48 protein-coding genes, 3 rRNA genes and 1 pseudogene (2 of these 52 only partly in view) are annotated in these 57,671 nt (G+C 45.9%); 29 read left to right on the plus strand and 23 right to left on the minus strand.

Annotation, left to right across the window (positions count from 1 at the left end; all coding sequences use genetic code 11):
• Nucleotides 1–895, plus strand: the 3' portion of a protein-coding gene (locus NQ560_RS11815; protein ID WP_005334640.1) for a LysR family transcriptional regulator. It extends 17 nt beyond the left edge of the window; the window shows 895 of its 912 coding nt (coding positions 18–912); the start codon falls outside the window, past its left edge; it ends in the stop codon at nt 893–895.
• A gap of 283 nt (nt 896–1,178) precedes the next feature.
• On the opposite strand, the gene NQ560_RS11820 is transcribed toward NQ560_RS11815, so the two are convergent.
• The 3 genes from NQ560_RS11820 to NQ560_RS11830 all read right to left on the minus strand — a co-directional run bounded on the left by NQ560_RS11820 (nt 1,179) and on the right by NQ560_RS11830 (nt 6,226).
• Nucleotides 1,179–4,067: ribosomal RNA gene (locus NQ560_RS11820) — 23S ribosomal RNA — on the minus strand.
• 279 nt (nt 4,068–4,346) lie between these two features.
• Nucleotides 4,347–4,464 (minus strand): 5S ribosomal RNA (rrf, locus tag NQ560_RS11825).
• 231 nt (nt 4,465–4,695) lie between these two features.
• Nucleotides 4,696–6,226 (minus strand): 16S ribosomal RNA (locus tag NQ560_RS11830).
• The 16S, 23S and 5S rRNA genes sit together here, the layout of an rRNA operon.
• Nucleotides 6,227–6,926: 700 nt before the next feature.
• Here NQ560_RS11830 and NQ560_RS11835 point away from each other — a divergent pair.
• Nucleotides 6,927–9,419 carry a SulP family inorganic anion transporter gene (locus NQ560_RS11835; protein WP_005333831.1) on the plus strand — a complete coding sequence of 831 codons (2,493 nt, stop codon included), beginning with the start codon at nt 6,927–6,929 and terminating at the stop codon, nt 9,417–9,419.
• Nucleotides 9,420–9,499: 80 nt separating this feature from the next.
• Here NQ560_RS11835 and NQ560_RS11840 read toward each other — a convergent pair whose 3' ends face one another.
• The 9 genes from NQ560_RS11840 to NQ560_RS11880 form a co-directional block, all read right to left on the minus strand.
• Nucleotides 9,500–10,891: an alanine/glycine:cation symporter family protein gene (locus NQ560_RS11840; RefSeq protein WP_005333829.1), complete on the minus strand. Its 1,392-nt coding sequence runs from the start codon at nt 10,889–10,891 to the stop codon at nt 9,500–9,502.
• Nucleotides 10,892–10,975: 84 nt separating this feature from the next.
• Nucleotides 10,976–12,766, minus strand: coding sequence for a vWA domain-containing protein (locus tag NQ560_RS11845; RefSeq protein ID WP_005333827.1), 1,791 nt, complete (start codon nt 12,764–12,766; stop codon nt 10,976–10,978).
• Complete coding sequence (locus NQ560_RS11850) at nt 12,726–13,715, minus strand: AAA family ATPase (RefSeq protein ID WP_005333825.1); 990 nt, start codon at nt 13,713–13,715, stop codon at nt 12,726–12,728. The genes NQ560_RS11845 and NQ560_RS11850 overlap by 41 nt, the downstream gene beginning before the upstream one ends.
• A 374-nt stretch (nt 13,716–14,089) precedes the next feature.
• Complete coding sequence (locus NQ560_RS11855; protein WP_005333823.1) at nt 14,090–15,286, minus strand: hypothetical protein; 1,197 nt, start codon at nt 15,284–15,286, stop codon at nt 14,090–14,092.
• Nucleotides 15,287–15,299: 13 nt separating this feature from the next.
• A complete protein-coding gene (locus NQ560_RS11860) occupies nt 15,300–16,142 on the minus strand; it encodes a serine/threonine-protein kinase (RefSeq protein WP_005333818.1) in 843 nt (280 codons plus the stop codon).
• A gap of 12 nt (nt 16,143–16,154) precedes the next feature.
• Complete coding sequence (locus tag NQ560_RS11865) at nt 16,155–16,883, minus strand: hypothetical protein (protein ID WP_005333816.1); 729 nt, start codon at nt 16,881–16,883, stop codon at nt 16,155–16,157.
• Between the two features lie 119 nt (nt 16,884–17,002).
• Nucleotides 17,003–18,556, minus strand: a complete 1,554-nt coding sequence (locus NQ560_RS11870; protein WP_005333815.1) for a recombinase family protein — start codon at nt 18,554–18,556, stop codon at nt 17,003–17,005.
• Complete coding sequence (locus NQ560_RS11875) at nt 18,549–20,204, minus strand: recombinase family protein (RefSeq protein ID WP_005333814.1); 1,656 nt, start codon at nt 20,202–20,204, stop codon at nt 18,549–18,551. Before NQ560_RS11875 ends, NQ560_RS11870 begins: the two co-directional genes overlap by 8 nt.
• Entirely contained in the window at nt 20,205–21,737 is a 1,533-nt protein-coding gene (locus NQ560_RS11880) for a recombinase family protein (protein WP_330666805.1), read from the minus strand.
• 234 nt (nt 21,738–21,971) lie between these two features.
• Here NQ560_RS11880 and NQ560_RS11885 point away from each other — a divergent pair, with 234 nt between their 5' ends.
• The 19 genes from NQ560_RS11885 to NQ560_RS11975 all read left to right on the plus strand — a co-directional run bounded on the left by NQ560_RS11885 (nt 21,972) and on the right by NQ560_RS11975 (nt 41,833).
• Entirely contained in the window at nt 21,972–22,955 is a 984-nt protein-coding gene (locus tag NQ560_RS11885; protein WP_002569163.1) for a DUF6017 domain-containing protein, read from the plus strand.
• Between the two features lie 23 nt (nt 22,956–22,978).
• Nucleotides 22,979–23,200 carry a DUF5348 domain-containing protein gene (locus NQ560_RS11890; RefSeq protein WP_002569164.1) on the plus strand — a complete coding sequence of 74 codons (222 nt, stop codon included), beginning with the start codon at nt 22,979–22,981 and terminating at the stop codon, nt 23,198–23,200.
• 41 nt (nt 23,201–23,241) lie between these two features.
• Nucleotides 23,242–23,718, plus strand: coding sequence for a PcfB family protein (locus tag NQ560_RS11895; protein ID WP_002569165.1), 477 nt, complete (start codon nt 23,242–23,244; stop codon nt 23,716–23,718).
• Nucleotides 23,715–25,523: a VirD4-like conjugal transfer protein, CD1115 family gene (locus NQ560_RS11900; RefSeq protein ID WP_002569166.1), complete on the plus strand. Its 1,809-nt coding sequence runs from the start codon at nt 23,715–23,717 to the stop codon at nt 25,521–25,523. Before NQ560_RS11895 ends, NQ560_RS11900 begins: the two co-directional genes overlap by 4 nt.
• Nucleotides 25,510–25,680, plus strand: coding sequence for a hypothetical protein (locus NQ560_RS11905; RefSeq protein ID WP_002569167.1), 171 nt, complete (start codon nt 25,510–25,512; stop codon nt 25,678–25,680). The genes NQ560_RS11900 and NQ560_RS11905 overlap by 14 nt, the downstream gene beginning before the upstream one ends.
• A 417-nt stretch (nt 25,681–26,097) precedes the next feature.
• The gene (locus NQ560_RS11910) at nt 26,098–26,313 is read left to right on the plus strand and encodes a Maff2 family mobile element protein (RefSeq protein WP_002569168.1); all 216 of its coding nucleotides are present in this window, start codon (nt 26,098–26,100) and stop codon (nt 26,311–26,313) included.
• 19 nt (nt 26,314–26,332) lie between these two features.
• Nucleotides 26,333–27,202, plus strand: a complete 870-nt coding sequence (locus tag NQ560_RS11915; RefSeq protein ID WP_002595174.1) for a VirB6/TrbL-like conjugal transfer protein, CD1112 family — start codon at nt 26,333–26,335, stop codon at nt 27,200–27,202.
• A 177-nt stretch (nt 27,203–27,379) separates the two neighbouring features.
• Nucleotides 27,380–27,781 carry a PrgI family protein gene (locus tag NQ560_RS11920; RefSeq protein WP_002569171.1) on the plus strand — a complete coding sequence of 134 codons (402 nt, stop codon included), beginning with the start codon at nt 27,380–27,382 and terminating at the stop codon, nt 27,779–27,781.
• On the plus strand, nt 27,732–30,170 hold the full coding sequence (locus tag NQ560_RS11925; RefSeq protein ID WP_002569172.1) for a VirB4-like conjugal transfer ATPase, CD1110 family: 2,439 nt from the start codon (nt 27,732–27,734) through the stop codon (nt 30,168–30,170). The genes NQ560_RS11920 and NQ560_RS11925 overlap by 50 nt, the downstream gene beginning before the upstream one ends.
• Entirely contained in the window at nt 30,167–31,126 is a 960-nt protein-coding gene (locus tag NQ560_RS11930) for a DNA-methyltransferase (protein ID WP_002569173.1), read from the plus strand. Before NQ560_RS11925 ends, NQ560_RS11930 begins: the two co-directional genes overlap by 4 nt.
• Before the next feature lie 35 nt (nt 31,127–31,161).
• Nucleotides 31,162–33,231, plus strand: a complete 2,070-nt coding sequence (locus NQ560_RS11935; protein ID WP_002569174.1) for a C40 family peptidase — start codon at nt 31,162–31,164, stop codon at nt 33,229–33,231.
• Nucleotides 33,232–33,265: 34 nt separating this feature from the next.
• A complete protein-coding gene (locus NQ560_RS11940) occupies nt 33,266–33,544 on the plus strand; it encodes a DUF4315 family protein (RefSeq protein ID WP_002569175.1) in 279 nt (92 codons plus the stop codon).
• Entirely contained in the window at nt 33,537–34,238 is a 702-nt protein-coding gene (locus NQ560_RS11945; RefSeq protein ID WP_002569176.1) for a DUF4366 domain-containing protein, read from the plus strand. Before NQ560_RS11940 ends, NQ560_RS11945 begins: the two co-directional genes overlap by 8 nt.
• Nucleotides 34,235–34,423 (plus strand): hypothetical protein, encoded by a 189-nt coding sequence (locus NQ560_RS11950; protein ID WP_002569177.1) that lies wholly within the window; start codon nt 34,235–34,237, stop codon nt 34,421–34,423. Before NQ560_RS11945 ends, NQ560_RS11950 begins: the two co-directional genes overlap by 4 nt.
• Nucleotides 34,424–34,438: 15 nt before the next feature.
• Nucleotides 34,439–36,529, plus strand: a complete 2,091-nt coding sequence (locus NQ560_RS11955; RefSeq protein ID WP_002569178.1) for a DNA topoisomerase 3 — start codon at nt 34,439–34,441, stop codon at nt 36,527–36,529.
• Nucleotides 36,530–36,741: 212 nt separating this feature from the next.
• The gene (locus NQ560_RS11960) at nt 36,742–40,305 is read left to right on the plus strand and encodes a YodL domain-containing protein (protein WP_002569179.1); all 3,564 of its coding nucleotides are present in this window, start codon (nt 36,742–36,744) and stop codon (nt 40,303–40,305) included.
• Between the two features lie 3 nt (nt 40,306–40,308).
• Nucleotides 40,309–41,262 carry a hypothetical protein gene (locus NQ560_RS11965; protein WP_002569180.1) on the plus strand — a complete coding sequence of 318 codons (954 nt, stop codon included), beginning with the start codon at nt 40,309–40,311 and terminating at the stop codon, nt 41,260–41,262.
• On the plus strand, nt 41,259–41,471 hold the full coding sequence (locus NQ560_RS11970; RefSeq protein WP_004607965.1) for a transposon-transfer assisting family protein: 213 nt from the start codon (nt 41,259–41,261) through the stop codon (nt 41,469–41,471). The genes NQ560_RS11965 and NQ560_RS11970 overlap by 4 nt, the downstream gene beginning before the upstream one ends.
• On the plus strand, nt 41,468–41,833 hold the full coding sequence (locus NQ560_RS11975) for a cysteine-rich VLP domain-containing protein (protein WP_002569182.1): 366 nt from the start codon (nt 41,468–41,470) through the stop codon (nt 41,831–41,833). The genes NQ560_RS11970 and NQ560_RS11975 overlap by 4 nt, the downstream gene beginning before the upstream one ends.
• A 177-nt stretch (nt 41,834–42,010) precedes the next feature.
• Here the strand turns inward: NQ560_RS11975 and NQ560_RS11980 are convergent, their stop codons facing one another.
• The 4 genes from NQ560_RS11980 to NQ560_RS11995 form a co-directional block, all read right to left on the minus strand.
• On the minus strand, nt 42,011–42,262 hold the full coding sequence (locus NQ560_RS11980) for a helix-turn-helix domain-containing protein (RefSeq protein ID WP_002569183.1): 252 nt from the start codon (nt 42,260–42,262) through the stop codon (nt 42,011–42,013).
• Nucleotides 42,263–42,325: 63 nt separating this feature from the next.
• Entirely contained in the window at nt 42,326–43,672 is a 1,347-nt protein-coding gene (locus NQ560_RS11985) for a relaxase/mobilization nuclease domain-containing protein (RefSeq protein ID WP_002569184.1), read from the minus strand.
• Nucleotides 43,633–43,962 carry a plasmid mobilization protein gene (locus NQ560_RS11990; protein WP_002569185.1) on the minus strand — a complete coding sequence of 110 codons (330 nt, stop codon included), beginning with the start codon at nt 43,960–43,962 and terminating at the stop codon, nt 43,633–43,635. The genes NQ560_RS11985 and NQ560_RS11990 overlap by 40 nt, the downstream gene beginning before the upstream one ends.
• A 257-nt stretch (nt 43,963–44,219) precedes the next feature.
• A complete protein-coding gene (locus NQ560_RS11995) occupies nt 44,220–44,573 on the minus strand; it encodes a helix-turn-helix transcriptional regulator (RefSeq protein WP_002569186.1) in 354 nt (117 codons plus the stop codon).
• Nucleotides 44,574–44,957: 384 nt separating this feature from the next.
• Between NQ560_RS11995 and NQ560_RS12000 the strand changes: the two genes are divergently transcribed.
• From NQ560_RS12000 to NQ560_RS12030, 7 genes are all read left to right on the plus strand, one after another.
• The gene (locus tag NQ560_RS12000) at nt 44,958–45,137 is read left to right on the plus strand and encodes a cysteine-rich KTR domain-containing protein (protein WP_002588768.1); all 180 of its coding nucleotides are present in this window, start codon (nt 44,958–44,960) and stop codon (nt 45,135–45,137) included.
• Between the two features lie 23 nt (nt 45,138–45,160).
• A complete protein-coding gene (gene rlmN, locus NQ560_RS12005) occupies nt 45,161–46,150 on the plus strand; it encodes a 23S rRNA (adenine(2503)-C(2))-methyltransferase RlmN (RefSeq protein WP_002569187.1) in 990 nt (329 codons plus the stop codon).
• A 250-nt stretch (nt 46,151–46,400) separates the two neighbouring features.
• Entirely contained in the window at nt 46,401–46,586 is a 186-nt protein-coding gene (locus tag NQ560_RS12010) for a hypothetical protein (protein ID WP_005333800.1), read from the plus strand.
• A 101-nt stretch (nt 46,587–46,687) separates the two neighbouring features.
• Entirely contained in the window at nt 46,688–47,128 is a 441-nt protein-coding gene (locus NQ560_RS12015; protein WP_002569188.1) for an RNA polymerase sigma factor, read from the plus strand.
• The gene (locus NQ560_RS12020) at nt 47,109–47,369 is read left to right on the plus strand and encodes a helix-turn-helix domain-containing protein (protein WP_002569189.1); all 261 of its coding nucleotides are present in this window, start codon (nt 47,109–47,111) and stop codon (nt 47,367–47,369) included. The genes NQ560_RS12015 and NQ560_RS12020 overlap by 20 nt, the downstream gene beginning before the upstream one ends.
• A 417-nt stretch (nt 47,370–47,786) precedes the next feature.
• Complete coding sequence (locus NQ560_RS12025; RefSeq protein WP_004613661.1) at nt 47,787–48,014, plus strand: transposon-encoded TnpW family protein; 228 nt, start codon at nt 47,787–47,789, stop codon at nt 48,012–48,014.
• 100 nt (nt 48,015–48,114) lie between these two features.
• A complete protein-coding gene (locus NQ560_RS12030; RefSeq protein ID WP_002569190.1) occupies nt 48,115–49,791 on the plus strand; it encodes a recombinase family protein in 1,677 nt (558 codons plus the stop codon).
• 63 nt (nt 49,792–49,854) lie between these two features.
• Here the strand turns inward: NQ560_RS12030 and NQ560_RS12035 are convergent.
• Both NQ560_RS12035 and NQ560_RS12040 read right to left on the minus strand, forming a co-directional pair.
• A pseudogene (locus NQ560_RS12035) lies at nt 49,855–50,064 on the minus strand (recombinase family protein); the annotation flags it as partial.
• Between the two features lie 129 nt (nt 50,065–50,193).
• The gene (locus NQ560_RS12040) at nt 50,194–50,439 is read right to left on the minus strand and encodes a DUF6870 family protein (protein WP_005333795.1); all 246 of its coding nucleotides are present in this window, start codon (nt 50,437–50,439) and stop codon (nt 50,194–50,196) included.
• Nucleotides 50,440–51,083: 644 nt separating this feature from the next.
• On the opposite strand from NQ560_RS12040, the gene NQ560_RS12045 reads away from it, so the two are divergent.
• On the plus strand, nt 51,084–51,659 hold the full coding sequence (locus tag NQ560_RS12045; RefSeq protein ID WP_008369868.1) for a helix-turn-helix domain-containing protein: 576 nt from the start codon (nt 51,084–51,086) through the stop codon (nt 51,657–51,659).
• A 203-nt stretch (nt 51,660–51,862) separates the two neighbouring features.
• Here the strand turns inward: NQ560_RS12045 and NQ560_RS12050 are convergent, their stop codons facing one another.
• The 5 genes from NQ560_RS12050 to NQ560_RS12070 all read right to left on the minus strand — a co-directional run.
• A complete protein-coding gene (locus NQ560_RS12050) occupies nt 51,863–53,602 on the minus strand; it encodes an ABC transporter ATP-binding protein (protein WP_005333791.1) in 1,740 nt (579 codons plus the stop codon).
• 1 nt (nt 53,603) lies between these two features.
• Nucleotides 53,604–55,358: an ABC transporter ATP-binding protein gene (locus tag NQ560_RS12055; RefSeq protein WP_005333790.1), complete on the minus strand. Its 1,755-nt coding sequence runs from the start codon at nt 55,356–55,358 to the stop codon at nt 53,604–53,606.
• Nucleotides 55,359–55,469: 111 nt separating this feature from the next.
• Entirely contained in the window at nt 55,470–56,099 is a 630-nt protein-coding gene (locus tag NQ560_RS12060; protein ID WP_008369863.1) for a TetR/AcrR family transcriptional regulator, read from the minus strand.
• A 399-nt stretch (nt 56,100–56,498) separates the two neighbouring features.
• Entirely contained in the window at nt 56,499–56,684 is a 186-nt protein-coding gene (locus tag NQ560_RS15790; RefSeq protein ID WP_227159739.1) for a hypothetical protein, read from the minus strand.
• A gap of 78 nt (nt 56,685–56,762) precedes the next feature.
• Nucleotides 56,763–57,671, minus strand: partial view of an ABC transporter ATP-binding protein gene (locus NQ560_RS12070; RefSeq protein WP_005333781.1) — the 3' portion only. Its footprint extends 582 nt past the window's final position; the window shows 909 of its 1,491 coding nt (coding positions 583–1,491); the start codon falls outside the window, past its right edge — the gene reads right to left on this strand; it ends in the stop codon at nt 56,763–56,765.

Consider the following 57,671-nt stretch of genomic DNA (forward strand, 5'->3'; position numbering starts at 1 on the left):
AGAATACTTTAGACAAATTGCAGATACACATAGCTTTAATGAAGCAGCCAGACATTTAAATATGTCACAGCCTCCTCTCAGCTATCAGATACACCAATTAGAAGAAGAACTGGGCGTACAACTTTTTGAGCGGACAAGCAAAGGAGTTATTCTGACAAATGCCGGCGAAGTCTTATACGAGCGCGCCGGAAATTTGCTTGATTATGCAGATTCTGCAAAGCTTGAAGTTACAAAAGCCGGAAAAAAGCGAGTTCTTCGTATCGGAATGACCTCAACAACAACTGCTGTAATGATGCCATTTATCTCTACATTTGCCAAAAAATATCCTGACGTAAACTTTGAAGTAAGGGACGGAAGTACTTATACATTATATAGTTATCTTATGGATGGAATTATCGATATCTCCGTTGCACGTACCCCGCTTCAGTTAAACAAAGTAAACTCTTTTACTTTATGTTCTGAGCCAATGATTGCTGTGTCAAACTTTTCAGCAAATCTCCAATCTTCTAATGCTGTCCCTGTCACAAATAATACTGCTACAAATTCAAATAGCAAAATGCTTTCTTCAAAAATAATACAGCTAAACGACCTGTCAAAACATCCATTGATTCTTTATCGCAGATATGAACGATTAATTCTTGACACATTTCATGCAAAAAATCTTGATCCTGAAATATTCTGTCTCTGTGATGACGCAAAAAGCGCTTTACTCTGGGCTAAAGATGGACTCGCAACTGCCATTTTCCCCAAATCAATGCAGTCATTGTGTACAGGACTTCGAATTTATGAAATTGATGAACCTACTCTTATAACACAAATTGTATTAATCTGGAAAAAAGAAAAGAAACTTTCTCCTATCGTACAAGAATTTTTAGATGTATGCCAAAAAAAATAATTCAAGAATGCCTCGGCATTCTTGCTGCGAGGTGCGCGTTATGCAATTGCATGACATACTTCTACTGCGCACCTCTGCAAGTCTACACTCCGTTTCGGTCGGCGCAAAACCATTGTCCACCGGACAATATGCGCCCTGCCGGAGGATTTTGTGTAATAAGAAATGCAATTTTCTATATACACAAAAAAAGTGACTGGTTCATACCAATCACTTCTTATTATAAATATATACCTTCAAAACTGCATATAAGAAACTTTTTAACATCTTTACCTATCCACCTTACTTGGTTATGCCCTCGACCTATTAGTAACAGTCAGCTCCATGTGTTACCACACTTCCACCTCTGTCCTATCTACCTCGTCGTCTTCAAGGGGTCTTACAACTTTCGTTGGGATATCTCATCTTGAGGGGGGCTTCACGCTTAGATGCCTTCAGCGTTTATCCCGTCCCGGCTTGGCTACTCTGCTATGCTCCTGGCGGAACAACAGATCAACCAGCGGCCAGTCCATCCCGGTCCTCTCGTACTAAGGACAGCTCCTCTCAAATATCCTACGCCCACGCCGGATAGGGACCGAACTGTCTCACGACGTTCTGAACCCAGCTCGCGTACCGCTTTAATGGGCGAACAGCCCAACCCTTGGGACCTACTTCAGCCCCAGGATGCGATGAGCCGACATCGAGGTGCCAAACCACTCCGTCGATGTGAACTCTTGGGAGTGATAAGCCTGTTATCCCCAGGGTAGCTTTTATCCGTTGAGCGATGGCAATCCCACTTTATACCACCGGATCACTAAGTCCTACTTTCGTACCTGCTCCACCCGTCGGTGTCGCAGTCAAGCTCCCTTCTGCCTTTGCACTCTTCGAATGGTTTCCGACCATTCTGAGGGAACCTTTGAGCGCCTCCGATACCCTTTCGGAGGCGACCGCCCCAGTCAAACTCCCCACCTGACATTGTCCCCCGACCTGTTTAAGGCCGCTGGTTAGAAACCCAGTACTGCAAGGGTGGTATCCCAACAACAGCTCCACGGCAACTGGCGTTACCGCTTCAAAGCCTCCCACCTATCCTGTACATGCAATACCGAATCCCAGTATCAAGCTGGAGTAAAGCTCCATGGGGTCTTTCCGTCCTGGCGCAGGTAACCAGCATCTTCACTGGTATTTCAATTTCACCGGGTGCATTGTTGAGACAGTGCCCAAATCATTACGCCTTTCGTGCGGGTCGGAACTTACCCGACAAGGAATTTCGCTACCTTAGGACCGTTATAGTTACGGCCGCCGTTTACTGGGGCTTAAGTTCAAAGCTTCGCTTGCGCTAACCTCTCCCCTTAACCTTCCAGCACCGGGCAGGCGTCAGCCCATATACTTCACCTTTCGGTTTTGCATAGACCTGTGTTTTTGCTAAACAGTTGCTTGGGCCAATTCTCTGCGGCCACCTCTCAGTGGCACTCCTTCTCCCGAAGTTACGGAGTCATTTTGCCGAGTTCCTTAACAATGCTTCTCCCGTCGGCCTTAGGATTCTCTCCTCATCCACCTGTGTCGGTTTACGGTACGGGCGCGATACAAACAATAGCGGCTTTTCTTGACGCATGGCTCACACTCTTCCCTACTCTTAATTCGGTACGCATCACATCTTCGGATTGCCGTACGGATTTGCCAGTACGACTCCTACCTTGCTTGCGCCGGGCTTTCCATTCCCGGCTTGTGCTCTCCACACGTGTCCCCACAGTTCTGTTATATCGCGGTACAGGAATTTCAACCTGTTGTCCATCGGTTACGTCTTTCGACCTGGCCTTAGGCCCCGACTTACCCAGAGCAGATCAGCTTTACTCTGGAAACCTTAGATATTCGGCCGGAAGGATTCTCACCTTCCTCTCGCTACTCATTCCGGCATTCTCTCTTCTATACAGTCCACAGCTCCTTATCGGTACTGCTTCTTCCCGTATACAATGCTCCTCTACCAATGTACAAGTACATTCCTGAGCTTCGGTAGTGTGTTTCAGCCCCGGACATTTTCGGCGCAGGACCTCTCGACTAGTGAGCTATTACGCACTCTTTGAATGTATGGCTGCTTCTGAGCCAACATCCTAGTTGTCTTCGAAATCCCACATCCTTTTCCACTTAACACACATTTTGGGACCTTAGCTGCAGGTCTGGGCTCTTTCCCTTTTGACTACCCAACTTATCTCGTGCAGTCTGACTCCCATACACCATCTACGCGGCATTCGGAGTTTGATATTCTTCGGTAAGCTTTGACGCCCCCTAGGAAATTCAGTGCTCTACCTCCGCAAGACTTGTATGAGGCTAGCCCTAAAGCTATTTCGAGGAGAACCAGCTATCTCCGGGTTCGATTGGAATTTCTCCCCTATCCACACCTCATCCCCACCCTTTTCAACGGATGTGGGTTCGGACCTCCATTGCCTTTTACGGCAACTTCATCCTGGACATGGATAGGTCACCCGGTTTCGGGTCTACTCCGACTGACTCTTCGCCCTATTCAGACTTGGTTTCCCTTCGGCTCCATCCCTTAAGGACTTAACCTCGCCAGCCAGCGTAACTCGCCGGACCGTTCTACAAAAAGTACGCGGTTCCACATTTAAAGTGGTTCCACAGCTTATAAACATATGGTTTCAGGTTCTTTTTCACTCCCCTCCCGGGGTCCTTTTCACCTTTCCTTCACAGTACTATGCGCTATCGGTCACTAAGGAGTATTTAGCCTTACGGGGTGGTCCCCGCATATTCAGTCAAGGTTCCACGTGTCTCGACCTACTCTGGATACCGCCATGCCAATCGACCTTTCACTTACGGGGCTTTCACCCTCTCTGGCCGGCCTTCCCAGGCCGTTCTGTTAAGTCTTTTGGATCAATTCCGCGGTCCGAACCCCGGAGTGCACGCACTCCGGTTTGGGCTCTTCCGGTTTCGCTCGCCGCTACTTCCAGAATCACATGTTGTTTTCTCTTCCTCCGGCTACTTAGATGTTTCAGTTCACCGGGTTCCCCTCCTAACGTTATGTATTGGCGTTAGGATACCTGAGGTTTGCTCAGGTGGGTTTCCCCATTCAGAGATCTCCGGATCATAGGATATTTGCTCCTCCCCGAAGCTTTTCGCAGCTTATCACGTCTTTCATCGGCTCTTAGTGCCAAGGCATCCACCATACGCTCTTATTAGCATAACCAACTTGCTCTCATCCACGGGAATGAATGATTGCTTACACATGCATAGCGTTGCATGCGTTGGCTTCTAGGTCAATTTTTTGGATTCGTTTTCTTCGAATTGTGTAGTAATTATTACTCTGTTTATAACAATTACCTCGGATGTCTTGATTAGATATTTAATATCTTATCTATATTTCTCATATGCAATTTTCAAGGTACATGTTTGACTGTTTTATCAGCCATCAGGAAGTTGAATCTCTTCAGCCCTCTGATCACTGGTAAAACCAGTTTATTTTTCAATCCGGCAGCCACCTACTCTCCCGTACCGTCTCCAGTAAAGTACCATCGGCCGCTTAGGTCTTAACCATCGTGTTCGGGATGGGAACGGGTGTTACCCCTAAGCGCATCGCCACCGGAAATACTATTTGGCCTTTTTACAGAACCAATAATCTTCATCTCGTCCTTCGCGCGTCTTGCCCTACCTCAAATTCGCTCCGCTTCTTTTCGGTAGATTCAAGCCTTCACATGTCTCATTCCTGTTTCAAATGATTCAGCAAACAAGTTTGCTTCCTCATTTTTACAGTCCTGAGCCGCGCTCAGTCCTTGATGACTAAATAACAGACAACAACCCCTACTTTTTTTCCTTAGAAAGGAGGTGATCCAGCCGCACCTTCCGATACGGCTACCTTGTTACGACTTCACCCCAGTTATCGGTCCCACCTTCGGCAGCTCCCTCCTTTCGGTTGGGTCACTGACTTCGGGCGTTACTGACTCCCATGGTGTGACGGGCGGTGTGTACAAGACCCGGGAACGTATTCACCGCAGCATTCTGATCTGCGATTACTAGCGATTCCAGCTTCATGTAGTCGAGTTGCAGACTACAATCCGAACTGAGACGTTATTTTTGAGATTTGCTCGGCCTCGCGGCTCTGCTTCCCTTTGTTTACGCCATTGTAGCACGTGTGTAGCCCTGGTCATAAGGGGCATGATGATTTGACGTCATCCCCACCTTCCTCCAGGTTATCCCTGGCAGTCTCTCCAGAGTGCCCATCCTTAATGCTGGCTACTGAAGATAAGGGTTGCGCTCGTTGCGGGACTTAACCCAACATCTCACGACACGAGCTGACGACAACCATGCACCACCTGTCACCGATGTTCCGAAGAAAAGCTTCCATTACGAAGCGGTCATCGGGATGTCAAGATCAGGTAAGGTTCTTCGCGTTGCTTCGAATTAAACCACATGCTCCACCGCTTGTGCGGGTCCCCGTCAATTCCTTTGAGTTTCATTCTTGCGAACGTACTCCCCAGGTGGACTGCTTATTGCGTTAGCTGCGGCACCGAATAGCTTTGCTACCCGACACCTAGCAGTCATCGTTTACGGCGTGGACTACCAGGGTATCTAATCCTGTTTGCTCCCCACGCTTTCGAGCCTCAACGTCAGTCATCGTCCAGTAAGCCGCCTTCGCCACTGGTGTTCCTCCTAATATCTACGCATTTCACCGCTACACTAGGAATTCCACTTACCTCTCCGACACTCTAGCTGCACAGTTTCCAAAGCAGTCCACAGGTTGAGCCCATGCCTTTCACTTCAGACTTGCACAGCCGTCTACGCTCCCTTTACACCCAGTAAATCCGGATAACGCTTGCCCCCTACGTATTACCGCGGCTGCTGGCACGTAGTTAGCCGGGGCTTCTTAGTCAGGTACCGTCATTTTCTTCCCTGCTGATAGAAGTTTACATACCGAAATACTTCATCCTTCACGCGGCGTCGCTGCATCAGGCTTTCGCCCATTGTGCAATATTCCCCACTGCTGCCTCCCGTAGGAGTCTGGGCCGTGTCTCAGTCCCAATGTGGCCGGTCACCCTCTCAGGTCGGCTACTGATCGTCGGCTTGGTGGGCCGTTACCTCACCAACTACCTAATCAGACGCGGGTCCATCTCATACCACCGGAGTTTTTACCACTGTACCATGCAGTACTGTGGTCTTATGCGGTATTAGCAGCCATTTCTAACTGTTATCCCCCTGTATGAGGCAGGTTACCCACGCGTTACTCACCCGTCCGCCGCTCAGTCACAAAAGTCTTCATCCGAAGAATCAAACTTAAGTGCTTCGCTCGACTTGCATGTGTTAAGCACGCCGCCAGCGTTCATCCTGAGCCAGGATCAAACTCTCGTTTAAAAATCTTAATTCCGATTTGACTCGGATTTAAAATCAAAGTTCGTTCCAGGTCAAGAAAACTACTAGCTTTCTTATCCCTTTTACTGTTTTAAGGTTGACATTGTCATTCAATGTCCGTTCTGAATTTTCTCTTAAAGAATCTTCAGGGTTGTTGTCTATTATTTAATTATCAAGGTTCTTTTTCTTTGTTGTCGTCTCAGCGACAGCTTATTTATATTATCACATTTGCAATCGCTTGTCAACAACTTTTTTATTTTTCTTTTTCGCTGTCCGCTTCGATCATCTCTGTCGTTCGAAACAGCTTAATTAATATACCATGTCCTTTTCTAATTGTCAATATTATTTTTATTTTTTATTTTATTCGCGCAATTCACACAATTCAGTTTTTTACTTTCTATCATAACTACAGTTTCAAGAATGCCTCGGCATTCTTGCTGCGAGGTGCGCGTCATGCAATTGCATGACTTGCTTCTACTGCGCACCTCTGCAATCCTTCCAGAGGCTATATCAGCTGGGGGATTAACTCCCACCACTGATACCAGCTTGTTTCTCACCACCTATAGGAGTCATCTCCCAGCTGATATAAAAATGCACTTCGGGCCACAATTTCCGATCTTACATTTTAACAAAACACTACGTCTCCAATATTGTTCTTTTGTCTACTTACTGTTATAATTGCTAGACGGAGGTTCTTTTACTTATGAAAATACAGCTTTTATCAACATTAAAAAAATATAAAAAGGATTATTTAAAACAGGACATTTTCTCTGGTATCATTATAGCCGCTGTATCTATTCCCATTTCCATGGGATATGCACAGATTGCCGGGCTTCCTCCGGCTTATGGCTTGTATGGTTCTATTCTTCCTATATTATTATTCGCAATTTTTTCTACATCAAAACAATTTATTTTTGGTGTAGATGCTGCTCCCGCTGCTCTTGCAGGCAGTGCGCTGCTTTCTCTTGGTATTGTTCCCGGATCTGAAGCTGCGTTGAATTATATACCGATTCTGGCACTTTTTACTGGTCTGTGGCTTCTTTTCTTTTACATTATAAAAGCCGATCGGATTGTAAACTTTATATCAACCCCTGTTATGGGCGGATTCATTAGTGGAATCTCTTTAACTATTATCTTCATGCAGATTCCGAAACTTATGGGAAGCTCTGCAGGATCTGGTGAAATCATCGAACTTGCAGAACACATTTATGCCGCCGGTCAGGATTTCCACGGGCTTTCTCTCGGATTAGGACTTGGTACATTACTTATTATAAGAATATGCAAAAAATGGATTCCAAAATTTCCAATTGCAATTCTTATCATGGCTGCAGGCGTAGTATCTACTGTGTATTTCCATGTTGACGCAAAGGGTGTGGCACTGCTTGATTCTGTTGGAACCGGACTTCCGCCATTTTTCATTCCTGACTTTAGTCAGGTAGATCTGACTCAGGCTGTTGGGCGTGGACTGATGATTTCACTGGTCGTAATGGCTGAAACTTTGCTTGCAGAAAACAATTTTGCTTTCCGCAATGGTTACAATCTGAATGACCGCCAGGAAATCTTAGCCTGTGCTGCCGGTAACGTTGCCTCTGCATTTGTAGGTTCCTGCCCGGTGAATGGAAGCATTTCCCGGACATCTATGAACGAACAATATGGCGGGCACTCTCAAGTTGTTTCCATTACTGCAGGCATTACTATGGCAATTCTACTGTTATTTTTCACAGGCTTCATTGGATACCTGCCGATTCCGGTTCTGACCGCAATTGTGATATCCGCACTTATGGACGTTGTAGAGGTTCATTTATGTATCCGCCTCTTCCGACTAAGCAAACAGGATTTTTCCATTTTCATGGCAGCCTGTATTAGTGTATTATTTTTAGGAACAATTTACGGTGTGCTCATCGGTGTATTGCTTTCATTCTTTGCCGTTATCACAAAATCCGCGAATCCAACTCGTTCTTTTCTTGGTGTGATTCCCGGAAAAGATGGATATTATGACCTTATAAGAAATGTACATGCGTATCCTATCAAAGGTGTTGTCATGTACCAGTTTAATGAAAACCTGTTTTTCGCAAATGTAAAGATTCTTCAGGAAGATCTTGAAGATGCAGTCAGTCCAGATACGCAAGTCGTAATCATTGACGCAAGAGCAATCAACAACATCGACATTACTGCTGCAGACCGCCTTGCGGAATTATCTTCGCGTCTGACAGACCTTGGAATACATTTTTATATCACTGAACATACTGAAAAATTGAATCAGCAAATGCGTCAGTTAGGTGTTGAACATCTGATCCGCGAGGGACATGTCCGCCGGACAATACTGGCTGCTCTTCACGACGCAGATATTTACGCTCCATATGAACTGGATATCCCGGATTCTGAAAAAGAAAGCGTAAAACTAAACCTGACATTTCTTCCTGCAGAAGATGAAGATACACTGGAGGAATTTGCATGGGCTTATGGTGATCAGGTAGTCGAGGAAATGGAACATGAAGTTCACCACATCTTAAATCATATTCACGGATTAAAGGATATTGAAGAGATTCTTGAAAACGGTCTTGTAGACCACCTTGAAAATTGGCATTCTCTTGGTGCCTTTGATGAGGACGAATTACTTCGCCGTATCGAGCTTCATCTCAATGAGTTGTCACAGGCACTGGCAGAAAACCAACCATTAGTTCTTCAGTTAATTGAAAAACGAAGACGTATTTTAAGAGACCGTGTTCTACGTGAACATCCGGAAGTCTTCGATAAGTTACAGAAACATCGTCGAAAGCTTGAAGAACGATTAGAACTTCAGCGCGCAAGCGTAGAACCTCAAGAACAAACACCTCAGCCAAATCAAACTTTTGAAAAAGAAGACGTTCCAGCGCAAGAATCTGATGCAGCACAAGATTCCGATGCGGCACAAGATTCCGATGCAGCACAAGATTCCGATGCGGCACAAGATTCCGATACGGCACAAGATTCCGATGCGGCACAAGATTCTGATGTGGCACAAGATTCCGATGCAGCACAAGATTCCGATGCGGCACAAGATTCTGATGTGGCACAAGATTCCGATGCAGCACAAGATTCCGATGTGGCACAAGATTCTGATAATGTACAAAAAGAATATGAACTTGACGAGAATACTGCCGAACAGGAATCCAATCTTGAGCGACAATTTCTAGAATATATTCGCCGACATTAATTCAAAGATTTCCACTAAACGCATACAAAAAAGGCAACACATACACGACGCATGTGTTGTCTTTTTTTCGTTCAATATTTCTATTTTTTCTCTTTGTTACTTTCATATTCTTTCAATGCTTTTAATGCCTGACCACCCATGAGATACAGAATTCCAGTGTTAAATATGGTCATAAGACCAATTCCTACATCCCCCAGATCCCAAACAAATGTATAAGCTGCAATTCCGCCAATGAACAACATTACAAGTGCAAGTACTTTATAAGCAGTCTGCCAGAACCATTTATCACCAAAGAGATAAGATACATTACTTCTTGCGTAAAAGAGTATTCCTAAAAATGTCGAGAAACTGAATAAAAATAATGTAAGTGCTATAAAGATTACACCAAATTCTCCAAGATGATATTTCATTGCTGACTGTAGTAAATCCATTCCAGACTTTCCGGCAACTACATTTTCCGGTGCCAACAGCATGATCATTGCAGTACAGCTACAGATCACAATGGTGTCAATAAATACTCCCAGCGCCTGTGTAAGTCCTGCTTTTACCGGAAAATCACATTCTGCTGCCGCTGCCGCACATGGTGCTGATCCAGAACCCGCCTCATTTGAAAACAGACCTCTCTTTACGCCGTTCATCAAAACTGCTCCGAATCCTCCAGATACAACCTGTCTGATTCCAAATGCCTCCTCAAAGATCCGACCAAATACGCTTGGAATACTTTTCATATTTATGAGAATAATAAAAATCGTAATGAAGAAATAACATACAGCCATAATCGGCACGATCAGGTCCAGAACTTTTACCGTCGCATTTTTACGAAGGACAATCACTGCCGCAACTGCAACAAGGACAATCGTTGTATAAAGCGGTGGAATATGAAATGCATTTTCAAAAGAAGATGTAACTGAATTACTGATTACCTGGCTGATTCCACACCAGCAGATCAGACCGGAAATTGCAAACAGAACAGCAATCAAGGTATGATTTTTCTTTTTTCCTGTCTTTTCTTCCATATAATGATGAATATAGTAAGCCGGACCTCCACGGTATCCTCCGTAAAGTGGATCTTTTTCTTTGTGAATCTGTGCCAGCGTTGCCTCTACAAATGCTGTTGAGGAGCCAATCAGGGCTGTTACCCACATCCAAAAGACTGCTCCTGCACCTCCTGCGGAAATTGCAGCTACAACCCCGACAAGATTTCCCATGCCGACTCTCGTCGCTGTTGATACGATCAACGTCTGAAACGTGGACAGACTGTCTTTATTCTCCTTCTTTGACATCAGTGCCCGAGTCATATCCGGGAACAAACGCAAAGGTAATACTTTTGTCCGCACTGTAAAATAAATCCCTGTCGGAATCAATAATATAATCAGCAATGAGATTCCCACACTCTCTCCACCCGGCAATGGAACATGTATCAAATCTCCCCACAATAATGCATAAATTCTTTCAATTAACGATACAACCATTTCAGAAATATCCTTTCTGAGCTCTTTGTCACTTTAACGCTCTGCACTATCATACTATATCTCAATATATTGTGCAAATACTTTTCATGAAAAAACAATTTCCTGCAATACTCTTCCGACCGCCTGTGAAAAATCACTGATATTTCGAATCTTTATCAGATTTTGCCCAAAAATCTTTCCTGCTACTTCTCCAGAGCGCGTACTTCCCATAAAAATTCCGATCACCTGAATTCCTTTTTGTTTCAGATTCTGCACTTCTTTCGCAGTATCTTGAATCGCAAGCAGATCTGTATATTCTTTATTTTTATAAAAAGCACCTTCTCCACTATCCTGATCATCCTGTGGGCTTGCATCTGTCAGTACGAGTAAAATTCTTTTTCTTTTTTCGCCGTTCTCCATCAAGTGTCCTGCTGCCCGAAGTGCAAGTCCATCGCGATTATTTCCCGCCGCAACATACCGGAACAGTTCATCCTCTCTCTCTTCTTTGCAATTAGGGAAAATGTGCAATATCGTATAGCCGCGGATACTGCAATAAGAATAAATCTGTACCGGAATCTTACATTGTTTCAGACTTTTGGATAAAATATACGCCTGAGCCGCAATCTGCTCCTGCATCTGCTTTCTCGAAGAAGAGGCATCTATGAGAATATCAACAGAAAATCCAGGAATTTCTACCTCTTCTTTTCTCTCAAATACTCTTGGATCGTCCAGATAGACTGCTTTCCACACTTCCCGTGGATTTAGTTTTCCGTGAGCTGCTTTCTCCGGAAATCTCTCTTCTTGTTCCTCAAGACAAATCTTTAGCTTTTCTGTAAGTCTTCGAATGGCATTCTGATAAATCGCATAATTCTGTTCATAATGTTTTTTATTCTTCTCATATTGTCTGGCAGACTCTGCCTGAAATTCTCTAATTTCCTTTTTTTCTCTTTTTCCTTTTATCTTGGATAATTCATTTTCACCGGTATATATCTTATTTCTGTTTTTTTCTGTCTCCGACTCTTTCAGGCCATCCTCCCCTGCTCTTGAATTCCCTTTTGTAAATAAAAGATGACAATTTTTATGATTTCCCACACACAATTTTTGTTCTATTTTTTCCTGGTATTCTTGCGAATAGATACTCTTTCCAAAACATGCCTCTACATATCTTTTTGTTTCTTCCGGATTTCTCTGTAGCGACAACTGGAATATATAGTGTTTGCCTCGCTCCATTATTCCCGATTTTCCATCAAAAAATGTATTTTGGTCATCATAATTTCTGGCACGTACATAAGTAGCACTTACTTTTCCAAAAGACTGAAATGCTCCGGATACCTTCTGCAGAAAATAATTTCCTTTCTTCTTTTCAGTCGGACGATACGCAAAATATTTCCACAGATTTTCTCTTGTCTGTTTCAGAATTTGATCCGTTGACATATCTTCTGAAAAAGAAAACGCATGTAAAATCTGCTCATCTTCCTCTTTTAACCCTGATGACCGTCCCAAAATTTCTCTGCAATGTCCGTTTCGTATCTGATCAATTCTAGAATACTCTTTATATTTCCGATAACGCCTCAGGCTTTCCCTTGCATACTCCTTCCTTATATCCCTAAGTGCCGATCTTATCTTCTCTTCTTTTGGATACAATGCATTTTCCAGGCCAATCCAGAGAAGCCCTTCATATAACTCTTGGTTTTTTCCTCCTAACTGATTAAAAAATGCGTCTATTTTTTCCTGATCGTACCATTTATATGCCAGTCCGATAATCAGGTTCAAATACATATCTGCTGTTCCATCCGGGGAAAATGCAAGAAACATTGGTTCAAATTCATACTTTTCTGCTGCAGTCCATATAAAATTATGTGCTCTTTTCGCTTCTATTAATTCCTGCTCTTCCATTTCTGTCACCTTGTAAATATTTGCATATTTTATTATTTTTGTGAAAAACATCCTTTCTTTGGATTTTTCTTGAAATCCTTGCCTGAATCGTATCCCGGATCAATGTCTGTTCATATGGATCAAACGATTTGTTCGCAATTCCCATATCTAGCGCTGTATGAATATCAAGTCCTTTTTCCATCAGATCGATTGCTCCCAAAAGGCCTCGAAGATCCAGTGCCTTAGAAGAAATCTCAGCATTTTCACATTTTTTCTGTAAATCTAAAAATAATGCTGCTAACTCTTCTGCCGCATCTTCCCGGATTGTCGGAGAGTTCTTTCTTATCAGTTTTATCAGGCTTTCTTTAGCAATCATTGGCATCTGAATGACGGCAAAACGTGACACCAATGCTTCATTCAGTTCTTTTGTGCCGGAATATCCATAATTCATGGTTGCAATAAACCGCGTTGCAGGATGAAGTTCTATTCTTTCATACCCCGGAACGTCAATGGTCCTACGAAAATCCAATGTTGCATGCAACACTGCCATAGCTTCACTTTTTGCCATGTTAATTTCATCCAATACCGTAAAACCACCTGTTTTTGCCGCTGTATATACCGGACCAGGCCGGAAAGTCACTTCACCGCCGCGAAATGTATCCATCCCTATGAGGGAAGCAGCATCCATATTCACATGAAAAGACACATCCCATCGCGGCCGCATAAAAACTCCGGCCAGATTCTCAGCGAACAGATTCTTTCCTGTCGCCTTATGTCCGACAAGCAGAAGATTCTGCCCGCATAGAATAGCTGTAATTGCCTGCTCCCACACATCTTTTCCATAATAAAACTGCTCCAGCTTTGGAATTCTTGCCTCATAAGATTTTTCTGCCGGATAACTTTCACGAAATTTTTTTATCTCATCAATCAAATCATCTCTGATTCCAAGTTCCCGTAATTTCTCTAACAAATGCTGTCGCTTCCCTTCTGTTCAAAACTTACCATCTATACTTCTTTTAAAGATGAAATAGATTTTTTGTTTTATCTTGTAATGTTATTATACTCGTGAAAGACCGTTTTTTCGATTTATTTTTCACATAAAGGCATATTTTTTCTTTTGTTATTATATTATCACCCCAAAGCAATTAGTCCGGAATACTCTCCGCAAGACACAACCTCCCCGAGGATGTCAAGTCATTGCTACAAAAAATATGCGGCTTTTTTGCCAAGAAAATGGCTTAAAACCGCATATTTCTGTATAGAGGACGTTATATAATTGTCACAAAATAGGTGAGGAGGATGTTACGTCATTGCTACAAATATCATTCTCCGCATAACGATTTTTTATAAATCATTCCATTCTTGTGAAAGCGGAAAATGATAAGCCATATCGAAAGCTGAAATAGCTGCTCTATTTACATCCAAAATTTCAGTAAAATCTCGATCTTGCCCTTTAATTCCTTTTTTTCCTAACCCCGATAATAATTGTTCAGCTGTTTCCAACATTAAAACATGTAAATTTTTTGTTTCAGCATAGGTTTCCAGAACACTATTTTGACATTGTTTATGAAGACAATAAAGATAATGCCTAAATGCTTCTTTTTCGCCAAAACCTGTTGATGATGGTAAACTTCCATTGAACAACATTTCACTATATTTATTTTTCATCGTTACTGGAGGTTCAATTCTATCTAATAGGTCCATACGTTTTGCAATATCTAAAAAAGGAATTTTATACTCTGATAATGCTTGTGGACAATAATACCATACCGCTCGACGGCTAGGCTGTTTATCATCTATTGTTTCAAAATGTTCTGGCTGAAACCATCTTAAATTCAAAAAATTTCCTGATGCAATTGCATCACATTTTGCTAATGCCATACATAATAATTGATGACTTGCATAACCCACAATCGTCATCTTCCGCTGTCTCTTAATTCCTGCTACTAATGACATAATATTAGACACCCACAATGGTCGATCCACCAAATAATATCGTTCCGGATGTTCGCATACAATATATACACCTTCTACATCCCATTCTTCAACATACTCTATCACCCGTTCAATCTGGCTTTCATCATTAAGTACATCACTACTCAATGAAATTGTGTGTATATACTTCATATCAGGTGCATATTTTTTTGCACTTTCTATTATTATTTTCTGTATTTTATTCCATAAATCGTCTATTTTCTTAGCGGTAATGGAAGGCAACAAAAACGCTTCTGCCTCAACTTCGTTATTTAATTTTGATAGTTCTTCTACTACCGTATCAAATTGTCCCATTTCCAATGATGTAATATCACTCTTCGGCCAATATGCATACTGAGACAATTTTTTTTGATATTGTCTAGGATAATACAATTGTGGATCAACAAGTACTTTCCCTTTTTTCTTATGCACCCTAGTTGCATAACCTTTTACCTTATTGGGCAAAATGTTCATAGGGCTAATGATAATAGTTCCACCATCAAACTCTTCTAAATGCTCGAGAGCTAACGCTTGCATATTATGTCCCATTTGTATAAAAAGTTCCATTCTTTAACCCCTTCTATTCATAAACAAATGTCTTTTTAGCTACTTTTAACCAATCTATTGCTTGCTTAGCAGTCCTAGGTCTTCTAGAAGGATATTTTCCCATCATTGCCCCTAATAATGCCATAAACTGACTTTGAGTATCCCCTTTGATTGAATACTGTACAGGTGTAATAGTTTCTGTCTTTTGTAAGACTTCAAGTGCATTTATAGAGCCTTCTCTAAATGGATTTTTTCCTGTAATACATTCATAGGTAACAACTCCTAGTGAAAAAATATCAGCTCGAGAATCAATTTCCTTTTTTAAATTATTAAATTGCTCAGGCGCAGCATATCCAGGTGTATGCGGACCCATCATTGCACCTGTTCTTGTCAATGAATCTGCTCCCAATATCCTTGCAATTCCAAAATCCAGGAAAAATATTCTACCATCATCTGCTCGTATAATATTTTCCGGTTTAATATCTCTATGCACAATACCTTTATTCTCTATACAAGCAATAAACTCTAACCCCTGTTCCAAAAATGTCACTGCTTCCTCTAAAGAAAATCTCTTTCCACTTTCAAGCACCTTCCGTAATTCTGTTCCTTTTACTTTTTGCTCAATAATATATAATGTCTCTGTTCCCTCATACTCTATGGTTCCAGTTTCATATATTTTAGGTACCATGGATAAGTTTAAATCTCTTTCTATTTGTATTTCCCTAAGAGACCTGGGATCGTTAAGCTGAAAATATAATTTAATAACAGTTTCTCCATATGAGTTGTGAACTCCATCAAATACAATCTTCTGTCCACCACGTGCCATCAATTCAATTTTTTCAAATTCTTCTTGACACATTTCTTGAAATTTTTTCATCTCTCATTTCTCCTAACTTAAATGGGCAACAGTCCTTCCAATCCATTCATTAAACTGTAAAGACTGATAACTTGACGGTGATGCTAATTTCTTTGCTTCTACTATTTTTCTAAAACTTCTCTTCTTACAATACAAACCTGTGCCTTGTCTTTCAAACTTTTTAATCGTACTACTTTGCGGATTTGAAGTACTTGTTAATGCATATGATTGTGATGCAAACCATGTATTAATAAGAGACTGTTCAGCAACTTTCTTTATATCCGTCATTTTAGCTTCCACTGAAATCAATTTTTTTATATTATATATCTTTTTGATATCTACTGGTTTCCATAAGCCGTGATCACGTATAATCATATGTGCATCTAGTAATTTTTCTATGGCCTGAATTGTATCTTTTTCTGGCATCTTAAGTCTTGTTATCAATTCACTTCCTGTACTTCCTTTAGTCATCAATAACTGAGATAACACTTTTAAATCATTCGTTTCCAGATTTTCTCTTTGTTCAGACCAATTCTCCAATATTTTAGGTGAATATGATGCAAATACAATGTCAGGAAATCCGGATGCAACTTTAGGTTCTACAAATATAGCTAAATTGTTTGTTTTATTGCTTTTTAAAAAATTACGAATATAATATTCAATAAAATCTTCAACCAAATCCAACTCATCCCCTTGAGTTGATGGTCGTGTATACAATCCTATATCTTTAATATTATGATCAAACATCAATATCCTATCCATTGTTACATTTCACCCTTTTCAATCTCTCTTTTGCACTTTTTATAGAAACAATTATAACAATCCCGCCTTTAAAAATCAATCATTCAAGGCTTCTTAAAATAAACATAACTAGTATTTTTTCATCCACACTCCACCTCCACTCTCCCATCATCATACACATATATCCCCTGCACATATTCTTCCAGCATTTCTCGTGTCAGCTTCTCATAGCCTAAATACTTCAACATCTGCTCCACCGGAACATTCTTTTTCATCAGGATTTCTTTCTCACCATTTATCAGTTCATCCAGTTCCTGTACACGTTTCTGCAGTCGATCTCTTTCTTCTTCTAGTTGCTTCTTTGCTTCCATGAACTGTTTCTGGTTCATCTGTCCTTCGTGATACTTCTCATAGTTCTGGCGGTTCTGGATTTTTATTTGCTCCTGACGTTTTTCGCAGTTTGCACTTTCCATATTATAGGCTTCTATGCGGTCCTCATGCTGTTTTCTCATGGATTGCTGCATCTGTTCTTGGCTGATATTCTGACGTAAGTAAGCCTTTATTTCTGCCAGCACGATATGCTCCAGCATTTTGTTATCCGCTTTCCCGGCAAAACATCCTGTATCTTCTTTTCCTTTACTGTAAGCACAGCTATAAAGAATATGATCATGAATCGGACTGCTTGAAGTCAGGCTTCTGCGACAATTCCCGCATTTTACATAGCCACCTAACAGTGTTGTTTCCCTGTCAAATTTGCTTTTCTTGGTGTATCTGATCTGCAGGGACTGTGCTTTCTCAAAGACCTCTTTTGATACAATCGGCTCGTGATGGTTTTCCATTACTTTCCACTGATTTCTCGGCACTGGTACTTCTTTCCCTGTTCCGGGATCTGGAATCTTTGTCTTTCCATAGACCATACAGCCTATATAAGTCTTGTCATCCACAATCTTCCGTATCATATCACTCGTCCACAGCAATCCTCTTGAAGCAGCTTTCTTGCTGTCTGATTTCTGTCGTCTGCTCATAGACTGCAAGGGAGTCAGTACGCCCTCTTCATTGAATAACTTGCAAATCTCCATCTTGGAATACCGCTGATTGGTCAGTTCAAATACTCTTCGGATTACTTCCGCTTCGTCCTCTACAATGACCAGTTCTTTCTTATTTTCAGGATTAATTCGATACCCATAAGGTGCAGAACCACAGCAATACTCGCCTTTTCCACGTCTGGTGCTGACTGCCGCTTTAACCTTTACGGACTGGTCTTTCACATAAAAGTCTGCTATTAGTCCTTTAAACTGTACTTCAATATCCGAACTCTTTCCTTTATAATCTTTAGAATCATATCGGTCTGAGATAGAAATGAATCGTACTCCCAGGAATGGAAAAATCTGTTCCAAATAAGTTCCCATCTCAATATAGTTTCTGGCAAAACGCGAAAAATCTTTTACCACAATACACTGCACTTTGTTCTCTCTGGCAAGTTTCAGAACCTGCTTAATTGCCGGACGCTCCATACTGGAGCCAGAATATCCATCGTCGTAGAACTCCTGAAATGGCATAGCAGCAAGCTCTGGGATATTGGAAATATAATCTTTTACCAGTTTTCTCTGATTGATAATACTGTTGCTTTCTCCCTTTGAATCATCTTCCATGGAAAGGCGATAATATCCAATAATCAGTTTCTGATCACTCATGTTCTACCGCCCCCTTAAACCCGAAGTTGATTTCCAGTCTGCCATCACCATATAGATACATACTCTCGATCAAACCCTCTGCAAGTTCCGCATTGATTCTGGTTATCCCATCCAGTTCCAGCAGGCTTCGTAAAAATCTTGCTTCTTCTTTCTGCTGTTTTTCCAGTTTTCGTATGGTCTGCTCCAGAGACTTCTTTCTCTCTTCGCAGAATGCTTTCCAGTTATTGCGGCCGTCTTTCATTTCTATATAGGCTGCTTTGGAAAGTTCACCCTCTTTATATTGCATGAATGCCTGTGCCAGTTTTTCTGAACGTCTTTCCATATCTGCATCCAGTTTCCTGATCTCTGCTTGAATTTCTTTGATTTTGGAAAGAAATACTGCACTGCTTATAGCAGACATATCCTTTTTCCGTAAGCCAGATAACTGAAACTGTCTGGTCAGCTCCGAACGGACAATTTTCTGCAGTTTTCCTTCGGAAATAGATTTATGACTGCATTTCCTTTCATCCCGATACTGGGCAGCATTGCAAAAGTAAAGCACATCGTTTCCGTATCTGCGTGTACACATTTTTCGCTTACAATCTCCACAATAGAATACATTGTAAAATGCTCTTTCATCCTCTTCCCATCCTACTGTAGTTTTTGTTGCTTTCTGTTGTGCTGCTTTTAACCTAACCTGTGCTTTGTCAAACAATTCTCTGCTGATAATCGGCTCATGAACATTTGGCGTAATAATCCACTGGCTCTCGTCCAATATGTCACACCATTTTTCACCTCTTTGAAATCTGGATTCGTATTTTCTCTGAACCAGATCACCATAATAATTATTTCGATTTAAAACCGCACGTATCGAAGAATTTCCCCACTGATGAAGATTCTCTCCATCTTGACAGTACACATGATGATATTGGTTATAGTCCGAAATCCGATGTACCCCATCTTCAAACAGCCTGTCAATAATACTCTGTATACCATCTCCAGAAGCATATTCTTCAAAAATCCTACGGACAATCTTTGCAGATTCCGGTTCCACAATCAGCTTATAAATCCCATTTACCTTTTCCACACAATATCCGTATGGAGCTGTAGATCCCACATATTCACCATTTTTCTGTGCAATACGTTTCGCAGCCCGTTCTTTTGCAGAAATGTCTTTCGCATAAGCATCATTCACAAGATTTTTGATATTCATGGATAATTCCTGATTCTTAGCACCAGGTGCAAATGAATCATAGTTGTCACATACAGAAATAAATCGTACTTTCATAAAAGGAAGAATCTTTTCCAGATAGTTTCCCGTTTCGATATAATTTCTTCCAAATCGTGAGAAATCCTTTACCAGAATACAATTTATTTTACCTGCCCTGACATCATTCATCATCCGTTCAAATGCCGGTCTGTCAAAATTTGTTCCGGTTTTTCCCAGATCAGAATAAATGTCATATACAGCAATTTCATACTCTCTGTCTGGATTTTCATTGTTCTTCTGAATAAATTCTTTTATCAGCGTAACCTGTGTTTCAATAGATTCTGACTTTTTTTCATCACTATCTACGGATAATCTGGCATAAATTGCAGCCACACATACCGGAATCCCAGAAGCTTTTTTCTCTGTGTTTTTCTTATATCTTTTTGCTGTTCTTGCCATTTATCCCACCTCTTTCCTGCACTCTGTTCGATGCTCCGCATAAAACCGTCTTATGACTTTCATTTTCTCAATCATATCCTGATAACGGATATGAATTTTAATCTGTTTGTTTTCATAAATATAGATTTTATCTACGGTCAGTGCCAGTAATGTACGATCCAGTTCTTTGATTTCCAGTGATTTCTTCCAGTCCTCCAACTGAACAGTTGCAGACACTCCACCCTCAAACATTTGCTTTACCAGTTTTTTCTGGTTTTCAATCATCTGCTCCAGTTCTTCACATTTTCTTCCGTAACTTTCCCGAAAATCATCGAACTCTTCTTTGCTGATCAGTCCCTCTTTCAAGTCATCACCTAAAGACGCTTTCAAACTGTAATAACGGTTATATTCTTCCTGCAATTTACTGATCTGCGTATCATAACCGATTACCTGATCGTAACTGACTTTCATCTCACAAAGTTCTTCCATAATCATCTGGTAGTCTACAAAAAGTGCTGTATATGCCTGAATCTCTTTCAAAACAATCCTTTTCAGCACCTCTTCCGGAATACTGTGTCTGGTACAATCTCCACCTTTATTCTTCGTCTGGCAAATATAAAAGGCTTTTTTCTTCCCTTTATACTGATTTACCCTGCGTATCATCGGTGTATGGCAATCTCCGCAAAACACAAAGCCTGAAAAAAAGTTTGCACTGTCCGATGTTTTCGATGCCCTGCCATCATATTGAAGCAGCTTCTGAACCACATCAAAGTCATTCTGCCTGATAATTGCCGGATGTGTATTTTCTACTTTCACCCACTCTGATTCTGGCTTATCCAGGCGTTGCTTTACTTTATAGCTGATTCGTTCCTGCTTGCCTTGTACCATGTTTCCAATGTAAACCTCGTTGGTCAGAATCCTTTTAATCTGCACTGCTGACCATTTCGGTGTGTCTGAGCTGTGAAATCCAGAATTATAATTCTCGCCATTTGCCTTTTTATATTCTTTTGGCGACTGCACATGACGTACATTCAGTTTTTCTGCGATTGCTCCAAGACTGAATCCATCAATTTTCCATGAAAATATTTTTCTTACAATATCCGCTGCATAAGAATCTATCACCAGACAATTCTTATTCTCCGGATCTTTGCAGTAACCATACGGTGCAAATGCTCCAATAAATTCACCTTTCTCACGTTTGATTTTTTGATGGCTTCGCACTTTACCGGAAATGTCTCGGCAATAACTTTCATTTACAAAATTTTTGATTGGAACTACAAATGACTTCTCTGAAAAATCTGCTGTTTTACTGTCAAACTGGTCTGTAACTGAAATAAAACGCACATTTAAAGCCGGGTAGGTCTTTTCGATCCATCGCCCGGCTTCTATATATTCTCTTCCGAATCTGGATAAGTCTTTTACAATCACACAGTTTACTTTTCCAGCTTCTATATCAGTTGTCATTCGTTTAAACTCAGGTCGGTCAAAAGCTGACGTTAGATAACGATACTTTTGAAAACACTGGAAAATCAAGGTTTTTCGAGCGACGGACAAGCAGGGTATTGTACTAAAAACTGAATACGACGCAGAAGCGGCGTTTCTTACTCTCTACATGGGAGAACAGGAACGCCGCTTTTTTATGCCCTTTGTTACGCAGTAGGGGCAGAAAAAGCCTTGCTACAAGCGATTTTGCGGGCGCGTATCTGGCGCGGCAAGGGATTTATACCTTATCCCCCGAAACCGCGCTTCTACTGCGTAACAAATCCACAGCAAAAGGAGTGATTTACTATGGCAGTTTTCAGAGTGGAACGGAACAAGGGCTACACCGTAATGAGCAACCACCACCTACGCAACAAGGAGCTTTCCTTAAAGGCAAAAGGGCTGTTGTCGCAAATGCTGTCACTCCCCGAAGATTGGGACTACACCTTGAAAGGCTTATCCCTTATCAACCGGGAGAAGATAGACGCTATCCGCGAAGCCATTAAGGAGCTTGAACGCGCCGGGTATATCGTTCGGTCAAGGGAGCGCGACGAGAAAGGACGCTTGCGGGGCGCGGACTATGTGATATTCGAGCAGCCGCAGCCGCCTACGCCGGATTTACCTACATTGGAAAATCCAACATTGGATAATCCAACGCAGGAAAAACCAACATTGGAAAAACCTACGTTGGAAAATCCAACGCAATTAAATAAAGATATACAAAGAACTGACTTACCAAAAAAAGAAAAATCAAATACAGATTTATCAAGTACCCATTCCATTCCTATCCTTTCCCCTAACCCCTCTCCTTGCAGAGAAGCGGCTACGCCGCCGGAACGGAAAGGAACGGAAGCGGCAGCACAGAGCGCAGTTGATATATACCGGGAAATCATCAAGGACAATATCGACTACCACATTCTCAAACAGGACATGAAGTTTGACGGGGACAGGCTGGACGAGATTGTAGACCTCATGCTTGAAACCGTATGCACCGCCAGAAAGCGGGTACGGATTGCGGGGGACGACTACCCGGCAGAGCTTGTGAAATCTAAGTTTATGAAACTGGACGGCGAGCATATCCGCTTTGTGCTTGACTGTATGCGGGAGAACACAACGAAAATCCGCAACATCAAGCAATATCTGAAAGCAGCCCTTTTCAACGCCCCGTCCACTATCGGCAATTATTACACTTCCCTTGTCGCCCATGACATGGCAAGCGGCGCACTGTCACCGAAGAAGCCGCAGTACGGCGACCCGGACTATTATTCATTCAAACCGGGCGAAAGCCTGTAAAACAACAAAAGGAGGATTTTATTATGGCACAGAAAATGACAGGAGCATTGGTATTTGACGAGCGCACCGACCGTTACGACATTCGCTTTGACTTAAACAGCTACTACGGGGGCTTGCATTGCGGTGAGTGCTTTGACGTATTCGTGCGGGGCAAGTGGAAGCCGACCCGGATTGAGTACGGCGACAACTGGTATCTTGTGGGTATCAGAGCCGAGGACTTGAACGGGCTGCGGGTGCGTATCTGACCGCCGCCCCATAAAGAAACGCGAAAGGAGGACGCGAGGAATTGCAGGACGAAGTAAACGAAAAGACCATAGCCCTTTACATCAAGACCGGGAAGCTGACCGCCCAGACGCTCCAAAAGGCAATGAAAGCCATACTGTCAAAGGGCAAAAAGCAGCTTGCAAAACCGCCACAGGGAAAGCAGAGCTTAAAGCAGCTTATGAAGCAGAACGCGGGCGTTTCCAACATTGAGATTACCGAGGGCAATATCAAAGCCTTTGAGAGTACGGCGAAAAAGTACGGTATCGACTTTGCGCTGAAAAAGGACGCAACGGAAAGCCCGCCCCGCTATCTGGTTTTTTTCAAGGGGCGGGACGCGGACGTGCTGACCGCAGCCTTTAAGGAGTTTTCCGCAAAGAAGCTGACACAGGAGAAAAAGCCCTCTATCCGAAAGCTGCTCTCTACGCTCAAAGAAGCCGCACAGGGCAAGAACGCGGAACGGGCAAAGGTCAAGAACAAGGACAGGGAGGTATCGCTATGAAGCCGGAAATCAAGAAGCTGCTTATCCTAAATCTCCCGTATCTGCTCTTTGTCTGGCTCTTTGATAAAGTGGGCGCGGCTGTCCGTCTATCCCCCGGCGCGGACGCAAGCGCAAAGCTGCTACATCTTGGGGACGGTTTTACCACCGCCTTTTCCAGTATCGCGCCGAGCTTCCACCCGGCAGACTTACTTATCGGCATTGCGGGGGCGGTCATTGTCCGGCTGATTATCTACACCAAAGGCAAGAACGCGAAGAAATACCGCCGCGGGACAGAATACGGTTCGGCGCGTTGGGGCGGGGCTGACGACATAAAGCCGTACACAGACCCGGTATTTGAGAACAATATCCCCTTAACGCAGACGGAACGGCTCACCATGAACAGCCGCCCGAAGCAGCCGAAATACGCAAGAAACAAAAATATTCTTGTAATCGGCGGTTCCGGCAGCGGCAAGACCCGGTTCTTTGTGAAACCGTCGCTCATGCAATGTACGTCAAAGGATTTTCCAACGTCGTATATCGTCACTGACCCGAAAGGAACACTGATTTTGGAAACCGGGAAAATGTTGCAGCGGTACAAATACCGTATCAAAGTGCTAAATACGATTAACTTCAAAAAATCCATGAAATACAATCCCTTTGCCTATCTGCGGAGCGAAAAGGACATTTTGAAATTAGTCAATACCATTATCGCCAACACCAAAGGCGACGGGGAAAAATCCGGCGAGGATTTCTGGGTGAAAGCGGAAAAGCTCTACTACACCGCACTAATCGGCTATATCTGGTATGAAGCCCCAGAGGACGAGAAGAACTTCACGACGCTGCTTGAAATGATAAATGCGTCGGAAGCCCGCGAGGACGACGAGGATTTCCAGAACCCGGTTGACCTCATGTTTGAACGTCTGGAAGAAAAAGACCCGGAACATTTTGCAGTCAAGCAGTACAAAAAATACAAACTGGCGGCGGGCAAGACCGCAAAAAGCATACTTATCTCATGCGGCGCGAGGTTAGCCCCATTCGACATTAAGGAGCTGCGGGAGCTTATGGAAACCGACGAAATGGAGCTTGACACCATAGGTGACAGAAAGACCGCCCTTTTCGTGATTATCAGCGACACCGACGACACCTTTAACTTTGTCGTGAGTATTCTCTACACACAGCTATTCAACCTCTTGTGCGACAAAGCAGATGATGAATACGGCGGGCGGCTTCCCGTCCATGTACGGTGCTTACTTGATGAATTTGCGAATATCGGGCAAATCCCCAAATTTGAGAAACTAATCGCAACCATACGGAGCCGGGAAATCTCCGCGTCAATCATCTTGCAGAGCCAGTCACAGCTAAAGGCAATCTACAAGGACAACGCCGATACCATAGTCGGCAACTGCGACACCACGCTTTTCTTGGGCGGCAAGGAAAAAACCACGCTCAAAGAAATATCGGAGATTTTAGGCAAGGAAACGATAGACAGCTTCAACACTTCCGAAACAAGGGGGCGGGAGCTTTCGCATGGGCTGAACTATCAGAAATTGGGAAAGCAGCTTATGACGGAAGATGAAATCGCAGTCATGGACGGAGGGAAATGTATCTTGCAGCTACGCGGGGTGCGCCCGTTCTTTTCGGACAAATTCGACATAACGAAACACCCGAAATACAAGTACCTATCCGACGCAGACCCGAAGAACGCCTTTGACATGGAAAAGCACCTTAAACGCCGCCCCGCCATTGTCAAGCCCGACGAGGTTTTTGACTATTACGAGATTGACGCAGCAGACTTACAGGAGGACGCAGACCATGAGGAAACGTAGCGCAGAGGAAAAACAAAAGCAGCTTGAACGGTTTTTAATGAATGTTGCGGAAGCCGCCGACGCTGCATTATGGGAGTATTGGCGGGAAAAGGAAGCGGAACACCGCCGTTTTGCAACGGAGTATGTCACGCGCCGGGGGCTTATCCCTCAACAGTGACAGCATGGCAGACCGCCGGGGAGGGGGGGACAGGGGAAGCTACACTTCCCCTACGCTGCCTTGCGGCAGCTACCCCTTTGTGAACTTGCGGGAAGCGAACACCTTGCTATGCAAGCTATTCACTTCCCGCAAGTCTGAATAATACCCGTCCGGCAGCACAGCGGGACACCGAAAGGAGGAATCGAAGCAATCACATATATCAATATCGGCTACATGATACGCGCCCCTACTTTCCGGCGCAGCACACAGCGGCAGGAGCCGCACCCCCCTACAACTGAATACCGCCGCGCCGCAGAACTTACGCAGCGCGGGGACAGCCGCCTTTACCAGAGGGCGGTTTTTTTATGCGGCGGCATACGCTGACCGCCTTTTGTCCGCTTGCCGGACAGCCGCAGACGCGGCAGAAAGGATTTATTTATGGCATTTTTCAATAGCGCAGTAGACGTTTTGCAGACCCTTGTTGTAGCACTTGGAGCCGGGCTTGGTATCTGGGGCGTTATCAATCTCATGGAGGGCTACGGCAACGACAATCCGGGCGCGAAGAGCCAGGGCATGAAGCAGCTTATGGCGGGCGGCGGCGTTGCCCTTATCGGCATGACCCTTGTACCGCTGCTTTCCGGCTTGTTCGGTTAAGAAGCGCGGGTAAAGGCTTATGCAGAGCATACTTGACGCGATTAACGAATGGATAAAGGAAATCCTCATAGGAGCCATAAACGGTAATCTGTCAACTATGTTCGGGGACGTAAACGAGAAAGTCGGCACTATCGCCGCAGAGGTAGGGCAGACCCCGCAAGGGTGGAACGCAAATATATTCTCCATGATACAGACCCTTAGTGAGAATGTAATCGTACCCATTGCGGGGCTTGTCATTACCTACGTCCTATGCTATGAGCTTATCAGCATGGTAACGGAAAAGAACAATATGCACGACGTTGACACTTCCATGTTCTTCAAGTGGGTGTTCAAGGCGTTTGTGGCAGTCTACCTTGTGACGCACACCTTTGACATCACTATGGCGGTGTTCGATATGGCGCAGCACGTTGTTTCCGGCGCGGCGGGGGTAATCGGCGGCAGCACAGAGATTGATGTTGCCGCCGCCCTTGCTTCCATGCAGGACGGGCTTGACGCTATGGAAATCCCCGAACTGCTCTTACTTGTCATGGAAACAAGCCTTGTGAGCTTGTGCATGAAAATCATGTCCGTACTGATAACCGTTATCCTCTACGGGCGCATGATAGAGATTTACCTTTACTGTTCGGTATCGCCTATCCCGTTTGCAACAATGACGAACCGGGAATGGGGGCAGATAGGAAACAACTACCTCAAATCCCTGTTCGCTATCGGTTTTCAAGGCTTCCTCATTATGATATGCGTCGGCATTTACGCGGTTCTGGTAAACAACATGATAATAGCGGACAATCTGCACAGCGCGATATTCTCCCTTGCAGCCTATACCGTTATCCTCTGTTTCTCCCTGTTCAAATCCGGCGCACTGGCGAAGTCGATATTCTCCGCGCATTAGCGGCGTGTCAAGGGCAGGGTGGAGATTTTCAGAGCGAAGCGGCGAAAATACGACCCGACCTTGACGCGGATAACCCCCATATAATACGGGCGGGCAAAGGGCATAGATTGACCTTTGCCTTGATTACCCTTATGGGAAGTTACAGCAACACCAAACCCAGAGAAAGGAGGTTTTCACTTGGCGTATGTACCCGTACCCAAAGACTTATCCAAAGTCAAGACAAAAGTAGCGTTCAACCTTACCAAACGGCAGATTGTATGTTTTGCGGCGGCTCTCCTGTTCGGCTTGCCGCTTTTCTTTCTGCTCAAAGACAGCACAGGCACAAGCCTTGCGTCTATGGCTATGATTGCCGTCATGCTGCCCTGTTTCCTCTTTGCCATGTATGAGAAGCATGGACAGCCCCTTGAAGTGGTGGTGAAGAACATCATTCAGACGAAATTCATAGCCCCCAAAGAACGACCATACAGGACAGACAACTTTTATTCCGTCTTAGAACGGCAGAGAAAACTTGAAAAGGAGGTATCAGCGATTGCAAAAGGAAACACGAAGAAACAGCGCGGCGGGAAGCGCAAAGCCTAACCCGCCCCGCAAGCTCACCCGCGCCGAGAAAAAGCAGATTGCGGAAATCATCAGACAGGCAAAGGGCGACGGGAAAGCGCACACCGCGCAGCAGACAATCCCTTATATCCAGATGTACCCGGACGGTATCTGCAAGGTTACGGGACGGAAATACTCAAAGACCGTCGCCTTTGAAGATATTAACTATCAGCTTGCACAGGCAGACGACAAGACCGCCATTTTTGAGAACTGGTGCGACTTCCTCAACTACTTTGACGCTTCCGTTTCGGTGCAGCTCTCTTTCATCAATCAGGGGACGCAGCGCGGCGAAGCGGAAAAGGCGGTCAATATCCCGGCACAGGAGGACGCTTTCAATTCTATCCGCACAGAATACCGGGATATGCTGAAAAACCAGCTTGCAAAGGGCAACAACGGGCTTGTCAAAGCAAAATATATCACCTTTGCCATTGAAGCCGACAGTCTGGGCGCGGCGAAATCCCGCCTTGCCCGTATCGAAACGGACGTACTCAACAACTTTAAGCTCTTGGGCGTGTCTGCCCGCCCCATGACAGGCTATGAACGCCTTAAAATGCTGCATGGCATTTTCCACCCGGAGGGCGGGCAGTTTGCCTTTGATTTTTCATGGCTTGCCCCGTCCGGGCTTTCCACAAAGGACTTTATCGCCCCGTCCTCTTTCCGTTTTGGCGAGGGGCGGTATTTCCGCATGGGGCGCAAAATCGGCGCGGTTTCATTCCTTGAAATCCTTGCGCCGGAATTAAACGACCGTATCTTATCTGACATTCTGGACTTGGAAACGGGCGTTATCGTCAATCTGCATATCCACAGTATCGACCAGACCGAAGCCATAAAGACAATCAAGCGGAAAATCACCGACCTTGACAAAATGAAAATCGAAGAACAGAAAAAAGCGGTACGCAGCGGCTACGACATGGATATAATCCCGTCCGACCTTGCCACTTTCGGCAGCGAAGCGAAGAACCTCTTACAGGACTTGCAGAGCCGGAATGAAAGAATGTTCCTCTTGACGTTCCTTGTGGTGAACATGGCAGACACAAAAAGGAAACTGGAAAATGACGTATTCGCGGCGGCGGGCATTGCACAGAAGAACAACTGCGCCTTAACCCGCCTTGACTACCAACAGGAAGCGGGGCTTATGTCCTCTGTACCGCTTGGGGAGAACCTTATCCCCATTCAAAGAGGGCTTACCACGTCAAGCACCGCTATCTTTATCCCCTTTATCACGCAGGAGCTTTTTCAGACGGGCGCGGCTTTGTATTACGGCTTAAACGCCCTGTCTAACAACATGATACTCTGCGACCGCAAGCAGCTAAAGAACCCCAACGGCTTAATCTTGGGTACGCCGGGAAGCGGGAAATCCTTTGCCGCCAAACGGGAAATGACAAACGCTTTCCTCATTACCGACGACGACATAATTATCTGCGACCCGGAAGCAGAGTATTTTTCCCTTGTGCAGCGGCTTGACGGGCAAGTGATACGGTTATCGCCTACGGGCAAGGGCATTGACGGGAAGCCCCAGTATGTGAACCCTATGGATATTAACCTCAATTACAGCGAGGACGACAGCCCCCTTGCGCTGAAATCCGACTTTATCCTCTCCCTCTGCGAGCTTGTCATAGGCGGCAAGGAGGGCTTGCAGCCCGTCGATAAGACCGTCATTGACCGCGCTGTTAGGAACGTGTACCGCCCTTTCCTTGCAGACCCCGACCCGGAGAAAATGCCTATCTTGGGCGACCTCTACAACGAGCTTTTGAAGCAGCCGGAGCCGGAAGCGGCGCGTATCGCGGCGGCGTTGGAGCTTTATGTTTCCGGGAGCCTTAACGTCTTTAACCACAGGACGAATGTAGAGCTTTCAAACCGCCTTGTCTGCTTTGACATCAAGCAGCTTGGGAAGCAGCTCAAAAAATTAGGTATGCTCATTGTGCAGGACCAGGTATGGAACCGCGTCACCGTCAACCGGGCAGAAAGGAAATCCACCCGGTATTTTATGGACGAATTTCATCTTCTCTTGAAAGAGGAACAGACCGCCGCCTATTCCGTTGAAATCTGGAAGCGTTTCAGAAAATGGGGCGGCATACCCACAGCAATCACGCAGAACGTCAAAGATTTGCTTGCTTCCCGCGAAGTGGAGAATATCTTTGAAAACTCTGATTTTGTCCTCATGCTCAATCAGGCGGCGGGCGACCGGGCTATCCTTGCAAAGCAGCTCAACATCTCCCCGCAGCAGATGAAGTATGTCACCCACACCGAAGCGGGCGAGGGGCTTATCTTCTACGGGAACGTGGTGCTGCCCTTTGTAGACCGCTTCCCGAAAGACACCGAGCTTTACCGGGTAATGACGACGAAGCCGGAGGAAGTGGGCGAAGCATGAACGGGCTGAAAACTGACACAATCATCAACCGGGACGCGCTCTATGCCTTGCGGGAGCTTCCAGAGGAAAGCGTACACTGTTGCGTCACAAGCCCGCCCTACTATGCGCTTAGGGATTACGGGCTTGATATGCAGATTGGGCGGGAGGACACGCCGGAGCAGTACATTGACAGGCTGACCGAGGTTTTCCGCGAGCTGCGCCGGGTACTGCGTTCTGACGGTACGCTCTGGCTGAATATCGCGGACACCTACTGCGGCACAGGAAATAAAGGCTACCATGCAGACCCGAAGAACCCGAAAGGCAGAAACGGACAGCAGATTGCAAGAAACAACCGCGTTTCCGGCTGCAAACAAAAGGACTTAATCGGTATCCCTTGGCTTTTAGCCTTTGCCCTACGCGCTGACGGGTGGTATTTACGGAGCGACATTATCTGGCAGAAAGAAAACCCCATGCCGGAGAGCGTGAAAGACCGCCCTACCCGCTGCTATGAACATATCTTTCTGCTTACGAAGTCAAAGAAGTATTTTTATGACGCAGCCGCCATAGCCGAGCCGTTAGCCCCCACAACGGCGGCGCGGTACCGCACCGGGCGCAGCGCGGGACAGAAATATGCGGACGAAGTACCCGGACAGGGGAACGTACAGGGGCTTAACCGGGCGCGAAGCGGCAGCTACTACGACGAAGCCCTCATGCCGACCATGCGGAACAGGCGGGACGTGTGGCTTATCAATACCGTTCCCTACAAGGGCGGGCATTTCGCCGCGTTCCCGCCAAAACTTGCCGAAACCTGTATCAAGGCGGGCTGTCCGAAAGGCGGCGTTGTGCTTGACCCCTTTTTCGGCAGCGGCACGACGGGGGCAGCCGCAAAGCAGCTTGACAGGCATTATATAGGCATTGAGATAAACGCCGAGTATTGCGCCCTTGCAAGGGCGCGGATTGGAGGGACAGACACATAAAACAATATAAGGCGCGTGAAAAAGTCACGCAGAAAATGACCCGCGAGGGGGCTGTCGAGGTAAACGCCGCTACCGGGAAAAAGAAACGTATCAGCAAGCGGATAAGGGACGCGGACTTTGCAAAGACCGAAGCCCCACCGCAGCCGGAACAGGCAGCGCAGCCCCTACCGGGCGGCGCAACTTCCCCGCCCTTAACCGACACGCCGCCGCTTCCCCATGCGCCGGGGGCAGAACGGGAACAGGACACCGCAGCAGCCGAGCGCGTCTTGGAACGTATCGACGGGGCGCGTACCAGAAAGGCGAGCAAAAAGGCGGCGAGGAAAGCACAGGCAGAAGCCACAGCAAAAGAAAAATCTTCCCGCTTGCAGTTTACCGACGAGGAACGGGCAACGCCGGAGCTTGAAAGGTATATCCGAAAATCGGACAAAGCAGCCGACCGTCTGGACGCGGCAAAGGCGGCTATCCCCAAAGAAAAGAAACTTGTACGGGAGCGCACCTTTGATGAAGCCACCGGGAAAGGCAAGACCCGCCTACATTTTGAGGAACAGGAAAAGCCCATAGGAAAGAATAAGCCCCACAATAACCCGCTATCCCGCCCCGCACAGGAAGCGGGTATTTTCGTCCACAACAAGATACATTCCGTTGAAAAGGACAATTCCGGCGTTGAGGGGGCGCACAAATCCGAAGAACTGGCAGAGCGCGGCGCAAAGTACGGGGCGCGGAAAGTCAAGGAGGGCTACCACAGCCACAAGCTCAAACCCTACCGGGCGGCGGCAAAGGCAGAGAAAGCGGCGTTCAAGGCGAATGTGGATTTTCAGTACCATAAAGCCCTGCATGACAATCCGCAGATTGCGGGCAATCCCCTTTCCCGCTTCATGCAGAAGCAGCAAATCAAGCGGCAGTATGCAAAGTCGGCAAGGAAAGGCGGCGCAAAAACGGCGCAGAAAGCCGCAGAGAACACCCGCAAGGCGGCAAAAAAGACCGCCGAGGAAACAAAAAAGGCAATCGCTTTTGTAGGGCGGCACCCGGCGGGCGTATGTATCGCCGTTGCCGCGCTACTCTTATTCATCATGGTATCGGCGGGGCTTTCCTCTTGCGGTTCCATGTTCTCCGGCTTGATGAACGGCATACTTGGGACTTCCTACACGTCGGAGGACAGCGACCTTGTGGCGACGGAGAACAATTACGCCGCAAAGGAAAACGAGCTTCAGCAGCAGATTGACAATATCGAAAGCACCCACCCCGGCTATGACGAATACCGCTATGACCTTGACAGTATCGGGCATAACCCCCATGAGTTAGCGTCCTACCTCACCGCCCTTTTACAGACCTACACCCCGCAGAGCGCACAGGCAGAGCTAAATCGCGTCTTTGCCATGCAGTACACTTTGACGCTGACAGAAGAAACGGAAATCCGCTACCGCACAGAAACAAGCACAGACCCGGAAACAGGGGAAACGACCACCGAGGAAGTACCCTACGAGTACCATATCCTCAACGTGAAGCTGACGAACAAGCCCATTTCCGAGATTGCGGAGGAACTTCTAACGCCACAGCAGCTTGAAATGTACCGCGTCTATCTGGAAACAAGCGGAAACAAACCGCTGATTTTCGGCGGCGGCTCCCCCGATATGGGCGCGTCCGAGGATTTAAGCGGCGTACAGCTTGTAAACGGCACACGCCCCGGCAACACCGCCGTTGTAGACCTTGCGAAGCGGCAAGTCGGCAACGTGGGCGGGCGACCCTTTTGGAGCTGGTACGGATTTAACAGCCGCGTGGAATGGTGCGCCTGTTTCGTTTCATGGTGCTACAATCAAGCCGGAAAGAGCGAGCCGCGCTTTGCCGGGTGCCAGTCACAGGGCGTACCCTGGTTCCAGTCACGCGGGCAATGGGGCGCGAGGGGCTATGAGAATATCGCCCCCGGCGACGCTATCTTTTTCGACTGGGACGGGGACGGGAGCGCAGACCATGTGGGGCTTGTTATCGGAACGGACGGGGAGCGCGTCTATACCGTCGAGGGCAATTCCGGCGACGCCTGCAAGATAAAGAGCTACCCCGTCAATTACTCCTGTATCAAAGGCTATGGGCTGATGAACTGGAATTAACATATTTTTGAGCAAAGAAAGGAGAAATTTATTGATGGCTATGAACAAAATTGAACGTATCGACAAAGAGATTGCAAAGACCCGCGAGAAAATCACCGAGTACCAGAACAGATTAAGGGGGCTTGAAGCGCAGAAAACCGAAGCGGAAAACCTGCAAATCGTACAGCTTGTGCGCTCCATGCGCCTTTCCCCGCATGAGCTTTCCGCTATGCTTTCCGGCGGCGGTATTCCGGGCATGGAAGCCGCGCCGGGCTACCCCGCAGAACCCGCAGACCACGACACCGAAGAAATGGAGGACACCGAGAATGAATAAGAAAATCCTTAGAACCTTGACCGCACTCTGCGCCGCCCTCATGCTGACGGGCGGCTTTTCCGTCACCGCCTTTGCACAGACCCCGGAGGGACAGGACGCGACCGACGACAGCGGCGTTGTCTATGAGGAACCCGAAAAGGAAGAACCCCTTACCCCGGACGGGAACGCGACCCTTGTAGACGATTTCGGCGGCAACAAGCAGCTTATCACAGTGACGACCAAAAACGGCAATTACTTTTATATCCTTATCGACCGGGACGACGAGGGCGAGGACACCGTACATTTCCTTAATCAAGTGGACGAAGCCGACCTTATGGCACTCATGGAGGACGGAAGCACCGAAGCAGCCCCGCCCGCCGTTTGCAGTTGCACCGATAAATGCGAAGCCGGAAAGGTAAATGTGAGCTGCCCTGTCTGCAAGGACAACATGACCGCTTGCAGCGGCAAGGAAGCGGAGCCGGAAACCGAGAAACCAACAGAGCAGCCCAAAGAGAAAGGCAATACAGGCGGGCTTGTGCTTTTCCTTGTCGTGGCACTTCTTGGCGGCGGGGGCGCGTTCTATTATTTTAAGTTTATGAAGCCAAAGCAGAACGTCAAGGGCGACACCGACCTTGAAGATTTCGATTTTGACGATTACGACGAGGACGAGGGGGACGGGCTTTCTGATGAAGAACAGGAGGACGAGGAAGCATGACGCTTTTTACCGAAAACCCTTTAGAAAAAATGATGGTACAAAGACCCACCGGGCGGCGTGACAGTGCGCCGCCCGTTCCAAAATCCCCGGCGTGTATGCGTTGCCCTTATAAGGCGCAATCCCCCTGTATCGGCTATTGTCTGAAACAGGCACAGGAGAAGAAGCACACCGCGCCGGAACGCTGAAAGGAGGATTTTTTCATGGCATTTAGACTTGTGATTGCAGAAAAGCCGAGCGTGGCGCAGACTATCGCCGCCGCGCTTGGCATTAAGGGGAAACAGGACGGGTATATCGAGGGCGGCGGCTACCTCATTTCATGGTGCGTCGGGCATTTGGTACAGCTTGCGGAAGCTGCCGCCTACGGGGAGCAATATAAAAAATGGAGTTTTGACAGCTTACCCATTCTGCCGGAGGAATGGCAGTACGCCGTTGACCCGGACAAGGGGAAGCAATTCAAAACCATTAAAGAGCTTATGCACCGCGCCGACGTTTCCGAAGTGGTAAATGCGTGTGACGCGGGGCGCGAGGGTGAATTGATTTTCCGCTTTGTCTACGAAGTGGCGGGCTGCAAGAAGCCCATGCGCCGCTTGTGGATTTCTTCAATGGAGGACGGGGCGATTAAGGCGGGCTTTGCTTCCCTCAAAGACGGGCGGGACTATGGCGCGCTCTTTGCGTCCGCCCTCTGCCGCGCAAAGGCTGACTGGCTTATCGGCATTAACGCCACCCGGCTTTTCTCCTGCCTGTATGGAAAGACCTTGAACGTGGGGCGCGTCCAGACCCCGACCTTAAAAATGCTCACCGACCGGGACGCGGCTATCTCCCATTTCCAGAAAGAAAAATATTATCATGTTCGCCTTGATTTATCCGGCGCGGACGCGGCAAGCGAAAGGATTTCGGACAAGGCAGAAGCCGACGCGCTGAAAGGGGCTTGCGAAGCGGGAAAGGCGGTATGCGTTTCCCTTACCAGAGAGAAGAAAACCGCAGCCCCGCCAAAGCTCTTTGACCTTACCTCTTTGCAGCGGGAAACGAACCGCATTTTCGGTTACACCGCAAAGCAGACCCTTGACCTTGCACAATCCCTTTATGAAAAGCGGCTCCTTACTTATCCGAGGACGGACAGCAGCTTTCTTACTGACGACATGGGCGGCACCGCAGCGGACATTATCGCGCTGCTTTGCGAAAAGCTCCCCTTTATGGCGGGCGCGGACTTCACGCCGGAGATTGCAAAGGTATTAGACAGCAAGAAAGTATCAGACCACCACGCAATCATTCCCACTATGGAGCTTGCAAAGGCTGACCCGGACGCGCTGCCGGAAAGCGAGAAGAATATCCTTACCCTTGCGGGGGCGCGTCTGCTTTTTGCCACCGCCGAGCCGCATATTTATGAAGCGGTTACGGCGGTTTTCTCATGCGCCGGGACAGACTTCACCGCAAGGGGAAAGACCGTACTTGCGGAGGGTTGGAAAGAGCTTGAACGCAGATACCGGGCGACGCTGAAAGATAAGCCCGAAGCAGAGGACGGGGAAAATGAGGGCGTGACGCTGCCGGAGCTTTCCGAGGGACAGAACTTTCCTAACCCCGCCGCAAAAGTAACGGAGCATACCACAACGCCGCCGAAGCCCCACAGCGAAGCGTCGCTTCTCTCTGCTATGGAGCGAGCCGGGAACGGGGACACCGACCCGGACGCGGAACGCCGGGGGCTTGGCACTCCCGCCACCCGCGCCGCCGTCATTGAAAAACTGGTAAAGGGCGGCTTTGCAGAGCGCAAGGGGAAGCAGCTTATCCCCACGCAGAACGGAGCCGCCCTTATATCAGTCTTGCCGGATATGCTCACTTCCCCGCAGCTTACCGCAGAATGGGAAAACAATCTGACGCAGATAGCAAAGGGAGCCGCAGACCCCGGCGAATTTCTGTCCGGCATTGAAGCTATGGCGCGGGAGCTTGTGCAGACACACGCCGCAGCACTGGACGGGAAAAAGGATTTGTTCCGGGAGGAAAAGCCCTCTGTCGGCAAATGCCCCCGTTGCGGTTCCCCCGTCCATGAGGGGAAGAAAAACTATTATTGCAGCAACAAAGAATGTGCCTTTGTCATGTGGAAGAATGACCGCTTTTTCGAGGAACGCAAGACCGCTTTTTCCGCGAAGATTGCCGCCGCGCTCCTTAAATCCGGCAAAGTGAATGTGAAGAAGCTCTATTCCCCGAAAACAGGCAAGACCTATGACGGAACTATCGTTCTGGCTGACACTGGCGGGAAATACGTCAACTACCGTATCGAAGTACAGAAGAACTAAAAACTTGAATAGCAAGCATAGGAAGCGGGTACCCACTTCCGTAAATCCCTGTCCTGCCGCTGACGCGCCGGACGGGGATTTTGCTTGTTGGGAAGTTTCCCAAACCCTCTAAAAAAATGAAAAAATTGTTGGCATAACGCACAGCCCACCGTAGTACGGGGCGAACCCCAAAAGCGCGGCGGTGCGCCGCCATTTCAGAAAGGAGCGAATGAATGGAAAAGAAAAAAGGTTACTCCATGTTTGAGCGTGACAAGTTAGACCCGGCTGACAGTATGCGGATAGAGCGAAATATTTATTTTGAGGAACAGACCGCTGACCTTTCCGGGCTTACCGCCCTGCCCTTAGAACAGTTACAGGCATTGCGGGAAGAATACGCGGCGGCTGAACAGGCAGCTTTTGAAGCCTTGCAAGAACAGGCGGCGGCATGGGACGAACAGGCGGGAAAGACCCTTGCCATTGACAAAGCCATTGAGTATGTGAGGACACCCGAAGCTACGCATACCGCGAACCAGTGGGAAGCTACGGACTACGGGAAGCACATCAGCAACCGCGTCTACCAAATGCGCTACCACATATCCGAGAATACCCGGTATGACAGGGAAAAAGAGAAATCCATTCCCTATTCGTGGACGCTTTCATGGAGTATTTACACCAACAGCCCCCACAATTACGGACAGGCAAAAATCGCCGGACAGGAAAGGAAAGTCTTTGCAGACAAGGCAGCTATGGAAAAATATCTGAATGGGCGTATCAAAGCCTATCAGCATTTATTCACCGAGGTATCGCCGCCTATCCCGCCAGAGTATGCAGAGCATTTCAAAGTAAACGGGCAGCTTTTACCGGGCTATGCTATCGAGGGCGAGGAACGGGCGCAGCCTACCGCTGAAAAAGCAGCCCCCACCACAGCAGAGCCGCCACAGGACACCGAACAGAGAAAGGAGCGTGAAACCATAAACGAGCAGTTTTCAATTCTTATCGACAGCCGCAGCCGCTTTGAAACAGGCAAACCGGGCGGCGTGTGGCTTCCCATGCCGACCACAACAGAGCAGCTTCATGCGGCTATGGAAAGCGTCGGCATTACCGCAGACAATCCGCAGGATTTTTTCATCAACGGGTATTCTTCTACGGAGGACTGCCCCTTTGACTTGCCGCTTTCCGTTATCCAAAGCGCAAGCATGGACGAGCTGAATTATTTTGGAAAACTTCTGGAAATGCAGAGTGACGGGGACAAGGATAAATTTGCGGCGGCGGTTACACATGGCGAGTATGCCGGAAGCATGAAAGACCTTATCAACCTTGCACAAAACCTTGACTGTTACTGGCTCTATCCCACTGTCCGCAGCGAAGAAGATTACGGTTATTATCTTATCGACGAACTGGACGAGCTGGAGCTTCCCGAAGAAGCAAAGAAATATTTCAAGTATGAAGAATACGGGCGGGACGCAGTTAGCAAGGATAAGGGGCAGTTTACCGAACAGGGCTATATCTATAACAATCAGAACACCTTTACCGAATGGTATCGGGGAACGGAAAACGAGATACCCAAAGAATACCGCGTTATGAGCTTCCCACAGCCGGAACGCGGCGGACAGGACAAGACCTTTATGGACGCAGCCGCCACAGAGCAGACCGCCCGAACCGCCGCAGAGCAGCCACAGGAGCCGCACCCGGTTATCCCTATCGTGCTGACAGCCGGGAAGCCCGCCGAGAAATTAAAAGAGATTACCGACCGTCTGGAACAGGGCATTACGGAACTCTTTGACAGCGAGCGTTACAAGGAATATCTGAAAGTCATGTCAAAATTCCATAATTACAGCTTCCGAAACACCGTCCTTATCGCCATGCAGAAGCCGGACGCTTCCCTTTTGGCGGGCTTTTCCGCTTGGAAGAACAACTTTGAGCGAAATGTGATGAGAGGGCAAAAGGGAATTAAAATCATTGCCCCGTCGCCCTATAAAATCAAACAGGAAATGCAGAAAATCGACCCGCACACGCAGAAGCCCATAATCGGCAAGGACGGAAAGCCCGTCACCGAGGAAAAGGAAATCACCATACCCGCCTACAAGGTGGTATCCGTCTTTGACGTTTCCCAGACCGAGGGAAAGGAACTGCCGGACATTGCCGTTGACGAACTGACAGGCGACGTTGACCGCTATAAGGACTTTTTCGCAGCCCTTGAAAAGACTTCCCCCGTTCCTATCGCCTTTGAGAATATCGAGGGCGGCTCTCATGGCTACTACCACTTGGAGGACAAGCGCATTGCTATCAACGAGGGCATGAGCGAATTACAGACCTTAAAGACCGCCATTCACGAAATCGCCCATGCGAAGCTGCACGACATTGACCTCAACGCGCCAAAGGACGAGCAACCCCGCGTTGACCGCCGCACCCGCGAAGTCGAAGCGGAAAGCGTCGCCTATACCGTCTGCCAACATTACGGGCTTGACACGTCGGACTATTCTTTCGGCTATGTCGCCGGGTGGAGCAGCGGGCGGGAGCTGTCCGAGCTGAAAAGCTCCCTTGAAACGATACGCAGCGCAGCCGCCGAGATTATCAATTCCATAGACGCGAATTTTGCGGAGCTGCAAAAGGCACAGGACAAGGAGCAGACCGCCGGACAGGAGCAGCCCACCAGAGAGGGACAAGAAGCCGCGCCACAGCCGGAAGCCCCGAAAAAAGCAGATACAGCCGGGAAAGAAAAGCCGGAAGCAGCCCCGAAAGAAGCCTTTACCCCGGAAACGATTTACAGAGTGCGCCGGAACCCTTACAGCGACAGCCGGGAAAACAGCCACCTCTTGCAAGCCTATGTGACACAGGAGAACGGGCGGGCGAAAATGGGCGACGTGCTTTATACGGGAACGCCGGAGAAATGCCGCGAGCTTATGGGGCAGCTCAAAAGCGGCGAGCTGACCGAGGGCGACGTAAAGCAGCTTTACGCAAAGGCACAGGAAACGGCGCAGACCACCGGACAGGACAAGGACACCTTTTCCATTTACCAGATAAAGGGCGGGGACGAAACAAGGGACTTCCGCTTTGAGCCTTACGACCGCCTGCAGGCGGCGGGAAATGTGGTTGATAAAGCGAACTATGAGCTTGTCTATTCCGCGCCCCTTGCGCCGGAAACTTCCCTTGAAGATATTTATACCCGCTTCAATATCGACCACCCAAAAGATTTTAAGGGACACAGCCTTTCCGTTTCGGACGTGGTAGTGCTTCATCAGAACGGACAGGACACCGCGCATTACGTTGACAGCGTAGGCTTCCGGCAAGTGCCGGAGTTTTTACAGGAGCAGAAGCAGCTTACCCCGGACGAGCTGACAACGGGCGAAACAATCCAGACACCGAGGGGGACTTTCCATGTGACCGCCATGAGCCGGGAGCAGATAGAAGCCGCCGGATATGGCTTTCACCACCAGTCGGACGACGGAAAGTATCTGATTATGGGGAACGGGACGCGGGCGTTTGCTGTTGCCGCAGAGCAGCCGGAAAAGGCAAACCCCTTGAAGCATATCGAGGACACCGTAGAGCAGAACGACAACAACTTTGACGGTATCATCAACAACACCCCTACCGTTGACGAACTGGAAGCAAAGGTTAAGGCGGGAGAAACAATTTCCCTTGTTGACCTGGCTAACGCGGTCAAAGCCGACAAAGAGCGCGGCAAGGAAGCGAAGCCGGAAAAGAAGCCCTCTATCCGGGCGCAGCTTAGGGCTGACAAGGAAAAGGCGCAGAAGAAAAACGCAAAGCAGAAATTACAGGATTTGGAAAGGAGCTGACCCATGCCGAAACAGAGTAAATTTGAGAACGTGGATTTGTTCGCTTCCCTCAATGCGGTTATGAAGCAGAACACAGGCTTTTACCAGAGCGACTTGGAGATTGACAAGGAGATTATCGCAAAGGCGGCGGCAAGCCCCCGCAAGGAGGACAAGACCCTTTTGTGGTTCTGCCGCCCGTCCGGGACGCATTGCTTCCGGGAGCGCGACGTTTTCCTCAAAGACACCGCGCCCCACAACACATGGCGTTTCTACATGGAGCAGACGAGCGACCGCGTCCTTGCCTATGCAATCGAGCTAACGGGGACGGAGCGCGGGAAAATCAAGGGCAATCTGTACGAACTGGACTACGCTAAACATTATGAGCGCGTCAAGGAAAAGGAGCTGCCCGCCGATACGGTGAAGCTGATTTATGAGCATGGGGAACGGGAGATACCCGCCGGACAGTTTTTCAACGGCAATCCCGATTATGAGCTTGGAAAGTTTGAACGCTTTGAAGCCGTACCCAACGACCCGGACGCGCTGCAATCGCTCTTACAGGAAGAACGGCGCAGCCGGGAGCAGCTTCCGCCGGGGGATTTCAAGGCGCATATCGCCGCATTGCGGGACGGGCTGATTGAAACGGAAGCGCGGCGCATTGTACGGGAAATGAAGCGGCACGACACGCCGAACAGCCCCAACAAGACCCATTTCATGGTAGAGCTTTCCCCGGCGTTCATGCAGCTTGCAGCCACAAAGGACACTGACCGCCTTTTCTCCATGCTGCCCTACAAGACCCTTGCCTTTTCCAAAATCGAGGGCAGACATGGGACGTATGCGCTGATTGACAAGGGGGAGAACCGGGACAGGAAGATAAGGAAGCCCCGCCCCTCTATCCGGGCGCAGCTTAAAGCAGACAAGGCAAAGACCGCCCCGAAAAAGGCGGCGGCAAAAACAAAAAATCACGATATGGAGGTATGAGCATGATTAGACTGACTGTTGAAGAAACAAACCTTTTGAGCATTTACAACGAGGGCGGCAAGCGGGCTTTGATTGAGAATGTCAACGCCGCGCTGCCCTACATGGACGCGGATATGCGGGAGCTTGCAAAGCGCACCCTTTCCAAAGTGGACGCTTTGACCGAAGCGGAATTTGCAGAGCTTCCCATTTACGCCGCTGATGAAGTATGAACGGGGTTAAGCGGCTGACGCCGCCCCAGAGCCGGAAAGTCAACGCCCTTGTGCGCCGGACGTGCTGCAATTATGATAACGGGAACTGTATCTTACTGGACGACGGGGACGAGTGCGTTTGTCCGCAGCTCATTTCCTATTCGCTTCTCTGCAAGTGGTTCCGGGCTGCGGTGCTTCCCGCCGACAGGCTACTCTATGCGGAGCTTTACCAGACAGGGGACAAGAAGAAGTGTACCGAGTGCGGCGCGTTCTTTGCGTCAACCTCTAACAGTGTCAAATACTGCCCCGTCTGCCGGAAGCGTATCACCCGCAGACAAGCTGCCGAGCGCATGAGGAAAAGACGCACCCCTGTTACGCAGTAGGTGCGGAAAATCCCTTGATTTACAGGGCTTTCCGGGCGTGAAAATCGGATAGGCGATACTTTATACCTTTACCCCCGAAAATGGCGTTCTACTGCGTAACATTCACGAAAACAGCACCCATAAAAAGACAGGGCGCGGAAGTCATATACTGGCTTCCGCGCCCTGTTCTTTTTTTGCCTATCTGACATTTCCCTTTTCCATTTCTTCAAGCGGGAACTGCGGGAGGGCTTCTATCAGCTTCTTTGTGATAGACTGGCGCATATCTTCGTTGATTTCCTGTTTCGTGCTTCCGTCTGGCTGTCTGACCGCTACCGTCGATAGCCTGTCGATTTCGTCCTTGTAGCAATCCACGACTTTCTCCACCGCCCATTTCTCCCCGGCAACGGCGGCGCGTATGGTTTCATATTCCGGCATTTTCTGGTTTTCCATGCTCAACGCTCCTCTGCTTTTTGATAGCCCTATCATAGCACAGCGGCGGGGATTTTGCTATCCTTATCCGCGTTCTGTTTCCTTTTCCCGTTCCGGCTGTCTGTCTGCCTGTAAAATGCTGTCAATGTTCTGCTTGATAATATCATATTCCCGGACTTTCTTTTTCAATTTTCCATAGTCGGCGTAAAGGGCTTCTTTCTGCGCTTGGAGGGCTTCATACTCCGATTGCAGCGCGGCGAGGTTCGGGAGCTTCGCAATGCCCGCCGCTTTCAGTGACCTTACGGCGGCTTCATGGAGGATAATTGCCTGTTCCTGTCCGGCGCGGTACTTCTCCCTGTTCCTTGCCTTGCGGTATGCGTCATAGACAGGCTTTGTCTTTTGATAGGTGGAAACATTCTTGATAAGCACCGCCATTTCCGCAAGCCGCTTTTCGGCGTTCTTCAATGCGTCTGCCGCCTGTCCGCTTTCCGCTGCCATTTCCTCAATCCGGCTGACTAAATCCGCGTACTGCTCAATCTTATGTTCCGTCAAGAAATTCATTGTTTTAGCTGCCTGTTTCAGATTGTGGATTTTCGCCCACTGTTCATAGCCCTTACTCTGCGCTGCCTTGATACTGTTCTCAATGTCGATAAGCAGCGACACGCCGCGCTGCTCTCTGGGAGCTTTCGCCACCTTTGTCCGTCTGCCCGCTATCCGTTCCCTTACGGCTTCCTCTGTATAGTCTGCGCCGAGGGTTTTAAGGCGGGTGAAGCGTTCCTGTCCGGGGGCGCGGCATGATACATATTTCCCCGGCTTTATCTCATAGCCCGCCGCCTGTAACCGCGTTAGCAATTCCTCAAAACTGGAAACTTGGGGGATAAGCGCGTCAACAGTGGTTTTCAGCTTGCCTTTCCAACTTGTACCCGTCTTTTCTGCCTGGTACTCCGCATAGCTCTTTCCCTTGCTGCCCTTGCCGGGGACGACAACGGACAAGCCATTTTCCCGGCACAGCTTGTCGCTCATGTTCCGTATGCCGTAATAGCTCCTTTTGTTGGAATTGTATTTATGGTGGTCTACAAAGTTCACCGCGCAAAAAATGATATGGTTATGGACGTGTCCTTTGTCAATGTGCGTCGTGAGTACATACTCATGCTGCCCCTTTGTTACCGCGTCGGCAAGCTGCTTTCCGATTTCATGGGCTTTCTGATAATCGACTTCCCCCGGCTCAAAGGACTGTATCAGATGAAAGGCTAAATTGTTCCCCTTTTGGAGTGCTTGCGACAGGGTATATTCAAACTCAATATCTGCCGTTTCATAGGAGCAACCGAAAGAGGACACAAGCATTTTCCCGTCCGTCTTGTCCGGGTTTTCGATATAGTCAAGGGCTTTGCTTAGAGTGCTTTTAATAGGCTTAATCTTTGTAACCGCCATATCTCCGCAAGCACCCCCTTTATTTCCTCTATGTCCTCTTGGTATGCGTTCCCCGTCGCGTTTACGCGGCGTGCTATCTGGTTGACGTTGACACCGATTTTCTGTATCTCTGCGGTCATAGCCTTTATATCGGCGTGGTCTATCTGAATGATATACCCGTCAATGGCAATCTTCCGCAGATACGCCGCCATGTTCCGGGTGGGTACGAGCTTCATTTTTTCCAGTATTAAATCCCGTTCCGCTTCCGTCACTCTGAATTTGATTTGCACTGTCCTTTTGCGTCCGTCCATGTGTTCGCTCCTTTCCTTTCCGTTCCGAGACTTCCCAACAAGCAATTTTCAACCGACGCGCCGCAGCGCGGGAGGGCGAAAATACGGAAGTGGTACCCGCTTCCTATGCTTGCTACGAATGTTTTTATCCTTTAGGCTCTTATCACCTACTACGGAGAAAAAGCGATTTTGCCAAACTTACGCAAAAGAAAAACGCTGCAACCTCAAAAAAGATTACAACGCTTTCTAAATCCTGTTCAGTTTTAAGTCGGACATTCCTATTCGCCCTCTTTTTCGACTTCGGAAATCTCCTTTGCCGTTGCGGTTACAATCCGTATGCCTGTATCACTCATACCGTCAAGAAGCGCGTCAAGCTGCCGCCGCTGCGTGTTCTTCTCCGGCGGCGTTTCTAAAAGGAATTGGTCTACGGATATATGGTAACGCTGTATCAGCTCAAAGAATATCTGTAAACTTGGGTGCTGCCCCTTGTTCTCAATGTTCGCAAGGTAGCGCGGCGAGATAAACATTTCGTCGCCTACTTTCTTGCGGCTCTCCTTGCATCCCTCACGCGCTGCCTTTATCGCTGCCCCAAAAGCCTTAAAGTCGTATCGTGGTACTGGTCTTTTTGCCATAGTTATTCACCCTATTACATTTTACTGTTCCCCTTTCTTCTTGGATATGTCTACGTAGTTCTATCAGTTAGCCAAAATAATTCATATATATATATGTTGACAACAAGCTGCTTTTGTATATAATATTATATAAAAGGGGGGGAATGTTTATGTTACATAGCATGCGTATTCGATAAGCATTGAAATCAAAAAAGATTTTTCCCATTTTCAATATGGGCTTTTTTGTCATGCTTATTTTGCGTATGCTATACAACAAAACTAACGACGTATAGACATAGTATAAAAACTATGCCTTAATTTTGTTGTAGTATTATATGTATAAATGCAGGTCAATGCTCATGTTGAGAATTGACCTGCATTTTTTTGCGCAAAAGGAGAAATATTATGCTTGAAAAATATTGGATAAAATGTCCAATTTGTAACGGAAAGACGAGGGTTCAAGTATTTTATAATACGGTATTAAGAAATTTTCCTCTTTTCTGCCCTAAATGTAAATTAACGCATATCGTTGATGTTGAAAAACTAGAAATCATAATCAAAAACTCTGAAAAACAAACTTTTTAATTTTGAAAAGGAAGGATATTTAAATGAAACACTTACCTAAAAGTACACCTACGGAAATATTGAATGACCCATACGGATTTACTTACAAAGAAATGTCGGAAGTAATTGGAGAGGATAAAGCAAGAGCCTTATATACGGAATTGTATAAACAGCCATTTCACAAAGAAAATCTATCAATATCAACAAAAAAAGTCTATAAAAGTAGCGATACTGAAAAGTATGTTTATGAATTGAAAGATAACAGGTATATTGAAACGGTTTTTATTAAACGGCGAGATGGTGGGACTGTTTGCGTAAGTACGCAAGTTGGTTGTTCTGTTGGCTGTATTTTTTGTGAGTCCGGACGCAATGGTTTTGTTCGTAATCTAACACCGTCTGAAATTGTGCAGCAGGTTGTATTGATACGTCAAAAAGTAAATCGTATCGTTTTTATGGGAATGGGAGAACCTTTATTCAATTACGACAACTTGATTGCAGCAATCCATATTCTTCGAGATAGAAATGGACTTAACTTTCCAACCGACGGCATTACCGTATCAACAGTTGGTCCAGTTAATCAATTAAAAAAATTGCGCGAAGAACATCTAAAAATTCAGTTGACAATATCTTTACATGCAGCAACACAGGCTGCGAGAAACTGTATCATTCCTCATATGCACATGTACGCTATTGAAGATGTTGTTAAGCAAGCATTGTCCTATTCTCAAAGGCATAATCGAAAAGTGGTATTTGCGTATTTGCTTTTACCAGGTATAAATGACCGTTCCTCAGATATAAGGCAACTTGCAAAATGGTTTAAGGGCAAAAATGTTATGATTAACGTGCTGCAATACAACCCGACGAGTAATTCAAAAATTAGAGCACCACAAAAACAAGAAATGGTTGCGTTCAAACATCAATTAGAGCAAACAGGACTTGAAGTTACCATGAGAGTTTCTCATGGTAGAGAGATTAAAGCAGCTTGTGGACAGTTAGCTAATACATATAATAAAGCCAAAAAACAACAGAAATAATTTAATTAAAAGAGCCAGACGCACAGACGCAGAGCCGATAATATGCAGTTTGAAATACTGCTGTTATCGGCTCTTTTTTGATTTTAATTTGTGCCCCTAATAACCATATTGGAGCAAAATCAGAACTGTTGCTTGTCGTTCTTTGATTTCCGCAGCAGCTTTGAAAAATCAAAGCCGCCGTTTCTTTTTATCTTCTAATGAAATGACGCGGTATCACTGTTGAAATCGGCGGCTAAAGGAGGTAGCCGCCATGAAGCAAAAAGCATATCGACAAAATCCGACAGTTATTGACTTATCAAAAAAAGCCCGCCCACCACCGGGGGAAACTACGCTTATATATATGAACTATCTAATCATCTGGATACTGCTTACAATGCCTATGCGCCCGTCCGGGCTTTTCGGACGGGCGCATTTTGTACGTTCAAAAAATTTTTGAAGAAATTTCAAAAAATCTTCGGCGTTTTTGAAAAACGCCGTATTGCCCCGCGAAAAGGGGGGAAGCACCACCAACTTTCCAACGAGAAAGGAGGTGAGAATGTGGAACCTAATAGCAGGGAGTTTTACAAACAGTGTGCTTTTCAGAAGTTTTGTAATACGGTATTGCACAATGAAGCTTGCGACACCCATAGAGAACTTCGCAGACACAAGGCAAAGGAAGTGACCTTTTCCGACATGACCTTAGACGAAGCGCGGCAGCTTCATACGTTTGATGAATATTTCAAACGTGAAGCCGCCGAAACCGTCTTTGAGAAAGCCGGGAAGAAAATCACGCCAAAGCTGCTTCTTGAAGCAATCCGTACTTTGCCGGAAGAAAAGCGCAAAGCCATATTGCTGTATTACTTCGAGGGAATGAACGATACCGAGATTGCGGAGCTGTTCAACACGTCGAGAAGCACGATACAGTACAGGCGGACAAGCTCTTTTGAGAAATTAAGAAAATATCTGGAGGAAAATGCTGATGAATGGGACGAATGGTAACGAACCCGGCTACCCGGAAAATGCCCTTGTTCCTTATCCTGTCATTGTGGCAGCGACAAAGGGCGACCCGGACGCCATGAAGATTGTCTTGCAGCATTTCAGCGGCTACATAGCCCGCCTCTCCATGCGGAAGCTGTACGACGAGCGCGGGAACGTCTATTTTGGCGTAGACCACGACATTCGGGAACGGCTGCAAGCAAAACTGATGATGGCTGTCCTCACCTTTAAGGCAGAGGAATAAACCGCAGCGGCGGCGGGACGCTTTCTCTCTCCCCCTTTTCCGTTCCGCTGCTGACGCGGCAGCAAAGCCATTCTGAACCTTGACAAAGAAAGCGGCGCAAGATAACGGCGGCGCAGCATAGGGCAAATCGGATACGTTCCTTTTGCGCCGAGCCATACGGCGGGTGCGCCATGACGCTATCCGGGTGAGGTTATCCCCGCCCGGACAGCCGAGCGACCAACACCGCGCCGGAAAGCAAGTGTAGCGGCTTGCGGGCGACGACACGCAGAATATACAATGATACTTCCTTACAGCCACAGTCCGAGCGTTAAGAGCGTCGCAGGCAATGGGTAGGGCGGCATGAGAACCATGCCGGGGTGAAATTCCCATGAGGTTATGCTAATAACCGTCCGATTAAAGCCTTTGTTTTATTGAATAGTGGACTTGCTGCTATTCATAGACTATATTATATGTTTGCGAAAGAAAGGGGGATTTTCTTTGACGCAAAACCAAACGCCCGTTACCACAACGGAGCATAAAATAGGAAAAGTTACTTACCTTGTATGTTCGTCCGCAAGTGAACGCGCAACGGACACACTGGATAAAAAGATAAAAAAACTCATTCGCAAAGACATGGAACTGAACCCCGCAAACGCCCGGAAATAGGGCGTTTCTTCACATTTTATACATGACACAGGCAGCGGTATGTGGTATAATATAGACAGTACAAATACCATGCTTGTCTGTCGTCGGAAAGGAGGACAAAATGTTACAGACAGACAAGATTACCGCTTTATATTGCAGATTGAGCCAGGAAGATATGCAAGCCGGGGAAAGCGAGAGCATACAGAACCAAAAACTGATTTTACAAAAGTATGCTGACGAACACCACTTTTTCAACACGCGCTTTTTCGTAGACGACGGATTTTCCGGCGTGAGCTTTGAGCGTGAGGGGCTTCAAGCCATGCTGCATGAGGTTGAAGCCGGGAACGTGGCGACCGTCATAACAAAAGACCTTTCCCGTCTGGGACGTAATTATCTGAAAACCGGGGAGCTGATAGAGATTGTCTTTCCCGAATATGAAGTGCGCTACATTGCCATTAACGACGGTGTAGACACAGCAAGGGAAGATAACGAGTTTACCCCTCTGCGGAACTGGTTCAACGAGTTTTACGCCCGCGACACCTCAAAGAAAATCCGGGCTGTCAAACAGGCAAAGGCGCAGAAAGGCGAGCGCGTCAACGGCGAAGCTCCTTACGGCTACCTTATCGACCCGGATAACCGCAATCATCTGATACCCGACCCGGAAACGGCGCACGTCGTAAAACAGATTTTTGCAATGTATGTACGGGGCGACCGTATGTGTGAAATCCAGAACTGGCTGCGGGACAATGAAATACTGACCGTCGGGGAACTGCGCTACCGCAGGACAGGGAGCAAACGCCACCCCCGCCCACAGCTCAACGCATGGTACAACTGGCCGGATAAGACGCTGTACGACATTCTGACAAGGAAAGAATATTTAGGGCATACCATAACCGGGAAAACCTACAAGGTATCTTATAAGTCGAAAAAGACGAAAAAGAACCCGGAGGAAAAAAGGTATTTCTTCCCCAACACTCACGAACCTTTGATTGATGAAGAAACCTTTGAACTTGCACAGAAGCGGATTGCCACCCGGCAACGCCCGACAAAGGTTGATGAAATTGACCTGTTTTCCGGGCTGCTCTTTTGCGGGGACTGCGGCTACAAAATGTATGCAGTACGCGGAGCCGGGACGCTTGAACGGAAACACGCCTACACTTGCGGCAACTACCGCAACCGGGCAAGAAATGATATGCTCTGCACTACGCATTATATCCGCAAAAGCGTATTGAAAGAACTTGTCCTTGCAGACTTGCAGCGAGTAACGTCTTATGTGAAAGAGCATGAACAGGAGTTTATCGAAACAGCCAACGAGTGCAGCGCAAAGGCAGTACAAAAGACGCTGACACAGCAGCGGAAAGAGCTTGACAAGGCGCAGAACCGTATTAACGAGCTGAACATCTTATTCCGCAAGCTCTACGAGGACAACGCTTTAGGGAAACTTTCAGATGAACAATTTGCTTTTCTGACTTCCGGCTATGATGAAGAAAAAAAGACGCTGACCCGGAGGATTGCGGAGCTGTCACAGGAAATCGACAACGCCACCGAGCGCAGCGCGGACGTAAAAAGGTTTGTCGCACTGGTACGCAGATACACAGCGATTGAAGAACTGACCTACGAAAACGTCCATGAATTTATTGACCGTATTCTTATTCACGAACTGGATAAGGAAACGAACACCCGCAAAATCGAAATCTTTTATAGCTTTGTCGGCAGAGTTGATACAGGTGACAAGCCTACCGAAAGTATCTCCTATTTCAGACAGATAGGAGCCGACGTAAAGAGTTATGCTATCTAACATACATCAAAAAGAGGTAAGATAACACCCTCTGCAAAAAAGGTATCGTTATCTTACCTCAACAAAATTTCCTCCTGAGTATCCGTCATCCACATATATATCAAAGATCTGAATATCCGGCTGGCTTTTTACAAAGCTCCGAAGTAACTCTCTCTGATTTGCAATGCTGTTGCTCTCTGACTTCGCACCGCCCTCTTCCATATCATCTTTCGATAATCGAAGATACAATGCAGCATCGTATATATCTGGCATATTAATTTGCATCTGTTCCATTTTACATCGCTCCCAACTTACTTATTCCATTGAATTTGAAGTCAGAAACCATGTATCACGTTCATTTTCCCTGACCTCACATTAACATAACATCTGTAGCTTCGCAAGATATTTTTTCAAGACTTGCATCTAATACATCAACTCCGTTCTTTTTCTAAGATAATCACTAATGGCATCTGTGGCATCCATTTCTCCGGTCATTTCCACGACCACCACATACCCTTCATTCATGTGAGCATACGGTTGATTGCCGGATTTATCCAGAAAAGTTTCCACTTTCTCAGAAATAGCTTTATCCATATCAGGAATTAAATCTTCAATGTCCTTTAACTGCTCCAGATCAACACTAGAATCTATTACCGACTGATTCACCATGATGCTCACCTCTTTTCCAACATATTCTTTGTATCAGTTGTCCTATACCTACAATTTTCTCAATCACATCACCTTACCTTTCACATTTTGTTCTCAAATTTTATCTATTACTATGGCATTGCATATTCTGTTCGGCGTGTTGGCTTCCATTTGTATAACCCGTTGTCAACGTCACAGTCAACCTCTATCAGAGTATTTCTGAATACTGCCAGCTTCTTCGCAAGCCTACCAGTCGTTTCCGGAGTATCTTCGACGCTCGCCCATAAAATCATTTACAGGGTTATGGCATCTGTGAGATCAGATTATACAGCTCATGTAATTTTCAAGGTACAAAAGAGTTTTTTTGAATATCCTTTCACTTATTACAGCCTGGAAACACCAAAATGTTGTTCACTTCAAAAAAATCCTCTCACTAATAAAGCCTGACAGAAGGATTTTACCAACCTCATTTTGCAATAATTTGCAAAAAGTATTTATCCTCATCTGTACATTCGCTTTCATGCGAACCTTTATCGTACTGTTATTTTAATTCGCATTCATGCGAATGTCAAGTGTTTTGTTCGCTTCAATGCGAATCTTTCTGTTTACATTCACTGTTTTTGGTAGTAAAATGGATTTATCAAAAAGAAAGTGGGAAATCTGATATGACAATCGGTGATAAAATAAAAAAAATCCGGACATTCCGGAATATGACACAGGCAGAACTTGGTGCTGCCCTCGGTTGGGGCGATAAAGGTGCAAATCGTCTTGCCCAATATGAAACGAATTACCGGGTTCCCCGCAAAGATCTGGTAACTGAAATGGCTAAGATTCTGGACGTAAACCCACTGACACTACATGAGCCAACCACGATGGACGCCTCTGAACTGATGGAAATTCTGTTCTGGATTGATGAATTTAACCCAGCAGCTATTAATCTCTTTCAGTTAGAAACCTATCCGGGTAAAAAATGCAATTCCAGTGAGGGTACCGCTGTCCGTTATCATGATTCTGATAACTGGCCGGCTCATCCACCTGTTGGTATGTGGTTCAATTATGGAGTTCTCAATGATTTTATGAAAGAATGGCTTCTCAGAAAAGAAGAATTGAAATCCGGTAAAATTACCAGAGATGAGTATTTTGAGTGGAAAATTAACTGGCCACAGACCTGTGATGGGTGTGGGAAATATGAGCCGAAAAGGCAATGGCGATCTGCAAATGCAGAACTTAGTGAAACTTAGCAAAACTTAAATTTATTATGTTTTTTCTCTTTAACCAAAGAAAAAAGCACTGAAAACCATCAGTCCAACGGTTTTCAGTGCTTTTTTCATATTGCTCTATTGAATTTTCCTCATTCCACCTATACAAGTGAAACTTAGAGAAACTTAAATTAAATCTCTTTCAGACAATTCAATTTGGATATTCACCAACTGTGGATTATTTCTCAGTGGGCCAGTTTCCAGCTTACTGCCTGCTGCCTTGCATCCACAAATCTCTTATAAATGCCTTCCTGCTTCATTAGTTGCTCATGTGTTCCCTGCTGTACAATTCTTCCTTTGTCAACAACCACAATCTGGTCTGCATGTCTGACCGTTTTTAATCTGTGGGCAATCATAATAATCGTTTTTTCCTTTGTAAGTGCATCTACTGCATCCATCAGCTCCTTTTCATTCTCTGGATCAACATTTGCCGTTGCTTCATCCAATATGACGATTGGCGCATCCTTCATAATCGCTCTGGCTATCGAAATACGCTGTTTCTCACCGCCGGAAAGTGTGGCTCCACCTTCTCCAATCACTGTGTCGTACCCATCCGGAAGTTTGCTGATAAAATCATGACAGCACGCTTTCTTCGCCGCTTCCACCACTTCCTCATGACTTGCATCCTGACGTCCGAATTTAATATTATTCTCAATGGTGTCTGCGAACAAATACACCGACTGAAATACAAATGAAAAATTACGCATCAGACTGTTCATGCTGTAGTCTTTTACATTCACACCTCCAAGTGTCACTTCCCCGGAATCCACATCCCAGAACCTGGCAATCAGATTGCAAAGTGTTGATTTTCCTCCACCAGATGGTCCAACGATTGCTGTCGTCGTTTTCTGCGGAATAGAGAGCGATATATCATCAATGATCTTCCGTTTGTCATAAGAAAACGAAACATTAGAAAGTCTAATATCGTAATTTTCCGGCTGTATTTCTTTACCGTCGATATCCATGGTATCCAGCTCCAATATTGCATTTGCTTTATCTACACATACGCTTACCACATGTAAAAGAGATGAATAATTTCCTGCACATTCCAGACTGGCATAAAGCATAAATGCTGAGATTGTCATACCAATTGCATAGACCGCACTCATAGTTCCATTAATATAAAAATATGCACTGCATGCTACGATTACTGCACCTGTGGTTTTTGTTATGACGCTTTGCAGAAAATGATAAGGGACAAACAACATCTCCATCTTTGTATTAATCTTTTCGCATGCTTCATTTGCATCATTTAATCTTTTTGCCTGTTTTCCAAGCAGGTTGTATGATTTTACTTCTGATATTCCCTGCAGATACTCCATGATCTGATTTACAAGCTCTGTATCGCATACCACTTTTTGCTCTGAATCGTTTTTCCCTGCATTCTGCATCACAGCATTTACACCAAAGAAAATAAGCACTCCTGCTGCAGCTGTCAGTCCAATTCTCCAGTCAAAAAGAAACAGCATAAGAATGATCATGGATGTTTCCAGAATTCCCTGCATGGTCAGCATAACCACTCTCGCAGCTACATCGCCAAGTGTTTCCATTGTATTCGTCGTAATAGAAGAAATTTCCCCGATGCTGTTGGCATTAAAATATCCCATCGGCAGATAGCGCAGATGCTCTGCAATCTTGATTCTCATAAAAGCACTCGCATTATATCCTCCTTCTGTCTGAAGCACTGTAGAGTATCTCTTACAGATGACATCAACTACAATTGCAATCACCATGATCGCAATTGAACCACCAATATATTTTCCTATTGGTTTTCCACTCATCAAACCAATCAATATGTACATAATAGCCGGTATCTTCATTGCTGAAGCGAGAGCCTCTATAAGTCCGATCACTATCGACAGTTTAAATTTATTACCATTTTCCCTACCTGAAAAACGAAAGAATTTTGCCAGAATTCCAAACATATCATTCTCCCTCCTTCACCGTATCTTTTACAGAAATATGGGCATCCCACATTTCCTTATAAAGCGGGCATAACATCAGTAGTTCCTCATGTGTACCATGTGCTGTTACATTTCCATCATTTACGACAAAGATCTGATCACTGTCCTTAACGGTAGAAAGCCTGTGTGCGATTACGATCAGTGTCTTCCCTGCTACCAGTTTTGCAATAGAATTCTGCAGAATCGCCTCATTTTCCGGATCCGTATAAGCAGTTGCCTCATCAAGAATTACAATCGGAGCATCCTTCAGCATTGCCCTTGCAATGGAGATACGCTGCCTCTCTCCTCCTGACAGATGTCCTCCTGCACCTCCTACAACCGTATCAAATCCGTTCTCAAGCTGCATGATAAATTCATAGCATCCGCTTTTCTTTGTCACCTCGATGATCTGTTCATCTGTAGCCTCCGGATTTCCCTGTCTAATATTTTCACGTACCGTTTCATTGAACAGATAATTATCCTGTGCAACATATGCAATTTTCCGATTAAAATCTGCAAGCGACATTTCTTTGACATCAACTCCACCGATTTTAATACTTCCGGAATCCACATCCCACAAGGACGCAATCAGCTTTGCGATGGTTGACTTTCCGCTTCCGGAAGGTCCTACGATTGCATTTACCGTTCCTGCTTTTAGCTCCATAGTTACTCCATGCAGAATCTCTTTGTCGTGATAACCAAACCTGACATTTTCAAGTGTAACGGAGTTATCTTTTGGAACACTTTTACTTTTCTCTGGACGTTCAAGCTCCGGCTGTTCCAGAATTCCTGCCACTTCACCAACAATCACTCCGATCTTGCCAAGATCATCTGTATAGGAACCCACTGTGATCAACGGTCCAACGATTCCAAGTGATAAAATAATGCAGATGACAAAATCTGAAATCGCAAGTGTTCCATTGGCTACATAATGTGCCCCAAACGGCAATACCGTAAGAAGCGTATAAGGTGTGACCACCATCATCAGTCCATGAAAGATCGAGCACCGTTTCATCCAGGAAATAAAGGAATCTGCATATTCAAAAGCCGCCTTTGTAAATTTGGCATAAGAACTTTCTGTCTTTCCAAATGCCTTGATCACTTCGATTCCGTCAATATATTCCACTGCCGCATCATTCAGATCTTTTGTTGTCTGAACCGTTCTCTCGAAGCTTGGTTTATAATCCAGCATCATTCCAAAATAGGAAAGAAATCCCACTATAACCGGCACCAATGACCAGAGTGCCAGTCTCCAGTCTGTCAGGAAGAAATAAATCAAAATCACAATCGGTGCCAGCAGATTGGACGTGAATTCCGGGACAATATGCGCCAGTGTTGTCTCGATACTGTCGATTCTTTCCACCATAATATTTTTAAATGTACCGGAAGGTGTGTCTTTCACATAGCCAAGAGGTACCCGCGCCAGCTTGTCACAGCAGGATTTTCTTATATTTGCAAGTACTGCAAACGTTGCTTTATGTGACAATGCTGTCGAAAGTGAATGAAGCAGTTCTGCAATGATAAACGATAATGCAATCAGAACCGCTTTTGCAAGATATATTTCAAACTCCTTTTCACCATTTAAAAACAGCTTTACTATATCTGCAATAATAAAATACGGCAAAATCTTAAAAACCACATTTCCGATTGCAAGTAACACACTCCATACATAGGCAATTCTTTTTTGTCCGGCCCATGTCAGGATCCAGCTGATTGCCGACTTCTTTTTTTCTTTCACATTCGTTCACTCCTTACTTTGGTTTTATTGTTGTTTCTTTCATTAGTTTATTCTAACTCATATATAATAAAATAGGTGGCTTACTGGCATTAGCCACCTGACTTACATTAGTTATACCGGGAATTCAATATTCCACAATCGTTCCCAGCCACCTGTATTGAATTCTTTCAGCTGATGCACATTTTTCTTTGCAGTCTCCCTGTCTATATCATGCTCAATGATCTGAAATACTGATGAAAAAAATCCCGTATAGATCATATGCATAAGGCTTTCCTCTACAATCGGTATTTTCACACCGTTCTCTTTCATCTTTTCCATATATTTCAGGCTGGACTTCATTTCCCGTTCTACCATATTGTGTATGAATAGTTCAAATTTTCCACTGTCTCCACATTTCAACAATAATCTGAAATTATCATAATGATCATAAATATAATCAACCATCTGCTCCATTCCATCACTGGATGTATACGACATATTCCTTGTCTGATCACTGGCCGAAAGCTTTTCAAACTCCTCAACGATCTGATCATAAATCTGATAAATGTGTTCCATATAGGGATCTGTCAGTGCATCAAAAAGTGCCTCTTTCGTCGGATAATATTTGTAAAATGCACCAGTAGTAAGTCCGGCATCTTTTACAATGTTTCTTAAAGATGCTCCGGTCAGACCATCTTTCAGGAAATGTTTTCTGGCTGTATTTAATATATTTTTTTGTGTATCTTCTGCTTTTGTCGACATTCTTTTCGTATCCTCTAAAGTTCTTTCCAAAAATATAACAGTGCTATATAGCACTGTTATATTTTAACTCATTACAGGAATTTGTCAAGTCTGCTGTTTCGATTTTTTATTTTCCCGTGTATTCAATTTTCACTTAGCAGATGCATCTGTAGTTTGATTTTGCCGTCGTCACACCACATGATTCTCTTCAGCATCTTTCCTTTTGACCAATATAAACTTTTCATTGCTATATATAAGAACGGAACCATGATTCTGCGTGTTGCCTTTCCAATTTGTACAAACTGTCCACCATCAAAAAATACATGCTTTAACGGTATTTTTGCCTATGTCAGAAATGCCATGGCAAGATCTGCACCAATCGAAGATGCAACTACAAGTTCTATTTCTTTGATTCCATGTTTAAGCCTCCTCTTCGACTTTTTCAAAATCTACTGTCAGTTCCTTCATAGAAATTTTTACCACCTTAAAACCATACTGCAAAAGTTCCTTTTTGAATGTAAGGAACGAATGATCTATAGGCACTCCGGCAATGTTTTCAATTTCAGCAAAAGTCAACTTGAAATCGTCTGTTTTATTTTTATTGATTCACTTCCATAAAGGATTATATTTGCTCATAATTATCATTCATCTACTTTCCAAAACTATTTACAATATCCTTTGCCATCAGTCAGATTTACTCCACTTGCCACAACACTTTTCCTGGATAAAATATTTTCTTATCTTCTCCATTCCTTCTGCATCCATCTGATACTGATCTGCAATAGTTCCATTTTCAAAATGAATGACATCAGTGCAACACTCTATAATCAGTTCCAAATCATGTGTGATCACATAAACCGAAATTCCGGTATCCCACACTTCTCTTAGAACCTCTGCAACCTCCAGCATATGCTTATGATCAAGACCACTGGTTGGTTCATCCAAAAACAGCACAGAGCGCCCGGAGGCAATTGCAGATGCGATAGCCGCCCGCTGCTTCTGACCTCCGGAAAGTGACATTGGATGACGGTCTTTGACTTTTATCAGATCCAGCATATCAAGAAATTTGTCTGCTTCTTTCTCATTTTCTTCTTTCATGCTAATCATAACTTCATCCTGTATTGTCTCTGTAAAAAGCTGATGATTCACTTCCTGCATAACCATATAACAGGCTTTCAGCCTTTCTTTTGGTCTGTAAGTTTTTCCATTCCAGATGATTGTGCCACATTGTTTTTCCAAACCACAGAAACAACGGGAAAAAGTAGATTTTCCAGCTCCATTATTGCCCGTAATTGCGACAATCCGATTTGCCGGAATCTCACATTCTCTGATATATAAAATCTGTGGACCATTCTTATATGCAAAATTAAAATCATGAAGTTCCATTGTGGTTCTTTCTGATATCAACATCTCTGGCATAAGGAGATTTTCCAGAACATAAGCCCGCAGTCCCATCTCTTCTCGCTTTTCTTCTGTCAGATTTTCAAACTCTGTGGCTGAATAATCCTGAATAATCTGTCCCTCTTTCATATAAATAAACCGATCCGCCAGCCCACGCAGATAATACAGGCGATGCTCCGATATAATAATCGT

The organism is Dorea formicigenerans, assembly GCF_025150245.1.
In the GTDB taxonomy this organism is placed as follows: domain Bacteria; phylum Bacillota; class Clostridia; order Lachnospirales; family Lachnospiraceae; genus Dorea; species Dorea formicigenerans.

Excerpts from the sequence above, each read along its gene's own strand:
- NQ560_RS11835 (WP_005333831.1), top strand. The coding sequence starts at position 6,927 with ATGAAAATACAGCTTTTATCAACATTAAAAAAATATAAAAAGGATTAT.
- NQ560_RS11840 (WP_005333829.1), bottom strand. The coding sequence starts at position 10,891 with ATGGTTGTATCGTTAATTGAAAGAATTTATGCATTATTGTGGGGAGAT.
- NQ560_RS11845 (WP_005333827.1), bottom strand. The coding sequence starts at position 12,766 with ATGGAAGAGCAGGAATTAATAGAAGCGAAAAGAGCACATAATTTTATA.
- NQ560_RS11855 (WP_005333823.1), bottom strand. The coding sequence starts at position 15,286 with ATGGAACTTTTTATACAAATGGGACATAATATGCAAGCGTTAGCTCTC.
- NQ560_RS11860 (WP_005333818.1), bottom strand. The coding sequence starts at position 16,142 with ATGAAAAAATTTCAAGAAATGTGTCAAGAAGAATTTGAAAAAATTGAA.
- NQ560_RS11865 (WP_005333816.1), bottom strand. The coding sequence starts at position 16,883 with ATGGATAGGATATTGATGTTTGATCATAATATTAAAGATATAGGATTG.
- NQ560_RS11870 (WP_005333815.1), bottom strand. The coding sequence starts at position 18,556 with ATGAGTGATCAGAAACTGATTATTGGATATTATCGCCTTTCCATGGAA.
- NQ560_RS11875 (WP_005333814.1), bottom strand. The coding sequence starts at position 20,204 with ATGGCAAGAACAGCAAAAAGATATAAGAAAAACACAGAGAAAAAAGCT.
- NQ560_RS11885 (WP_002569163.1), top strand. The coding sequence starts at position 21,972 with ATGGCAGTTTTCAGAGTGGAACGGAACAAGGGCTACACCGTAATGAGC.
- NQ560_RS11890 (WP_002569164.1), top strand. The coding sequence starts at position 22,979 with ATGGCACAGAAAATGACAGGAGCATTGGTATTTGACGAGCGCACCGAC.
- NQ560_RS11900 (WP_002569166.1), top strand. The coding sequence starts at position 23,715 with ATGAAGCCGGAAATCAAGAAGCTGCTTATCCTAAATCTCCCGTATCTG.
- NQ560_RS11905 (WP_002569167.1), top strand. The coding sequence starts at position 25,510 with ATGAGGAAACGTAGCGCAGAGGAAAAACAAAAGCAGCTTGAACGGTTT.
- NQ560_RS11910 (WP_002569168.1), top strand. The coding sequence starts at position 26,098 with ATGGCATTTTTCAATAGCGCAGTAGACGTTTTGCAGACCCTTGTTGTA.
- NQ560_RS11915 (WP_002595174.1), top strand. The coding sequence starts at position 26,333 with ATGCAGAGCATACTTGACGCGATTAACGAATGGATAAAGGAAATCCTC.
- NQ560_RS11930 (WP_002569173.1), top strand. The coding sequence starts at position 30,167 with ATGAACGGGCTGAAAACTGACACAATCATCAACCGGGACGCGCTCTAT.
- NQ560_RS11935 (WP_002569174.1), top strand. The coding sequence starts at position 31,162 with ATGACCCGCGAGGGGGCTGTCGAGGTAAACGCCGCTACCGGGAAAAAG.
- NQ560_RS11940 (WP_002569175.1), top strand. The coding sequence starts at position 33,266 with ATGGCTATGAACAAAATTGAACGTATCGACAAAGAGATTGCAAAGACC.
- NQ560_RS11945 (WP_002569176.1), top strand. The coding sequence starts at position 33,537 with ATGAATAAGAAAATCCTTAGAACCTTGACCGCACTCTGCGCCGCCCTC.
- NQ560_RS11950 (WP_002569177.1), top strand. The coding sequence starts at position 34,235 with ATGACGCTTTTTACCGAAAACCCTTTAGAAAAAATGATGGTACAAAGA.
- NQ560_RS11955 (WP_002569178.1), top strand. The coding sequence starts at position 34,439 with ATGGCATTTAGACTTGTGATTGCAGAAAAGCCGAGCGTGGCGCAGACT.
- NQ560_RS11960 (WP_002569179.1), top strand. The coding sequence starts at position 36,742 with ATGGAAAAGAAAAAAGGTTACTCCATGTTTGAGCGTGACAAGTTAGAC.
- NQ560_RS11965 (WP_002569180.1), top strand. The coding sequence starts at position 40,309 with ATGCCGAAACAGAGTAAATTTGAGAACGTGGATTTGTTCGCTTCCCTC.
- NQ560_RS11970 (WP_004607965.1), top strand. The coding sequence starts at position 41,259 with ATGAGCATGATTAGACTGACTGTTGAAGAAACAAACCTTTTGAGCATT.
- NQ560_RS11975 (WP_002569182.1), top strand. The coding sequence starts at position 41,468 with ATGAACGGGGTTAAGCGGCTGACGCCGCCCCAGAGCCGGAAAGTCAAC.
- NQ560_RS11980 (WP_002569183.1), bottom strand. The coding sequence starts at position 42,262 with ATGGAAAACCAGAAAATGCCGGAATATGAAACCATACGCGCCGCCGTT.
- NQ560_RS11985 (WP_002569184.1), bottom strand. The coding sequence starts at position 43,672 with ATGGCGGTTACAAAGATTAAGCCTATTAAAAGCACTCTAAGCAAAGCC.
- NQ560_RS11990 (WP_002569185.1), bottom strand. The coding sequence starts at position 43,962 with ATGGACGGACGCAAAAGGACAGTGCAAATCAAATTCAGAGTGACGGAA.
- NQ560_RS11995 (WP_002569186.1), bottom strand. The coding sequence starts at position 44,573 with ATGGCAAAAAGACCAGTACCACGATACGACTTTAAGGCTTTTGGGGCA.
- NQ560_RS12000 (WP_002588768.1), top strand. The coding sequence starts at position 44,958 with ATGCTTGAAAAATATTGGATAAAATGTCCAATTTGTAACGGAAAGACG.
- rlmN (WP_002569187.1), top strand. The coding sequence starts at position 45,161 with ATGAAACACTTACCTAAAAGTACACCTACGGAAATATTGAATGACCCA.
- NQ560_RS12010 (WP_005333800.1), top strand. The coding sequence starts at position 46,401 with ATGAAGCAAAAAGCATATCGACAAAATCCGACAGTTATTGACTTATCA.
- NQ560_RS12020 (WP_002569189.1), top strand. The coding sequence starts at position 47,109 with ATGAATGGGACGAATGGTAACGAACCCGGCTACCCGGAAAATGCCCTT.
- NQ560_RS12030 (WP_002569190.1), top strand. The coding sequence starts at position 48,115 with ATGTTACAGACAGACAAGATTACCGCTTTATATTGCAGATTGAGCCAG.
- NQ560_RS12040 (WP_005333795.1), bottom strand. The coding sequence starts at position 50,439 with ATGGTGAATCAGTCGGTAATAGATTCTAGTGTTGATCTGGAGCAGTTA.
- NQ560_RS12045 (WP_008369868.1), top strand. The coding sequence starts at position 51,084 with ATGACAATCGGTGATAAAATAAAAAAAATCCGGACATTCCGGAATATG.
- NQ560_RS12050 (WP_005333791.1), bottom strand. The coding sequence starts at position 53,602 with ATGTTTGGAATTCTGGCAAAATTCTTTCGTTTTTCAGGTAGGGAAAAT.
- NQ560_RS12060 (WP_008369863.1), bottom strand. The coding sequence starts at position 56,099 with ATGTCGACAAAAGCAGAAGATACACAAAAAAATATATTAAATACAGCC.